Genomic DNA, 57,404 nt, shown 5'->3' on the forward strand with positions numbered 1-57,404 from the left:
CGACGCGACGAAGGAGTGCCCTTGAGGCCAGCGGCACGGTGTTAAACGATCTCGGGCTACGAGGAGACGGTCCCGTTGATGGATGGCTGCCGCGCTATGCCAAGGCCAAGGTCGTCGTGCAAGTCAACGTGTGGCCGGCCGGCCGCCGTGAGCGGAGTGGCAGGCGGGCCGGCCTGCGGCGGCACGCTTGCGCGCCGCCTTGATCACATAGAGCCGAATTCGGCAGAGATTGCCCCAGCACGAAGCAACGACACATACCGCGGAGCCGGAGAGACCGGCTGGAGTGTCAGCCACGAGTCGAAGGTGTGTTCGGTTAGGATTGGTTTATGCAAGAAACGCCGGTGACGACCAACGATCCCTCCACGGAGGGTCTGGACCGGATGGTCGCCCAGCTGGACACCGCCGGCGACATGACAACGAATCCGGACGAAAATCTGACTGATGTCGACCGGCGAATAGCTGAGATTCAGGAGCGGTATGGGCCGGAGGACATCGTGACGTTCTTCATTCGCCAGGCGCAACCTGAACTGGTTGCAGCTGTGCAGCGGACTGAGGAGCGGCTTCGGGCGGCTGGCATCGGTCAGGCATAGTATGGCTCTGCGCGGTCCTCGAGGCCGTGGCTGATGCGCAGCCTGATCGAGGGGTGGACATTCAGCTCGTCGAGTCGTGCTGGTTCAACCCAGAGGACTTCCTTGGACTCGCCGCTGACGCGAAGCTGGCCGCCGATGGAATGGGCTCGGAAGCAGATGGAGAATTCCTGGCGGACCTCGCCGTCGATGAAGGCAATGACGTGGTTGGGGTCGCTGTAGATGCCGATCAGGCCGGCGACCTCGACGTTGATGCCGGTTTCTTCTTTGACTTCGCGTGTGACGGTTTGGGAGATGGTCTCGCCGATCTCTTGGGCTCCGCCGGGGATGGCGTAGAGGTCGTTGTCGGTGCGGCGGATCATGAGGAGGCGGCCGGTGTCGTCCTGGATGACTGCGGTCACGGCGACCACGATGCTGTTGGCTGGTGGGGCGTCGGGGTCTTGGTAGTAGTCGATACGGGTCATGGGGTCCTGCCTACCACTTGGGTGGCTTGGCTGCGCTCCACACGCTGTCGAAACTCTCGGAGTAGGTTTCGAACAGGTCGCCGCCGGTGAGTCGGCGGAGGTGGAGTAGGGGTGCGTGGCCGGCGGCGAAGCCGTAGACGTGGGTGTTGACGAGCATGTCGTCGTCGAATCGGTAGATGGAGTTGTACAGGGTCGTTGCGTGGCAACGGATCTCGATACCGTCGACACCGGATAGCGGTTGGAAGAACGCCAGGGCGTTTCGGACCTTGGCTGGGATCGTGGTCTTGCCGATGTTTTCTTCGATGCTGCGACGGGCGACCGCCTGGCTTGCCGGGTCGCCGAGGAGGAGCCGGATCTTGGCGCCTTCGTCGGCTTGGTGGCGTAGGCGTTTGAGCAGCGTCGGGTCGTCGGTGAGGAACATGCCGGCATAGATGAGCACCTCGATGTGCTCGGCGGCCTGGCCGCATAGCCGGGTCCAGAGGTCGGCCGGTACCAGGTGGCGGTGCGGGTAGACCTTGACGATCTCCGATCCGCCGATCTCGGCCTTGCGTTCTGGCTCGACGGCGGCGGGCCAGAGGTAGCTCTCGGTCTCGCGGACCATGGCGGCGATGGCGTGGCGGTGGCGGGGGTAGGGGATGCGGCCCTTCGCGATCCAGCGTTCGACGGTCTTCGGGTCGACCCCGGTCGCCTTGGCGACGTGATGGACGTCGAGGCCGTTGCGCAATAGGGCGTCGCGTAGGCGCTCGTTCCGCACGGCGGGCTCCAGTCGAGACGAGTTGGGACGTCTTGACGGTACCAAGACGTCCGTAGGTGTCCTGCAATGCGGTGCTTGCGTCCTCCTGAACAGCCGAAAGTAGCGATTGTCCGGAACACCCCGGACGTGACGGCAAGAGGACAAGATGCCAGTTATCCCGACGCGGTTCGCGGTGGAATTTCGGCGAGGTGTTCCCGTGCGGCGCATTCGTTCTGGGTGTGGAGGGCCGCAACGGCATTTGCCGGCTCGGCCTCACCTCCCGCCAGGTGGAGACGGGGGTGAGCGGCTGTGAGCGAGCGGCCGTGGTTGGAGGCGCGGGCGACGCGCACGTTGTGGGCCGCGCATGAGGCGCTGGTCGCGCTACGGCCGGGAGCAGACGCGGGGACTTCGACGTGGCTGAACTTCCACCTGCGGAGTTCAGCGGTGTACCGGCAGGTGGCCGAGGTTGACGACGGCCATCACGGTGAGGCGCTGTACTGGGCCCAGCGGGAGAAGGCGAAAGCGGACGAGTTGGCAGTGAGGCCGGCTGGGGCGCGGACACGTGGACGGCGTGGAAAAGGCGAGCTGGCCAGCATGCCGACCAGCTTGGCGCAGGCACACGAGGCGGTGTCCACGGTTCAGCCCAGCGGGAACGCGCCGTTGTCGGTGTGGCTGGCGTACCACCGCCACGCGGCCGAGGTCTACGCCGAGACGGCCGAAGTCGACTGGGCACACCATCATGAGGCGCGGCACTGGATGAGTCTGGAACGCGCCATGGTTTCCGAATTGGAACGGCAGATCGCGAACAACGGCGACAAACAGAATCCTGAGTTCAGAACCTCGGCGAATTGATGAGGAAGGATCGCGCACCAACACCGGAAAGTCTCGCGCTCGGCAGTACCTGAGTGTCTACTGTGGAGTGCGTGCGATGAAGGCGTCCTTCGTCACACTCAGCGTGACAAAGGCCCCCTTCGTCGCACGACGGCGGAGCTCCTGGAGTTCCTGGCGTCACCACAGTCCCATCAGCAACAAAACCCACTCAGGTGATCTTGAAACAGCCGTGCACGCGAGGGCGCCCGGCGGAATGGAGTGCAGAGGTGACGTCCACTTGGGACCATCGACGGACCGGTGAGCTGCGGTGGGAGTGGAGCGGGTGACGGGAATCGAACCCGCATGGCCAGCTTGGAAGGCTGGGGCTCTGCCATTGAGCTACACCCGCGTGCGCCGGCTGGGTGAGCCGGTGCGGGAACAGGGTAGCGCGTCACCCCGGGACGACGGGGTGTACCCGCGGATGTGGGTCGGGCTGACAGGATTTGAACCTGCGACCCTCCGCTCCCAAAGCGGATGCGCTACCAAGCTGCGCCACAGCCCGTGACCACCGAGGTGGCCTGGCACAGCGTAGCGCGGCGGCCGACGTGGACCACACCGCGTTGTGTGATCAACAGTGGGTGAGCGGATGGTCGCGGTGTGCTGTGGGGCGGGCTAGGCTTTCTCCGGAGGGTGGTGGGGAAGGAGCTGGGGGTGGTGGCGGAGCCCGGCGAGTTGCGGGTGCTGGGTCCGGTGGAGGCGCTCGGACCGGCGGGGCCGGCGGTGTTGCACGGGGCGCGGCAGCGGGCGGTGCTGGGGGTGCTGGCACTCAACGCCGGCACCACGCTGCCGATTCCGCGGCTGGTGGACGTGCTGTGGGGGGAGGAGCCGCCGCGGACGGCGGTGCGGACGCTGCACAGCCATGTGGCGCGGATCCGGCAGGCGCTGACGGCGTGCGGGTTCACGCCGGTGCTGGTGACCCGGGGGCCCGGGTACGTCATGGACGCCCCGCCGGAGTCGGTGGACGCGCTCCGGTTCGAGCGGGCGGTGCGGGCGGGCCGCGGGTACCTGGCGGCGGGTGCGGCGGACCGGGCGGCGGCGGAGCTACGGCAGGCGGCCGCGCTGTGGCGTGGCGAGCCGTTCGCCGACGCGGAGCTGGCCGGGTGGGGGCAGCGGGAGGTCGACCGATTACAGGAGATGCGGCTGTCGGCGACCGAGGACCTCTGGGACGCCGAACTGCGGCTGGGTAACCACGAGGAGGCGGCCCGCCGGCTGCCGCGGCTGCTGGGCCTGCATCCCGCGCGGGAGCGGCTGACCGCGCTGTACATGACCGCGCTGTACCGGTGCGGGCGGCAGACCGACGCGCTGGAGGCGTTCCAGGACCTGCGCCACCGGCTGGCCGACGAGTTGGGCGTGGACCCCGGGCCGGAGCTGCTCACCCTGCACGCCTCGATACTGCGCCGGGATCCCGCGCTGGACCTGACCCCACAGCAGCCGGCGCCGGCGCAGATTCCGGCGCGGGTGGGGCATTTCACCGGGCGCGACGGCGAGCTGGCCGAGCTGGACCGGATGCTGGACGAGCCGGGCGACGAGCAGCCGGTCGTGGTGATCTCCGGGGCCGCCGGCATGGGCAAGACCGCGCTCGCCGTGCAGTGGGCGCACCGCCGTGCCGACCGGTTCCCGGACGGCCAGCTGTTCCTCGACCTGCGCGGGCACGAGCGGCGCGGGGCGGTGTCCGCGGCCGACGCGCTCGCGCACCTGCTGCGCGCCCTGGACGTGCCGGACGAGCGGATTCCGGGCGAGCTGGCCGAACGCGCCGCGCTGTACCGCTCGCTGCTGCGCGGCCGGCGCTGCCTCATCATGATCGACAACGCCGGGCGGGTGCCGGACGTCCTGCCCCTCGTGCCCGGCACCGGCCCGGCGCTGCTGATGATCACCAGCCGGCACGCCATGGCCGCGCTGGGCACCCGGCACGCGGTGCACCCGGTCGCCCTCGACGCGTTCCCGCACGCGGCCTCGATGGACCTGCTGACGCGGGTGCTCGGGCCGGGCCGGGTCCGGCATGAGCCCGGCCCCGCCGCCCGGCTCGCCCGGCTCTGCGGCGGCATGCCGCTGGCGCTGCGCATCGCGGCCGCCCGGCTGGCCGGGGACCCCCGCCGGCCGATCGCGGAGCTCGCCGCGGAGCTGGCCGGCGCCGGCCGGTTGGACACCCTGGCCGTCGAGGGCGACTCCCGCACCGTGCGTGCCGTGCTGGCCAGCGCCTACCTGCCGCTGCCGGCGGCGCAGGCCCGGATGTTCCGCCGGATCGGGCTCAGCCCGGGCACGACGGTCAGCACGGCGCTCGCGTCGGCCATGTGCGACCTCACGGAGCACGAGGGCGCGGCCGCCGTGCACGAGCTCGCCGCGCACCACCTGGTGACCGACGCCGGGCCGGACCGGTTCCGGTTCCACGACCTGATCCGCGAGTTCGCCCGGCGGTGCGCGCACACCGAGGAGCCCGAAGCCGGCCGGGTCGAGGCCACCGAGCGGCTGCTCGACTGGTACCTGCTGATCGCCGCGGAGGCCAACGCGGTCATCGAGCCGAACCGCGACCTGGTGCGGCCGGCGTACCGGCACCGAAGACCCGAGGCGCCGTTCGCCGCCGACCCGCACGCGGCGCAGGCCTTTCTCGGCGCCGAGCGGGACAACCTGCTGCCGGTGGTGCGCTTCGCCCGGGAGAACGGACTGCTCACCGAGGCCTGGCAGCTCACCTACCTGCTGACCAGCTTCTACGACGCCACCGGTCACTGGCACGAGCGGGTGGAGCTGTGCCGGATCGGTGCCGCGGCCGCGGCCGAGCTCGGCGAGCGGCTGGCGGAGGCGGAGATGCTGCGGGCGCTGGGGGTCGCGTACTTCATGGTGCGCCGCCTGCCCGACGCGCTGGCCACGAACACGCTGGCGCTGCGGGCCGCGCAGGCTGCCGGCGATCTCACCGGTGAGGGTCACGTCTACAACAACATCGGCAACACCTACATCGAGTTGCGGCGCTTCGACGAGGCGATCGCGGCCCACCGGCTGGCCGTCGAGCGCAGCGCCGCGTCCGGCAACCGGCTCGGGCACGCGCTGTCCCAACGCAATCTGGGCTTCACCTACGTCCGGATGGGCCGGCCGGCGGACAGCCTGGAGCCGCTGGGCAACGCGCTGGCGATCTTCCGCGAGCTGGGCAACGGCCGGCTGGAGGCGGCCACCCTGGACACGCTGGGCGAGGCCTACCTCGGCCGCGGCGACCACGACACGGCGCTGCACCATCTGGGTGAGGCGGTCGCGGTGAGCCGGTCCATCGGTGACCGGTGGGCCGAGTGGGAATGCCTGCTCGACACCGGCAAGGTGTACCTCGACCGGGCGGATTTCGTTGCCGCGCTCGACCATTTCACGAGGGCGCTGGAGATCACCCGGGACGTCGGCGACCGGCACGGCGAGGCGGCCGCGCTCGAGCACGTCGGCCGCGCGCAACTCGGGGCGGGCGACCTGGCCGCCGCCCGGGAGAGCCTCGAGTTGGGCCTGGCGCTGCGGACCCGGGTGCCGGACGCCTACGAGCAGGCCCACCTGCTCCGCGATCTCGGTGACCTGGAGGCGCGGTGTGGCCGGCCGCAGGCCGCGGCCGGCCACTGGAAGCAGGCGGTCGAACTCTACCGCCAGGCGAACGCGACGGCCGAGGCCGACGGCATCACCGTGCGCTCGTCATGATCGTCACCTCGGCCCGGGCCCGGCCCAGCGCGGCGCCGGCCGGCGCGTACAGCTCCAGAATGAACCGCTCCTGGGGCAGCGGCGGCTTCGGCACCAGCGGGATCAGCGCGGTGGCCCGCGTCGCGCCCGGCTGGAAGACCAGCTGCGCCTCCTGCACGGGGACGTAGTCCGCCGGCGGGTGGTCGAGCGGCACCGTCCGGTACTTCACCCCGACCGGCGCCGGCGACAGGGTGGACAGACCGACCGGAACCGAGCAGCTGCTGCCCGCCTGAACCTCCGCCAGCGGCGGTGCCAGTTGCGGAGCCCAGCACTTCGGGTTGCCGTCGACGATCGACACGACCGGAAACGCGGAGTCCGCGCCCGCCGACACCGGCGCCAGGCCGGCCACGCACGCGGCGACCACCGCCAACGCTTTCGCTGATCTTGCTCGCATCGCAGTCCCCACTGTCCTGCTTGAGCGGGGCGCCCTCGCCGGCCCCGCGGTGCACAGTGCTTATCGCTCCCCGCTTGTGATTTGGTTGTGGGCGCCCGCGCAACCGGGCGGACCAGGTCACCCGGCGCGCGGCGGGTCGGGCAAGCTCGCATAGACTGGGCCACCGTCCCGATGTGAGCTGCCGTCGGGCGCTCATCCATGCACTTGCCGCCCGAGGAGACCACGTTGAAGAGCACCGTCGAGCACCTGAGCCCGACGCGGGTCCGGATCAACGTCGAGGTGCCGTTCGACGAGCTCAAGCCGAACTTCGACCGCGCCTACCGCAAGTTGGCCCAGCAGATCCGCATTCCCGGCTTCCGCCCGGGCAAGGCGCCGGCCAGGGTGATCGAGTCGCGCATCGGCCGGGCGCCGATCCTGGACGAGGTGGTCAAGGAGGCCATCCCGACCAAGTACATGGAGGCCGTCACCGCGGGCGAGGTGCGGGCCATCGGAAGCCCGGAGATCGAGGTGACCAAGATCGAGGACGGCGACCTGGTGGCGTTCACCGCCGAGGTCGACATCCGGCCCGACATCACGGTCCCGGCGTTCGGCGAGCTGTCCGTGACGGTCGACGACGTGGAGCTGACCGACGCCGAGGTGGACGAGCAACTCGACGACCTCCGGGTCCGGTTCGGCACGCTGACCGGTGCCGACCGCCCGGCCGAGCAGGGCGACTTCGTCTCCCTCGACCTGTCCGCCACGGTGGACGGCGAGGCGGTCACCGAGGCCACCACCACCGGCCTGTCCTACGAGGTGGGCTCCGGCGGGCTGGTCGACGGCATCGACGAGGCGATCATCGGGCTGAACGCGGAGGAGAGCCGGACGTTCACCACGAGCCTGGTGGCCGGTGCGTACGCCGGGCGCGACGCCGACGTCACCGTCACCGTGCAGTCGGTCAAGGTCCGCGAGCTGCCCGAGCCCGACGACGAGTTCGCCGCCATGGCCAGCCAGTTCGACACGATCGGCGACCTGATGGCCGACCTGCGCGAGCGGCTCACCCGGATCAAGAGGATGCAGCAGGGTGTGCAGGCGCGGGACAAGGTGCTGGACGCGCTGCTGGAGGTCACCGAGGTGCCGCTGCCGGAGGCGGTGGTCACGGCCGAGGTGGACTCGCGCAAGCACGACGCCGTGCACGCGTTCGACCACGACGACGCGCGGTTCGCCGAGTTCCTCGAGTCCGAGGGCAAGACGATGGAGGAGTTCGACGCCGATGTCCGGGCCGACGCCGAGAAGTCGGTGAAGACCCAGCTCATCCTGGACTCGATCGCCGAGGCGGAGAATCTGAACGTCACCGACGCGGAGCTGACCGAGCGGATCATCTACCAGGCCCAGCGGTTCGGCATCAGCCCGGACGAGTACATCAAGCGGGCCCAGGAGTCCGGCCAACTCGGCGCGATCTTCGCCGACGTCCGGCGGGGCAAGGCGCTGGCCTCGGTGGTGCGCCTGGCCACGGTGACCGACGCCTCCGGAAACGCCGTCGACCTCGACGAGCTGTTCGGCCGCCCCGACGAGAACACGGCCGAGGCGGCGGCGGAGGACACGGCTCCCGCTGAAGACGCGGTCAACAAGTAGTGACGCTGTGAGCGAACGCGGGTCGTGTCGGGCCATTCCGGCCACTCGCCTTGGTTAATGTCGATTGCGTGAGATCAGCTCAGGATCCTGGGAGAAGGCAGGCAGACGTGGTTGTTCACCCCACCCCCTTCATGCGGACGGCGACCGCGGGGCTCACCCTGAACGACTCGGTGTACGAGCGGCTGCTCCGGGAGCGCATCGTCTTCCTCGGCTCCGAGGTCGACGACGAGATCGCCAACCGGATCACCGCTCAGCTGTTGCTGCTGGCCGCCGAGGATCCCGAGAAGGACATCACGTTCTACATCAACTCGCCGGGCGGCTCGGTGACCGCGGGCATGGCCGTCTACGACACCATGCAGCTGGTCGAGCCCGACGTGCAGACCTGGGCGATGGGCCTGGCCGCGTCGATGGGCCAGTTCCTGCTCTCCTCCGGCACCCCGGGCAAGCGCTACGCCCTGCCGCACGCGCGGATCATGATGCACCAGCCCTCCGCGGGCATCGGCGGCACCGCGTCGGACATCGCCATCCGGGCCGAGGTCTACGCCAAGTGGAAGCTCGAGATGGCTCAGATCACCGCAGAGCAGACCGGACAGCCGCTGGACAAGGTCACCGCGGACGGCGACCGGGACGCGTGGTTCACGGCCGAGGAGGCCCGCGTGTACGGCTTCATCGACCACGTGGTCACCCGCGCGAACCAGAACCCCAACGCCTGACGGCGCACGAAACTTAGGAGCCCGCAGTGAGCGACCTTCACCTCCCGCAGTCCCGGTACGTGTTGCCGTCCTTCGTGGAGCGGACCAGCTACGGGGTCAAGGAGTCCAACCCGTACAACAAGCTGTTCGAGGAGCGGATCATCTTCGTCGGCGTGCAGATCGACGACGCCTCCGCCAACGACGTGATGGCCCAGCTGCTCTACCTCGAGTCCGTCGACCCGGACCGGGACATCATCATGTACATCAACTCGCCGGGCGGCTCGTTCACCTCGCTCATGGCGATCTACGACACGATGCAGTTCGCCCGGCCGGACGTGCAGACCTACTGCCTCGGCCAGGCCGCCTCGGCCGCCGCGGTGCTGCTCTCCGCCGGCACCCCGGGCAAGCGGTTCGCGCTGCCCAACTCGCGGATCCTGATCCACCAGCCGTCCATGGAGGGCGCCTACGGGCAGGTCTCCGACCTGGAGATCCAGGCCAACGAGATCCAGCGGGTCCGCCGGCTGATGGAGTCCACGCTGGCCCGGCACACCAACAAGTCGCCGGAGGAGGTCCGCGCCGACATCGAGCGGGACAAGATCCTCACCGCGGACGAGGCCAAGGACTACGGCATCGTCGACGAGGTGCTGGCCTACCGGAAGTTGTCGGCCGTGAAGTCGTGACGGCCGCGTTCGATGGGGAGAAGTGTGCTCGCGGAGAGCGCGAGCGTGATCGAACGCCGGTGTCCTCTGGGGGCCAAGCCCCCAGACCCCCGGCCGGCGGGGCTTCGCCCCCGGACCCCCGGTGCGGGTTGGGAACCTGGCATGGTTCTCGGGCTGACTACCTGATCGGCCTAATCCGGCCAGTCGCAGTCCAGGTTCTCCCGCTGAGTGGGGTTTGGCAGGTACCGTCAAGGGCAAACGGGTGCGACCGGGCCTGGAGTGTCGTGCGGGATACTTCCAGGCGGGCCCCACACCCGCCCATACAGCCAGGCGTATCCCCAAGTACGCCGGAGGGGACAGAGGTCAGCGGTCATGGCACGTATCGGTGACGGCGGCGACCTGCTGAAGTGCTCTTTCTGCGGAAAGAGCCAGAAGCAGGTGAAAAAACTCATCGCCGGCCCCGGCGTATACATCTGCGACGAGTGCATCGACCTCTGCAACGAGATCATCGAGGAGGAGCTGGCCGAGGCCGGCGACGTCAAGCTCGACGAGCTGCCCAAGCCGCTGGAGATCCACGATTTCCTCAACCAGTACGTGATCGGCCAGGACGACGCCAAACGCACGCTCGCGGTCGCGGTGTACAACCACTACAAGCGCATTCAGGCCGGTGACCGCACCCGCCCGGAGGGCCGCGAGTCGCATGAGACGGTGGAGCTGTCCAAGTCCAACATCCTCATGCTCGGACCCACCGGCTGCGGCAAGACCTACCTCGCCCAGACCCTGGCCAAGCTGCTCAACGTGCCGTTCGCCATCGCCGACGCCACCGCGCTGACCGAGGCCGGCTACGTCGGCGAGGACGTCGAGAACATCCTGCTCAAGCTCATCCAGGCGGCGGACTACGACGTCAAGCGCGCCGAGACCGGCATCATCTACATCGACGAGGTCGACAAGATCGCGCGCAAGAGCGAGAACCCGTCGATCACCCGGGACGTCTCCGGCGAGGGCGTGCAGCAGGCGCTGCTGAAGATCCTCGAGGGCACCACGGCCAGCGTGCCGCCGCAAGGTGGCCGCAAGCACCCGCACCAGGAGTTCATCCAGATCGACACGACGAACGTGCTGTTCATCGTGGCCGGCGCGTTCGCCGGGCTGGAGAAGATCATCCAGGACCGGATCGGCAAGCGCGGCCTCGGGTTCGGCGCGGAGATCCGGTCCAAGGCCGAGATCGACACCCAGGACTTCTTCGCCGACACCATGCCCGAGGATCTGATCAAGTTCGGGCTGATCCCGGAGTTCATCGGCCGCCTGCCGGTGGTCGCCAGCGTCACCAACCTGGACAAGGACTCGCTGGTCCGCATCCTCACCGATCCGCGCAACGCCCTGGTCAAGCAGTACCAGAAACTCTTTGAGATGGACGGCGTCGAGCTCGAGTTCACCGCCACCGCGCTGGAGGCCGTCGCCGACCAGGCCATCCTCCGCGGCACCGGGGCCCGCGGCCTGCGCGCCATCATGGAGGAGGTCCTCCAGTCGGTGATGTACGACATCCCCAGCCGCTCCGACGTGGCCAAGGTCGTCATCACCGAGCAGACCGTGCGCGAGAACGTGAACCCGACGATCGTCGCCCGCCAGGCCTCCCGCCGCGAGCGCCGCGAGAAGTCCGCGTAGGGGCTCGCGGCTGGGTGAGGTGTGCTCGCGGAGAACGCTCGCCATGGCCACTCGCCGTGCCCTCTGGGGGCCAAGCCCCCAGACCCCCGGCCGGCGGGGCTCCGCCCCCCGGACCCCCCGAGCGTGGTAGGTACTTCGTATGAGCTCGGAGTCTGCCGATTTCTTTTCTCGTGCGGAGTTTCCGTATGTGCTGCTTGTGCACGGACACACGGGGTCGGGGCCTGGTCACTGGCAGTCATGGTTGGCCGGTGAGGTTGCCCGGATCGGTGGAGTGGTGGACGTTCCGCAGTTCACCGAGCCGGACCGGCCGGACCTCGGGGTGTGGCTGGGGGAGCTGCGGCACCACCTGGAGGCCGCTCCGGACGGCGGCGAGCGGGTGGTGCTGGCGCATTCGTGCGGGGCGTTGCTGTGGCTGCACCACGCGGCGCGGCTGGCGGACGCGGCGCTGCGGTTCGACCGGGTGCTGCTGGTGGCGCCGCCCGGGCCGCGGTGGCACGAGCCGGACGTGCACGGGTTCAACCCGGTGCCGCGGGGGTCCGGCGGGCGGCGGCCCGGACCCAGCTCGTGGTCGGCGACAACGACGAGGCCTGCTCGGTGGACGAGGCGGTGGACATGGCCGCCCGGTTGAAGATCGACCTCGACGTCATCCCGGGCGGCGCGCACCTGAACACCGCCGCCGGCTACGGCCCCTGGCCGGCGGTGCTGGACTGGATCGGCGACCGGACCACCCGGCTGGTTCCGGTGTAGACGTTCATGCTGTCCCCGCGCAGGAAGCCGACCAGCGTGACGCCCTGCTCCTCGGCGAGGTCGACGGCCAGTGAGGACGGTGCGGAAACCGCCGCCAGCAACGGGATCCCGGCCATCGCGGCCTTCTGCACCAGCTCGAACGAGGCCCGCCCGGAGACCATCAGCACGGTGCCGGCCAGCGGGACCAGCCCGGCCAGCAGCGCCCACCCGACCGCCTTGTCCACCGCGTTGTGCCGGCCCACGTCCTCCCGCACCACCAGCGCCGAACCGTCCGAGGTGAACAGTCCGGCCGCGTGCAGGCCGCCGGTGGACGAGAACACCCGCTGCCGGTCCCGCAGCGTGTCCGGGAACGTGGCCAGCAGCTCCGGCGCGACCTCCATCGGGTCGTCGGCGGGGGAGAAGCGGGTGCGCAGCCGCACCGCGTCCAGCGCCGCCTTGCCGCACACCCCGCACGAGGACGTGGTGTAGAAGTTCCGCTCCACCCCGGTCTCGGGCGCCGGAACACCCTCCGCCAGCTCGAGGTCGAGCACGTTGTAGGTGTTGCGGCCGTCCCCGTCCACGCTGTCGCAGTACCGGGCGGTGCGCACGTCGTCCGGCTTGCCGATGACGCCCTCGGTGAGCAGGAACCCGTGCGCCAGCTCGACGTCGTGGCCGGGCGTGCGCATGGTGACCGCGAGCGCGCGCCCACCCACGCGGATCTCCAGCGGCTCCTCGGCGGCCAGAGTGTCCGGCCGCTGATGCCGTGTGCCGTCCGTGGACACCCGCAGCACCGGCCGCCGGACCGTCACCCGTCCCATGACCCCAGCCTACGGTGCGGCGGCGGCCCGACGTTGATCGGCGTTCTGTGTGGGGCCAACATGAACGTGTACACCGGAGCACGGCAGGCAGGCCTGTTCGGCGGGTTGTGTATACCGTATGCGCAGGTAGGGTGGGGTGAGTGAGCATGACTCCCGATGAGCCGTCGGTGGCCGAACGGGTGCGGGCCGTGGTCGATGTGCACCGCGGTGACCGGGGCGCGCTGCTGCCGATTCTGCACGGCGTGCAGGCCGAGTTCGGCTACATCGCGCCGGGCATGGTGCCGGTGATCGCCGAGGAGCTGAACCTGTCCAAGGCCGAGGTGCACGGGGTGATCAGCTTCTACGCCGACTTCCGGTCCGCGCCGGCCGGGCGGACCGTGGTAAGGCTGTGCCGGGCCGAGGCGTGCCAGTCGGTCGGCGCGGAGCGGCTGGTCGCGCACGCCAAGCAGGTGTTCGGGGTGAAACTCGGGCAGACCACGCCGGACGGCTCGGTGACCCTGGAGCAGGTGTTCTGCCTGGGCAACTGCGCGCTGGGGCCGGCAGCGCAGATCAACGGGAAGCTGCACGGCAGGCTGGACGAAACCCGGCTGGACGCGCTTGTCGTGGACGCGGAGACTGGACGCGCATGACACCCCTTGTGTCAACATCAAGGCCAGATCAGGCCGCGGGCCCGCCAACCGCACCTCAGGGGAACGTGACGCAAGCCAGCCACAAGCACGTGGCCAACCAGCACCTTTCCGCTCCCACCGTGACCACAGCAGTGAATTCCGGGGAGGCGGACCAGTCATGACCACCACGATCTATGTGCCGCAGGATTCGGCCGCCCGCAGCGTCGGCGCCGACGAGGTGGCCGCCGCGATCAGCGCAATGGGATCCGACATTCGCTTGGTGCGCAACGGTTCCCGCGGCATGCTCTGGCTGGAGCCGCTGGTCGAGGTGGACACGCCAGGCGGCCGCATCGGTTACGGCCCGCTCACGCCCGCCGACGTGCCGAGCCTGCTGGCCGACCTCGGCGGCGAGCACGACAAGTGCCTCGGTCCGGTGGAGGAACTGCCGTGGATGGCCGCGCAGCGGCGGCTGTGCTTCGCCCGCGTCGGGGTCACCGACCCGCTCTCCGCCGACGACTACCTGGCCCACGGCGGGCTCGCCGGCCTGCGCAAGGCCATCGAGCTCGGCCGGGAGGCGACCGTCGCGCAGATCGCCGAGTCCGGGCTGCGCGGCCGCGGCGGGGCCGGATTCCCGGCCGGCATCAAGTGGAAGACCGTGCTGGACACCCCGGGCGAGCTGAAGTTCGTGTGCTGCAACGCCGACGAGGGCGACAGCGGCACGTTCGCCGACCGGATGCTGCTGGAGGGCGACCCCTTCTGCCTGATCGAGGGCATGACGATCGCGGCGTATGCGACCGGCGCCACCGAGGGCTACGCCTACCTGCGCTCGGAGTACCCGGACGCGGCCCGCACGCTGCGCCAGGCCATCGAGATCGGCTACGCGCGCGGCTGGCTCGGCCATCAGATACTGGGCTCAGGGTTCGCCTTCGACCTGTTCCTGCGGATCGGCGCCGGCGCGTACATCTGCGGTGAGGAGACCTCCATGCTCGACAGCCTGGAGGGCAAGCGCGGCATGGTCCGCGCCAAGCCGCCGATCCCCGCGATCACCGGCCTGTTCGGCAAGCCGACCCTGGTGCACAACGTGCTCACGCTGGCCTCGGTGCCGGCGATCCTGGCCGACGGCGCCGACACCTACGCCGCGCTGGGCACCGGAAAGTCCCGCGGCACCCAGGTTTTCCAGCTCGCCGGCAACATCGCGCGCGGCGGGGTGTTCGAGACCGCGTTCGGCCTGACGCTGGCCGAGCTGATCAACGACTACGGTGGCGGCACGCGGTCGGGCCGGCCGATTCGGGCGGTGCAGGTCGGCGGGCCGCTCGGCGCCTACCTGCCGGCGTCCGGTTTGGACATTCCGCTGGGCTACGAGGCGTTCACCGAGGCCAAGGCCATGCTGGGGCACGGCGGGATCGTGGTCTTCGACGACACCGTGGACATGGCCGCGATGGCCCGCTTCGCGATGGAGTTCTGCGCCGAGGAGTCCTGCGGCAAGTGCACCCCGTGCCGGGTCGGTTCGGTGCGCGGGGTGGAGACCATCGACAAGATCGTCGCCGGGCAGGACCCGGACGCGAACCTGGCTCTGCTGAGCGATCTCTGTGAACTGATGACCGACGGATCGCTGTGCGCCATGGGTGGTCTGACCCCCAACCCGGTGCTGAGCGCGCTGCGGCACTTCCCGGACGACTTCACCCGGAGCTGAAAGGCACGCCAGGGAGCAACTGCCATGACATTGTTGAAAGAACCCGACTTCGGCACCCCCGCCGTCGCCAGCGAGGCGACCGTGCCGATCGAGGTTGACGGGCATCCGGTGACCGTCCCGGCGGGCACGTCGGTCATGCGCGCCTCGGCACTGGCCGGCATCGACATTCCCAAGCTGTGCGCCACCGACAGCCTGGAGGCGTTCGGCTCCTGCCGGCTCTGCCTGGTGGAGATCGACGGCAAGCCGGGCACCCCGGCCTCGTGCACCACGCCGGTGACCGACGGGATGCGCGTGCGTACCCAGACCCCGAGGCTGGAGAAGCTGCGCCAGGGGATCATGGAGCTGTACATCTCCGACCACCCGCTGGACTGCCTGACCTGCTCGGCCAACGGAGACTGCGAGCTGCAGGACATGTCCGGCGTGGTCGGGTTGCGCCAGGTGCGGTACGGCTACGAGGGAAGCAACCACCTCGACGCGCCGACCGACAGCAGCAACCCGTACTTCGACTTCGACGCGTCCAAGTGCATCGTGTGCTCGCGGTGCGTGCGGGCGTGCGACGAGATCCAGGGCACGTTCGCGCTGACCATCGACGGCCGGGGCTTCGAGTCCAAGGTGTCTGCCGGCGGAACGTCCTTCATGGACTCCGAGTGTGTCTCCTGTGGAGCGTGCGTGCAGGCCTGCCCGACCGCGACGCTGCAGGAGAAGACCGTTGTGGAGTTGGGCATGCCGACCCGCAGTGTGGTCACCACGTGCGCGTACTGCGGGGTGGGCTGCTCGTTCAAGGCCGAGCTGCGTGGCGCCGAGCTGGTGCGGATGGTGCCGTACAAGGACGGCGGCGCCAACGAGGGCCACTCCTGCGTCAAGGGCCGGTTCGCGTTCGGCTATGCCACCCACCCGGACCGGGTGCTGCGCCCGATGATCCGTGAGTCGATCACCCACGAGTGGCGCGAGGTCGACTGGGATACCGCGATCTCCTACACCGCAAGGAAGCTCCGGGAGATCCAGGCGCGGCACGGGGTCGGCGCGATCGGCGGGATCACCTCCTCGCGCACCACCAACGAAGAGGTGTACGTGGTGCAGAAGATGGTCCGCGCCGCGTTCGGCAACAACAACGTCGACACCTGTGCCCGGGTCTGCCACTCGCCGACCGGCTACGGTCTCAAGCAGACGTTCGGTACCTCGGCCGGCACGCAGGACTTCAAGTCCGTGGCGCAGGCCGACGTGATCGTGGTGATCGGCGCGAACCCGACCGACGGGCATCCGGTGTTCGCCTCGCGGATGAAGCGCCGGCTGCGCGAGGGCGCCAAGCTGATCGTCGTCGACCCGCGCCGCATCGACCTGGTGCGCTCGCCGCACGTCCAGGCCGAGCACCACCTGCAGCTCGCCCCGGGCACGAACGTGGCCGTGGTCAACGCGATGGCACACGTCGCGGTCACCGAGAACCTGGTCGATCAGTCCTTTGTAGACCAACGATGCGAGGGCTTCGGCGAGTGGGCCGAGTTCATCGCGGCGCCGGAGAACAGCCCCGAGGCGATGGAGCCGGTCACCGGCGTGCCCGCGGCGGAGCTGCGTGCCGCGGCGCGGTTGTACGCCACCGCGCGCAACGCCGCGATCTACTACGGGCTCGGGGTCACCGAGCACAGCCAGGGTTCGACGATGGTGATGGGCATGGCCAACCTGGCCATGGCCACCGGCAACATCGGCCGCGACGGGGTGGGCGTGAATCCGTTGCGCGGCCAGAACAACGTGCAGGGCTCGTGCGACATGGGGTCGTTCCCGCACGAGTTGGCCGGGTACCGGCACGTGTCCGACGACGCGGTGCGGTCGGTGTTCGAAAGCGTGTGGGGGCGCTCGATCCTGCCCGAGCCGGGGCTGCGCATTCCCAACATGTTCAACGCGGCCATCGACGGCTCGTTCCGCGCGCTGTTCATCCAGGGCGAGGACTTCGCCCAGTCCGACCCGAACACCCGGCACGTCACCACGGCGCTGACGGCGATGGACCTGGTGGTGCTCCAGGACCTGTTCCTCAACGAGACGGCGAAGTTCGCCCACGTGTTCCTGCCGGGCACGTCGTTTCTGGAGAAGGACGGCACGTTCACCAACGCCGAACGACGGATCAACCGGGTCCGCCCGGTCATGGCGCCGGCGACCGGCAAGCACGAGTGGCAGGTCGCCTGCGAGATAGCCCAGGCCATGGGCTACCCCATGCACTACGACCACCCGCGCGAGATCATGGCCGAGATCGCCGCGGTCACCCCGACGTTCGCCGGCGTCTCGTTCGAGAAGCTGGACCGGCTCGGCAGCGTCCAGTGGCCGTGCAACGACAAGGCCCCCGAGGGCACCCCGGTCATGCACGTGGACGCGTTCGTTCGGGGCAGGGGCAGGTTCGTGCCGACCGCATACGTGCCGACCAGCGAGCGCAGCAACCGGCGCTTCCCGCTGATCCTGACCACCGGGCGGATCCTGACGCAGTACAACGTGGGCGCGCAGACCCGGCGCACGGCCAACGTGGCCTGGCACGCGGAGGACGTGCTGGAGATCCACCCGCACGACGCCGAGGTGCGCGGCATCAACGACGGCGACGAGGTGTCGCTGTCCAGCCGGGTCGGTGAGACCGTGCTGCGTGCCGTGATCTCGGACCGGATGCCCGTCGGCGTCGTCTACACCACGTTCCACCACCCCGTCACCGGCGCCAACGTGGTCACCACCGAGAACTCCGACTGGGCCACCAACTGCCCGGAGTACAAGGTGACCGCGGTGCAGGTCGGCCTGCGCACGCCGGCCAGCCCGGCGTCGGGGCTCAGGCAGGCGGCGATTCCGGTTACCGTGTCAGACTGAGATGACCGTGCCACCGCAGATCCGGCTCGCCAACGAGATCGCGATCCAGTTCCACCACCGCTCGCCCGACGAGGCGGCCGACGCGATCGCCAACCACATCCGCATGTTCTGGGACCCGCGGATGCGCTCCGAACTGATCGCCCGCGCGGAAACAGACACCGCCGGCCTCGATCCGCTCGTCCTGGACGCGGTGCGCCTGCTGAAGAAACTAGCTTGACCTCAACCTGCCGGGGTGGTGCTGCCCACACCGGCAAGCTGGGCCACGACGGCACAAGACTCGTTTCGAAAGAAGTCTTGCTAAAGAAGTGCTTCGCAAGGTATGTTGACAACATGTCGCAGGAGATGCCCGGAGAGATCACCGATCCCAAGGCGCTGCGCGCCCTCGCGCACCCGCTGCGCTGGAAGCTGCTCGACGTGATCAGGCGGGAGGGCTCCGCGACCGCCACTCGGTGCGCCGAGGAGGTCGGTGAGAGCGTGGCGAACTGCTCCTACCATCTGAACACTTTGGCCAAGTACGGCTTCGTCGAGCGGGCCGAGGGTGGTCAGGGTCGCGAGAAGCCGTGGCGGCACCGTCCGCGCCCGATGAGTTGGACCGATGGCCTCCTCGACGAGGACGGCGCCCGGGCCGCGCAGGCGGCGACCACCGCGTTCATGGACTTCCAGTTCGCCGAGATCCGGGCGCGCGCACTGTCCCTGCACCTGGAGCCGCCCGACTGGCGCGACGCCCTCGGCATGAACACCACCAACGAGTACCTCACCGCGGCCGAGGTCGTCGAAATGCACGAGGAGATCAACCGGATCATGGCCCGGTTCCGGGACCGCACAAGCAATCCCGAGACCCGCCCGGAAGGCGCCCGCCTGGTGACCCTGCTCTGGTCCACCTCGGTCGCGCCGCGTATCAAACCCGAGTAGCCCGGCTCTTGTCTTGTAGGGCCACCATGTCCGGCGGTTCGTCACCCGAACAACGAAGTCCCTACTGGGAGGCTGTCATGGATCTGTACGGAAACCTCATCGTGGCAAGCAGTCGCCGCGAGGAGTACGCCCGGGAGGCGGCCGAGGAGCGGTTGGCGCGCTCGGTTCGGCGGCGACATCACCAGGCCGAGCCGCGTCCGGCACCCGCACCGCGCGAGGTCGCTCGACCGGCGATCGCCTGAGTTCCCCCGGGTAGCGTGGGGCGCATGACCCGACGCTACGACGTGGTGGTGGTCGGCGGCGGCCACAACGCGCTGGTCGCCGCCGCCTACCTGGCCCGGGCCGGCCGGTCGGTGCTCATCCTCGAGCGGTCCGACCGGCTGGGCGGCGCGGCCGTCAGCGCGCCGGTGTTTCCCGGCGTCCCGGCCCGGCTGTCCCGGTACTCCTACCTGGTCAGCCTGCTGCCTGACCGGATCATCGCCGACCTCGGCCTGCAGATCCGCCTCGCGTCCCGGGCGGTGTCGTCCTACACGCCGGCGATCCGGTCCGGCCGGTCCGTGGGGCTCCTGGTCGAGCGACAGCCGGGTGCGGCCACCGCGGCGTCGTTTCGCGAGCTCACCGGTTCGGACACCGAGTTCCGGCGCTGGCTGGACTGGTACGGCGGCCTGGCCGCGATGGCCCAGATCGTCGCGCCGACCCTGCTGGAACCGTTGCCAGGTAAGGAAGAGCTGCGCGCCAAGGTGGTCGCGGCCACCGGCGAGCGGCTCTGGGAGCAGGTTTTCGAGCGCCCGATCGGCGAGGCCATCGTGGACATCTTCGCCGACGACCTGGTGCGCGGCGTCGTCGCCACCGACGCCGTGATCGGCACGCATACCTCGCTGCACGCCCCGGACCTGCCGGCCAACCGGTGCTTCCTCTACCACCTGATCGGCAACGGCACGGGGGAGTGGCGGGTGCCGGTGGGCGGTATGGGCGCGGTCACCGCGGAGCTGGAGCGGGTCGCGCGCGAGGCGGGTGCCCAGGTCCTGACCGGCGCCGAGGTGAACCGGGTCGACGTGGACGGGCGGTCCGGCGAGGTCGCCTATGTTTCCCGCGACACCGAGGAAACCGTTGCGGCACACCATGTTCTGGCTGGCATCGCCCCCGCCGTGCTGGACCGGCTGCGCGGCCGGGCCGGCTCCCCGCCGGCCGGCTCCCAACTGAAGATCAACGTGCTGCTCACCCGGCTCCCGCGGCTGCGCACCGGTGTCGACCCGCGGCAGGCCTTCGCCGGCACGTTTCACCTCGACGAGTCCTACACCGAGCTGGAGAACGCCTACCGGTCCAGCCTTTCCGGTACGGTGCCGGCGTTCCCGCCCGGCGAGATGTACTGCCACACATTGACCGATCAGTCCATCGTGGACTCTTCGCTCGTGGCCAAGGGTTGGCACACCTTGACGTTGTTCGGCATCCACCTGCCGGCCGAACTGTTCACTGTGGACAATGCGGCGGTCGCCGAGGATCTGGTGCGGCGCTACCTGGCCGGCCTCGACCGCCACCTGGCCGAGCCCATCGAGGACTGCATCGCCACCGACGCCGAGGGCCGGCCGTGCGTCGAGGCCCGGACACCGCTCGACCTCGAGGCCGAACTCGCCATGCCCGGCGGCCACATCTTCCACGGCGACCTGGCCTGGCCGTTCGCCGAAGACGACCGCGGCGGGTGGGGCGTGGAGACCGATGCGGCCAACCTGCTGGTGTGCGGCGCCGGCGCCCGCCGCGGCGGCGGGGTCAGCGGGATCGGCGGCCACAACGCCGCGATGGCCGTGCTCGCCGGTGGTTAGTACTTCGGTGATGAACCGGCTGGGTATCACCAGCCACGATTGGCGGAGTGCCGGGCTGGTGCCGGGTAGGACGGGATCAGGTCATGGTCGCAGTTGGGTCGGGTTCTTTCGGAGGGGTTGTGGTTTTTGATCGGGTGGTCGGGGTTGGTGTGGCAGGTGGGGCGGTGGTCGGTGTCCTGAAGGACGCCTTCGGGACGTTCCATGACAGGAAGGGTCCCTTCAGGACATCAGGCTCCGAGCCGTGGCCAGCCGGCCAACGACCGGTAACTCCCTCCAGCAGAGCCACACCCATCGCCGTTCGGCAGCCAAACACTGATCACGGACAGCGATCACGCAGGTCACCGCGCCGGTGCACGGCCGGCAACACCAGCCCGCCAGGGCCCGGTGTCGTGCGGACGTGATCAGGCCAGCGGCGCCTCTGCCTAGGCTGGCAGGGCATCAGCACCCCTGGCGACAAGGAGACCGGCATGACCGCCGCCACCACCCGGCCGAGCTTCCACCTGGCGATCCCGGTCGACGACATCGCGCGTGCCCGCGAGTTCTACGGCGGCGTTCTCGCCCTGCCGCAGGGCCGGTCCGCCGACACCTGGGTGGACTGGAACTTCCACGGTCACCAGCTGGTCACCCACCTGGCGCCGGCCCAGGCCGACGCCGCTCGCAACGAGGTCGACGGCCACGACGTCCCCGTCCCACACTTCGGCCTGCTGCTGCCCGCCGAGGATTTCCACGCCCTCGCCGAACGCCTGCGCGCCGCCGGCATCCGCTTCGTGATCGAGCCCTACCTCCGGTTCGCCGGCGAACCCGGCGAGCAGTGGACCATGTTCCTCCGCGACCCGGCCGGCAACGCCCTGGAGTTCAAGAGCTTCCGGGACGAGTCCCAGGTCTTCGCGGCATGAGCGTGCGAACGACTGAACCGGAGATCACCACATGAGCCGGACCGTGCTGGTTACCGGCGCGTCCGGGGGGATCGGGCGCGCCGTGGCGGGTGCGTTCGCCGCGGCCGGGGACCGGGTGGCGGTGCACTACTCGGCGAACCATGCCGGTGCCGAGGCGACCCTGGCCGGTCTCGCCGGCGACGGCCACCTGCTCGTGCAGGGCGATCTTGCCGATCCCGGGCACGCCGAACGCGTTGTCGACATCGTGGTGCGGACCGCCGGCGGGCTGGACGTGCTCGTCAACAACGCGGCGGTGGGCTCATCGGCGGCAGAAGCCCACCCGCTGCCCTCGGTGTCCTATGCGGAGTGGCAGCGGGCCTGGCAGGCGGCGGTGCGGGTGAACCTGCTGGGCGCGGCCAATCTCAGCTACCTCGCGGCCCGGCACATGATCGAGGGCGGCCGCGTCGGGCGGATCGTCAACATCGGCTCCCGCGGCGCCTACCGGGGGGAGCCGGACAACCCCGCGTACGGCGCCACCAAGGCCGCCCTGCACGCCCTTGGCCAGTCGCTGGCGATTTCCCTTGCGCCGCACAACATCGCGGTCAGCTCGGTGGCACCCGGGTTCGTGGCCACGGACCGGCAGGCGCAGACACTGGGCGGCGAGCGCGGCGACGGCATTCGTGGGCAGAGCCCGTTCGGCCGGGTGGCCGAGCCCGCCGAGGTGGCCGCGGCCGTGCTGTACCTGGCCTCGGCGGAGGCCACCTGGGCCTCCGGCGCCGTTCTCGACCTGAACGGCGCGTCCTACCTTCGCTAGACGGCGGCCAGCTCCGCGCGCACCTCGGCCAGCGTCGGGTTGGTCAGCGCCGCGCCGTTCGGGAAGTGCACCGTCGGCACCGTCTGGTTGCCGCCGTTGACGCTCATCACGAACTCGGCGGCGGCCGGCGTCTGCTCGATGTCGACGACCACGAACGTGATTCCGTCCCGCTCGAGCTGTGCCTTCAACCGGGCGCAGTACCCGCACCAGCTGGTCGAGTACATGGTCAGCGTGTCGGGTGCCTTAGACGATGCAGTCACGTCGGCATTCAACACACTCCCCAGGCGATCTATGCCCGGTCCGCCGCGGGCCGGGCAGGTCGCCCGATAGTTCGCCCGCGCGAGCCTTGGCCCGCCGGGCGGATGGCGGCGAGGATCCCGGGGTGGACGAGCCCGCCGAGACGCTGCGCGGCATCCGGGCGCGGTGGGACGAGGCGACCAGGGACGGCGGTCCGGCGTGCGGCTTGGACGTCGTCGAGCGTTCGTATGTCGACATGCAGACAGCGTGGTTCGCCGAGCTGGGCGTGTACCTGCAGATCGCGGGGCGGACCGGTGGCCAGTAGCGACTACCGCCAGGTCACCACCGTCGTCCAGCGGCTCGGCGAGCTGCTCGCCCTGCTCAACCCGATCCGGTTGATCATGGTCGTCGCCGAGGTGGTCAACGAGGTGACCACGCCTCCGCCCGGCGACCCCGACGCGCTGGACAAGCTCGTGACGGCCTATCGCGACGCCGCCGGGGCGGTCCGCGCCACCGGCGTCGACGCCGGCTCCGCCCCGCGGGCGCTGACCGAGGCCGCGGACGCGCTCACCGAGCTGGCCCGGGCCGTCCGGGAGCAGCGCACCCGGCACGCCGAGCTGCACCGGCGGCTCACCGAAGCGTTGCACGACGCCACCCACATCGGGGCCGTGCCGATGCCCGACCCGACCGCGCTGGACGACCTCGCCGCCGCGGTGGCCGGGATGATCACCGGCTGCCTCGCGGTGTACACCGCCACCCTCGCCGCCGCCGACCGCGCCGCCAGCCGGTTCGCCGACGTGGCCGGCCGGGCCCGGGCCTCGGCCGCGGTGGCCGGCGGCCTGACCCCGCGGGCGGCGGTCGCCCTCGCCGGGCAGACGGTCACCGTCCCCGGCATCGGCGACGACTACGACGACGGCATCCTCAGCCTCGCTCAGCTCCGCCGCGCCGGCCGGTGGACCGGGCTCCCGGAGGCGGACCGGAGGACCGTCGCCGGCCTGCTGGACCGGGCCGGGTCCGAGCCCGAGCGGGCCTGGCTGCACAAGGCCGTGGCCGCCGGTCACGGCCCGGCGGAGCTGTCCGGCTTCGCCGACCGGATCCGCGGCCGGGACGCCACCTGGCTGGACGCCCACCTGTCGCTGATCGACCGGGGCGGCACCGGTGAGCAGGACCGGCTCGGCTTCGACGTCCGGCAGTACGAGGACACCACCTGCGGCACCACCTCGCTGATCGTCACCCGGGCCGAGGCCGACCCGCTCTACGCGCTGTCCCTGACCGACGGCGACTTCCTGATCAACTTCGCCGCCGAGCGGGCCCGCGTGCACGACCGCACCAACGTGATCTGGCCCGAGGCGTTCGGCACCTCGCCCGCGGGCATGGCCGGCTACCTCAACGAGCACGCCGCCACCACGGGCACCCGCTACCACTGGCGCCTGGCCGACGACACCGACCCGCGCACCATCTCCGCGACCCTGCGCGAGGTCCTGACCGCCGCCGACCGCGGCCACCCGGTGCCGATCATGGTCGGCGGCCCGGTGCCCCGCCACTACGTGCTCGTCGTCGGCCACTCCGCCGGTGACGTGCTGCTCTACGAGCCGACCGGCGGCCGCACCGTGCGGGTGTCCGAACGGGACTTCCTGGACGGCAACCTCCGGCACACCGCCGGGTTCGACCATGTGCAGGCGGTGGTGCTCCCGGAGCCGCCCGCCGGCGGGGGCTGAGGAGCCAGCGTGTTTGCGAAAGTGCGCTGAGGTCGGCAAATCTTTGGCGAGGGCGGCCGCCTCACGGCGACCAGGGCAGGGCGAGGAACGAGCCCCTGCCCGCAGGCGTCGTCAGCCAACCCACCTACGACACCTGACCACCCACACCGGCCCGCAACCACCCCGCCAACCCGACCCGAGGCCGGCGCCGAAGGCGCTCGGCGGCCTTGCCCGAGCTAGAAAACACAGGCTACTGGCGCGGGCAGCCGCTGGCGGTCGGGAGCGGGCTGCCGGGGTCGAAGTACCGGGCCCGGTCCTGGGCGGCCGGTTCGGTCACGGCGTGCTCGGTGAACGCGGGCGCCAGGTAGCCGCGGCGGTAGGCGTCGCAGGAGATCGAGTAGGCGTAGCCGCCGGCCTTGTCGTACCACCAGCCCTGGCTCGTCCGCGTCCACCGGTTTCCGGTGCGCAGCACGTAGTCGACCTCGGCCCGGACCACGACCAGGATGTCCATCAGGTCGTCGACCTTCTCCGGGGTGTCGGTGCTGAACGCGTAGACGAACACGTAGTTCGTGTGTACCACCAGCTCGCCGGCTCCGCCGGCACGCACCGACATCCCCCCGTTGACCTTGGGCTCGGCGGGGAACAGGCGGGTGCCGGGCGCCACCATGCTCACCAGTGACTGGGCCTCGGCCTCCCGGCCGGTGCCGAACAGCGGCAGGAGCCGCTGCCGGGCGTCCGGGGCCAGCGCGCCCAGGAAGGCGGCCGGGTCGTGGTCCACCACCATCCGCCGGTCCAGGCGGCTGGCCACCAGGAGGTCGCGGACCTGCCGGGCGGCGGCGGCCACCTGCTCGGCGTTGTACGGGCCTACCTCCTGGGCCGGCGGCGGTTCGATTCCGGCGGCGCCGTCCGCCCACCCGGCGGCCGGGCTGTTCGCGAACGGGTGGCTCAGGTCGAGCGCGAGCGCGGCCGGCGGGGCCGGCTCCCGCGTGCCGGACGCCGTCGCACCGGGGGAGCCGGCGCCGGGCAGCAGGCCGTCGAACACCCCGATCCGGGCCAGCAGCACCAGCACCAGGGCGACCGCGACCGCCACGATGCCGCCGATCAGCCACCGCCCATGCCGGTGCCGCCGCGCGCGGCGCAGCAGTTGTCGGACGTCGGCGCTCGCGGCGCGTTCGACGCGGTTGTCCCACTCGGCGTCGGGTAACTCCGAGTGGGAGCCGGACTGACTGTGGTCCACCGGTTCCCGGTCTCCTAGTGCGGCCCCAGCCCCACCTGTCGAGGTGCGTTTCTGGCCTGGTGTCCAGCACATCGACGGAGCAATCCGCGGTGTTAACAAGGGGTGGTCCGGCCGGCCCAGACGGCTACGTCAGCTGCTCCCGGGTATGGGTCCGCTGGTCGGGGCAGTGCTGCGGAATCCGGGTGAACCCCGCCGCGGGCGATTCGTAGACTTCTCAGCGTGACCGACATCCCATCGCAGCTGACCACCGAGCTACCGCCGGCCTGGCAACCGGCCGCGGTCGAGGCGGAGCTGTACCAGCGGTGGGTAGACAGCGGCTACTTCCGGGCCGACCCGCGCAGCCCCGAGCCGCCGTTCTGCATCGTGATCCCGCCGCCGAACGTGACCGGCAGCCTGCACATGGGTCACGCGCTGGAGCACTCGATCATGGACGCGCTCACCCGGCGCCGGCGCATGCAGGGCTTCGAGACACTGTGGCTGCCCGGCATGGACCACGCCGGCATCGCCACGCAGAACGTGGTCGAGCGGGAACTGGCCGGGGAAGGGCTTTCCCGGCACGACCTGGGCCGCGAGGCGTTCGTCGAGCGGGTGTGGCGGTGGAAGGCCGAGTCCGGCGGCATGATCCTCAACCAGATGCGCCGGCTGGGCGACGGCGTGGATTGGAGCCGGGAGCGGTTCACCATGGACGCCGGGCTGTCCCGGGCCGTGCAGACGATCTTCAAGCGGCTGTTCGAGGATGGCCTGATCTACCGCGCCGAGCGGATCATCAACTGGTGCCCGCGCTGCCACACGGCGCTGTCCGACATCGAGGTCGAGCACTCCGAGGACGAGGGCGAGCTGATCTCCATCCGGTACGGCGACGGCGAGGTCTCGATCGTGGTGGCCACCACCCGCGCGGAGACGATGCTCGGCGACACCGCGGTGGCGGTGCACCCCGACGACGAGCGCTACAGGCACCTGGTCGGCACCGAGGTGGTGCTGCCGCTGACCGGCCGGCGCATCCCGGTCGTGGCCGACGATCACGTCGACCCGGCGTTCGGCACCGGCGCGGTGAAGGTGACGCCCGCGCACGATCCCAACGACTTCGAGATCGGCCGCCGGCACGGGCTGCCCGCGCTGACGATCATGGACGAGCGCGGCGTGATCACCGCGCACGGCCCGTTCGAGGGGCTGGACCGGTTCGAGGCGCGGCCCGCGGTGGTCGCGGCGCTGCGCGAGCAGGGCCGGATCGTCGCGGAGAAGCGGCCGTACCTGCACTCGGTCGGGCACTGCTCGCGCTGCGACACCGTGGTCGAGCCCCGGCTGTCGCTGCAGTGGTTCGTCAAGGTGGCTCCGCTGGCGAAGGCCGCCGGGGACGCCGTGCGCGACGGTCGCACCACGATCCACCCGGCGGACCTGGCGAAGCGCTACTTCGACTGGGTGGACAACATGCACGACTGGTGCATCTCGCGCCAGTTGTGGTGGGGCCACCGCATTCCGGTCTGGTACGGGCCCAACGACAAGGTGATGTGTGTCGGTCCGGACGAGGAACCGCCGGAAGGCGAGGACTGGCACCAGGATCCGGACGTGCTGGACACCTGGTTCTCCTCGGCGCTGTGGCCGTTCTCCACGCTGGGCTGGCCCGAGCGGACCGCGGACCTCGACCGGTTCTACCCGAACAGCGTGCTGGTCACCGGCTACGACATCCTGTTCTTCTGGGTCGTCCGGATGATGATGTTCGGCCTGTACGCGATGGACGACGTGCAGCCGTTCGACCATGTGTATCTACATGGGCTGATCCGGGACGCCAGCGGCAAGAAGATGTCCAAGTCCCGCAACAACGTCATCGACCCGCTGGACTGGCTGGACCGCTACGGGGCCGACGCCACCCGGTTCACCCTGGCGCGCGGCGCGACCCCGGGCGGCGACATGGCGCTGTCCGAGGAATGGGCGGCCGGGTCGCGCAATTTCTGCAACAAGCTGTGGAACGCCAGCCGGTTCGCGTTGATGAACGGCGCGACGGTGGCCCGGCCGCTGCCCGAGCGGGACGCGCTCACCGACGCCGACCGCTGGATCCTGGACCGCACCGACGCCCTGGTGTCCGAAGTGGACACTCAGTTCGAGGACTACCAGTTCGCCCGGCTCTGCGACGCGCTCTACCACTTCACCTGGGACGAGTTCTGCGACTGGTACCTGGAGCTGGCCAAGGTGCAGATCGCGGCGGGCGGCGAGCGTGCCGAGGCCACCCGCGCGGTGCTCGGGCACGTGCTGGACACGTTGCTGCGGCTGCTGCACCCGCTCGTTCCCTTCGTCACCGAGGTGCTCTGGCTTTCCTTGACCGGTAAGGAATCCCTGGTGGTCGCGGACTGGCCGGCGGTGCGTGGCGCGGCGCCGGACGCCGAGGCCGCCCGGCGGATCGAGGGTGTGCAGCGGCTGGTCACCGAGATCCGGCGGTTCCGGTCCGACCAGGGGCTCAAGCCCGGGCAGCGGGTCGCCGCCCGGCTGTCCGGAATGGACGGTGCGGGCCTGGCCGGGCACGAGCCGGCGGTGAGCACACTGGTCCGGCTGGAGCCGCCCGGCGAGTCGTTCGCCTCGAGCGCGTCGGTCGAGGTGTCGCTGCCCGGCGGCACGGTCACCGTGGAGCTCGACCTGTCCGGCACGGTGGACGTGGCGGCCGAGCGCAGGCGGCTGGCCAAGGACCTTGCCGCGGCGGAGAAGGAGCTGGCGCAGACCGAGGCCAAGCTCGGCAACCCGCAGTTCGCCGACCGCGCGCCGGCCGGCGTGGTGGCCAAGATCAAGGCGCGGCGCGAGCTCGCCGTCGCGGAGATCCAGCGGATCACGGCGCGGCTCGAAGCGCTGGCCGGGTCCGGATCCTAGTGTCCACAATGGACGGTCTGGAGCAGCTCCGGCAGGTCGAGTCCGAGCTGAACACCCGGTGGCCGGAGACGAAGATCGAGCCGTCGCTAAGCCGGATCGCCGCGCTGGTCGACCTGCTCGGGGATCCGCACCGGTCCTACCCGGTGCTGCACGTCGCGGGCACCAACGGCAAGACCTCCACCGCGCGGATGATCGACGCGCTGCTCACCCGGATCGGCCTGCGCACCGGCCGGTACACCAGCCCGCACCTGCAGCTGGTGACCGAGCGGATCGCGCTGGACGGCGCCCCGGTCAGCGCCGAGCGCTACGTCGAGGTGTTCCGCGACATCGAGCCGTACGTGTCCATGGTGGACGGTGCGGGCGAGATCCCGATGAGCAAGTTCGAGGTGCTCACCGGCATGGCGTTCGCCGCGTTCGCCGACGCGCCGGTGGACGCCGCGGTGCTCGAGGTCGGGCTCGGCGGCACCTGGGACGCGACGAACGTGGCGGACGCCCGGATCGCCGTGGTCGGCCCGGTGGGCACCGACCACGTCGAGTACCTGGGCGCGGACATCGAGGGCATCGCCCGGGAGAAGGCAGGGATCGTCAAGCCCGGGTCGATCGCACTGGTCGCCGAGCAGATCCCGGAGGCGGCCAAGGTGATCTTCGAGCGGTGCGCCGAGGTGGACGCCACCGTGGCCCGCGCCGGGCTGGAGTTCGGGGTGCTGCGGCGGGACATCGCGGTCGGCGGCCAGCTGGTGAAGCTGCAGGGCCTCGGCGGCGCCTACGACGAGATCTTCCTGCCACTGCACGGCGCGCACCAGGCGGCCAACGCGGCCCTGGCGCTGGCCGCGGTCGAGGCGTTCTTCGGCGCCGGTGCGGACCGCCAGCTCGACGTGGAAGCGGTGCGCGAGGGGTTCGCGTCGGTCGTGGTGCCCGGCCGGCTGGAGCGGATGCGCACGGCGCCGAGCGTGTTCGTCGACGCCGCGCACAACCCCCACGGCGCCAAGGCGCTCGCCGCCGCGCTGGACACCGAGTTCGACTTCCGCCGCCTGGTCGGGGTGGTCGGCGTGATGGCCGACAAGGACGCGGCCGGCATCCTCGCCGAGCTCGAGCCGGTGGTCGCCGAGGTGGTGCTGACCCGAAACTCCTCGCCCCGGGCCATGGACGCGGACGCCCTGGGCGGGGTGGCCCGGGAGATCTTCGGCGAGGACCGGATCGTCATCGAGCCACGCCTGGACGACGCCATCGAGACCGCGGTGCACCTGGCCGAGTCCGACGACCCCGCCGCCCCGATGTCCGGCACCGGCGTGATCGTCACCGGCTCGGTGATCACCGCCGGCGAGGCGCGCACGCTGTTCGGCAGGGAACCCACATGAGCGCACCGGATCCGCTGAAGTCGTTCCGCGGTGTGGTCGCCGCCGCCCTCGCGCTCGAAGGCATCGTGGTGCTGCTCGCGCTTCCTTTGGTGGCCAAGTTGGGGGACGGGCTAGCTACCTGGCAGGGCGTACTGGTAGGCGCCCTCGCTCTGGCTCTGTTTCTGGCCATCGGCGCGGCCGGACGCCCCTGGGGAATCTGGCTCGCGCTCGGTCTGCAGGTGGTGATGGTCGCCTGCTGGTTCGCGGTGACCGCGCTCGGTGTGCTGGGCCTGATCTTCGGCCTGGTCTGGAGCCTGCTGCTGTGGTTCCGCCAGGACGTGGCCAAACGCCTCGCCGCAGGCCGTTTACCCGGTCAGTCCACTTCGGACTAGGTCTGGCCGAGCGCCGCCCCGACGATGCTCAACGCCTCCGCCGCGTCCAGGCCGAGCGCGCGCACGGTGACCGCGTACTCCCGGGCCGCCTTCATGGCCACGGCCCGGCTGCGCTCACCGGCGGCGCTGACGAACGTGCCGGCCCGGCCCCGGGTCTCCACCAGGCCGGCCTCCTCCAGCTCCCGGTAGGACCGCGCCACGGTGTTGACCGCCAGCCCGAGGTCGGCGGCCAGCCGGCGCACCGTGGGCAGCCGCGTGCCCGCCGCCAGCGTGCGGTCGCTGATCTGCCCGGCCAGTTGCGCACGCACCTGCTCGTAGGGCGGAACGGCGGACGCGGTGTCGATGGTGATCATTGGACGACCCCGGCCGGACTGCGGGTGAGGTGGCCGGCGACCTCCGCGGCCACCCAGCAAGCCGCGCCGAGCACCGCGTAGCCGAGCAGGGACCAGATCAGCCAGGAGCCGACCGTGCTGTCGCCCAGCGCGGCGACCAGCGCGACCAAGATCGGGAGGGGCACGACGGCGGCGCGGGCGTCCTGGGTCCGCAACACGTCGTCGACGAGCAGGGAGTCAGAGTCCTCGGCCACCGACGGCCGTCGCAGCACGCCGGCCAGTACCAGCCCGAACAGGGTGGCCAGCACCGCGATCGAGCCGAGAAATGCCAGCGCCAGAGCCCGGTCGACCGGCCGGGAGGCCAGCAGCGCGGTGGCCGCGCCGAGCAGCAGACCACCGCCATGGACGACGAGGACCACGGCGAGGTAACGGGGCCCGAGCACCCGTGCCACACGGGCTGCTGCGGGATGGGCGGTCCTGGTCCTCCTGGCCCCGAGCAGCCGGCGCTCCGCCCGGTACGAGTACCACAGGCCGGCACCCCAGGCGAGGATGATGACCACGGGGGTGAGCACGGACCAGGCCAGCCCGCTGACATCGCTCTCGTCCGGGGTGGAGTCGGACCGGCTCCGCTCGGCAAGGTCACTCAAGATGGTGAAGATCGCGGTGTACGCCATGACCGTGCCGAAGGTGATCCAGTTGCCGCGCCGGCGTGCCTCAAGCCGTTCCACCAGCAGCGCCGACGGCTCGATCCGGCCGAGTTGGTTACGCCTGAGCCACTCGCGCGCCCGCTCGGTGGCGGTCTTCGTCGTCATGCCGGCCCCTTTGTAGCAAGTTCTGTATCGCCATGATGGGTCAATGGTTGCGACAATGTCAACCTCCGAACGTTCACCCGGGGTTCCCTTCCCGGCGAACCGGGCACGCTAGAACGGCCGGCATGGAGATGACCCAGGGCTTCGACCGGCGGACGCTGCTGCGCGCCGGAATGGTGGGAGTGGGCGCGACCGCCGCCGGGCTGGTGGTGCCGGCCGCGGCGCAGGCGGCTCCGCTGGTGCGGGCCGGGCGGCCGGTGCTCACCCACGGTGTGCAGAGCGGGGACGTGACCCGCGACGGCGCGCTGGTCTGGACCCGTGCGGACCGGCCGTCGCGGATGCTGGTGGAGGTGTCCCGCGACCCGTCCTTCCGGCAGGCGTCGAGGACGCTGCGTGGACCGGTGCTGACCCCGGACACCGACGGCACCGGCAAGCTCCGGCTGACCGGCCTGCCACCCGGCCGCGAGGTGTTCTACCGGGTGCGCGCCGAGGACCTCGACGGCCGGGCCGCGAGCGAGCCGCTGACCGGCTCGTTCCGGACCGCGCCGGCCGGCCCCGCGGACGTGCGGTTCACCTGGTCCGGAGACGTCGCCGGGCAGGGCTGGGGGATCAACCCGGACATCGGCGGCATGACCGGATACGCCGCGATGGCCGCGCGGCGGCCCGACTTCTTCATCCACAGCGGCGACGCGGTCTACTCCGACGGCCCGCTCCAGGCGACGGTGACGCTCCCGGACGGCCGGGTCTGGCACAACCTGGTCACCCCGGAGAAGTCCAAGGTGGCCGAGTCCCTGGCCGAGTACCGCGGGCAGTTCGCCTACAACCTGCTGGATGTCAACATGCGGACGTTCGCCGCGAGCGTGCCGGCCTACGTCCAGTGGGACGACCACGAGGTGCTCAACAACTGGTACCCCGGGGAGATCCTGGACCTGCCGCAGTACACCGAGAAGCGGGTGGATGTCCTTGCCGCGCGGGCGTTCCAGGCCTTCCACGAGTGGCAGCCGGTGGACCCGCGGCGGGCCGTGGACGGCCGGGTCCACCGCAGCTTCGGCTACGGTCCGCATGTCGACATCTTCATTCTCGACATGCGCAGCTACAAGGACCCCAACACCTCACCCAAGGACGGCGCCGGCCACATCCTCGGCGAGCGCCAGGCCCGCTGGCTGGTCGACGGCCTGAGCCGCAGCCGGGCCACCTGGAAGATCATCGCCAACGACCTGCCGCTCGGGTTGGTCGTCCCCGACGGCCCGACCGACATCGAGGGTGTGGCCAACGGCCTGCCCGGCGCACCGGGCGGGCGGGAGCACGAGCTGGCCTGGGTGCTCCGCCAACTCGCCGCCCGGCGGGTGCGCAACGTCGTCTGGCTCACCGCCGACGTGCACTACACCGCCGCGCACCACTACTCGCCCGACCGCGCCGCGATCGCCGATTTCCATCCGTTCTGGGAATTCGTCTCCGGCCCGCTGCACGCCGGCGCGTTCGGCCCGAACGCACTCGACCCCACGTTCGGCCCGCGGGCGGTGTTCACCCACGCCCCGCCGGCGCCCAACACCTCGCCGCTGGACGGCTTCCAGCACTTCGGCGAGGTCGAGATCGACGGCCGCACCCGCGAGCTCACCGTGCATCTGCGGGACGGCCGCGGCACCGCGCTGTGGAGCACGACCCTGACCCCGCGGCGGCCCTGACCGGCTGGCTAAGCTGCGCGAAGTCCCGAACCCGAAGGAGTATCGAAGATCGTGAGTGAGCGCACCCTGGTCCTCGTCAAGCCGGACGGCGTCGGCCGCGGCCTGGTCGGCGACGTGATCTCCCGGATCGAGCGCAAGGGCCTGACCCTGGTCGCCCTCGAGCTGCGCAAGGTGGACCGGGCGCTGGCCGAGCAGCACTACGCCGAGCACGCCGGCAAGCCGTTCTACGGGTCGCTGCTGGAGTTCATCACCTCCGGCCCGCTGGTGGCCGCGGTGGTCGAGGGCCCGCGGGCGGTCGAGGCGTTCCGCCAGCTCGCCGGCGCCACCGACCCGGTCAAGGCCGCCACCGGCAGCATCCGCGCCGACCACGCCGTCGAGGTCCAGTACAACCTCGTGCACGGCTCGGACTCCGTGGACGCCGCCAAGCGCGAGATCCTCCTGTGGTTCCCGGACGTGATCTGAGGTTCCCGAGGAACGGTGGGCCGTTCGGTCGCACGGCTGAGCCGCCGCCGACTTAACCCTTTCAGATCGGCCGGTGGCGGCTCTACGCTGCCGAGTCGTGGGCGCTAACGGACACCTGGTGCAGGCGCGGGGGTTGGTCAAGCGGTTCGGAGACCTCGAGGCGGTACGCGGCATCGACGTCGAGGTCCGGCGCGGCGAGGCGTTCGGGTTCCTGGGCCCGAACGGCGCGGGCAAGTCCTCGACGATGCGCATGATCGGCTGCGTGTCCCCGCGCTCCGGCGGCGAGCTCGAGGTGCTCGGCATGGACCCGGACCGGGACGGCCCGAAGATCCGGTCCCGGCTCGGCGTGGTGCCGCAGCAGGACATGCTGGACTTCGAGCTGACCGTCCGGCAGAACCTGCACGTCTACGGCCGCTACTTCGGCCTGTCCCGGGCCCAGGTCCGGGCGAAAGCGGTGGAGCTGCTCGACTTCACCCAGCTCACCGAAAGGGCCGAGGACGACGTCGAGCCGCTCTCCGGCGGCATGAAGCGCCGGCTCACCATCGCCCGGTCGCTGATCAACGATCCGGAGCTGCTGCTGCTCGACGAACCGACCACCGGCCTCGACCCGCAGGCCCGGCATCTGTTGTGGGACCGGCTGTTCCGGCTCAAGCAGTCCGGCGTCACGCTGATCCTCACCACCCACTACATGGACGAGGCCGAGCAGCTCTGCGACCGGCTGGTGATCCTGGACCGCGGCGTGATCGTCGCCGAGGGCAGCCCGGCCGAACTGATCGGCCGGTACTCCACCCGGGAGGTGCTCGAGCTCCGGTTCGACCCTGGCGAGCAGGACGGCGCGGCCACCGTGGTGGCCGACCTCGGGGACCGGACGGAGGCGCTGCCGGACCGACTATTGGTCTATACCAGCGACGGCGAGGCCGCGCTCGCCGCCGCCCACGCCAAGGGCGTGCGGCCGCTGTCCAGCCTCGTCCGGCGCAGCACGCTCGAGGACGTCTTCCTCCGGCTCACCGGCCGGTCACTGGTGGACTGAGGAGGGGGTCGTGACACAGGCGCTCGAGCGGGCGGCTCCGCCCGGTCCGGTTCGCGCGGTTCTCCTCGTGGTGGAGTCCTACCTGATCTGGTACCGGCGCAACTGGCGGTCCACAGCGGTGAGCAGCGTGGCCCAGCCGCTGTTGTTCCTGCTGGCCATGGGGTTCGGGTTCGGCTCGCAGGTGGAGCCCGGGGCCGCGACCGGCGGGCTGCGCTACGTCGTCTTCCTCGCGCCCGCGCTGCTCGTGGCCACGACCGCGAACCGGGCCACGTTCGAGTCGGCCTACCCGGTCCTCACCGGGTTCAAAACACAGTCCAAGTACCAGCCGGTCGCCGCGACACCGGTCACCCCCGCGCAGATCGCCCTCGGCCTGCTCGCCTGGATGGCGCTGCGGCTGGCCGGGGTCGGGCTGATCTACCTGGCCGTCGCGGCCGTGCTCGGCGCGCTGACCGGGCCGGCGGTGCTGCTGGCCCTGGTGGCGGCCGTGCTCACCGGGATGGTGTTCTCCGCCTTCGTGGTGGCCCTCACCGCGACGCTGAAGTCGGACTGGCCGTTCAACGCGCTGTTCCGGTTCGTGGTGCTGCCGATGGCGTTGTTCGCCGGGGTGTTCTTCCCGGTGGACGTGCTGCCCCCGTGGTTGCGCCCGGTGGTCTGGGCGACCCCGATGTGGCACGGCACCGAGCTCGCCCGGGGCTGGACGTTCGGTGGTCTGGACCTCTGGCCGGCGCTGGGGCACCTCGCCTACCTGACCGCACTCGTCGCCACCGGAACGTGGCTGTGCTGCCGGTTCTTCCGCCGGCGGCTGGCGACGTAGGCACTCGGGGGGAGCGATGACGGACACGTTGCCGGGCACGGCATCCGAGGTACGCGCGGGCCGGGCGCGGCCGGGCGGGCTGCTGCTCCGGATGCTGCCCGCGGGCGCCTACGCGGGCCGGGCGCGCACCCTGGTCGAGCGGAACCTGCTGGTGCACCGCCGGTTCTGGCTGAACTTCCTGGCCGGGCTGGGTGAGCCGCTGTTCTACCTCGTGGCCGTCGGTGTCGGGTTCGGCAAGCTGGCCGGCGACCTGATCGGCCCGGGCGGCGCGCCGATCAGCTACGCGGCCTTCGTCGCGCCCGGCCTGCTCGCGGCCTCGGCCATGAACGGCGCCATCTACGACGCCACCATCGGGGTCTTCTTCAAGATCAAGTACAACCGCACGTTCGAGGCCATGCTGGCCACCCCGGTAGGCCCGATCGACCTCGCGCTCGGCGAGGTGTCCTGGGCGCTGCTGCGCGGCGGCCTGTACGCCTCGGGCTTCGTCACCGTGATGCTCGCCATGGGCCTCGTCACCTCGTGGTGGGGCCTGCTGATCCTGCCGGCGGCGCTGTTCACCGCGTTCGGGTTCGCCGCGTTCGGCATGGCCTGCGCCACCTTCATGCGCTCCTGGCGCGACGTCGACCTGGTCCAACTCCTGCTGCTGCCGATGTTCCTGTTCTCCACGACGTTCTTCCCGATCACCGTCTACCCGCCGGCGATCCGCATCGTGGTCGAGATCCTCCCGCTGTACCAGGGGATCGAGATCATGCGCGCGCTCACCACCGGCGTCGTGGGATGGCCGATCCTCGGGCACGTCGCGTACTTCGCGGTGCTCGCCGCGTTCGGGATGGTGGTCACCGCGCGCCGGTTCGGCCGGTTGCTGCTCAAATGACCGACCCGAATTGCGAAGTCGATCTCGACCCAGGATAGTTGAGCGGTTGACAATCTTAACTCGCCTCACCTCGGGAGGTTGCAGTGGACGTCGTCGCCCTCATCGGACGCATTCTGTTCGTGGTCCTCTTCCTCGGCTCGGGTTTCGCCCATCTGACGCAGACCCAGGCCATGGCCGGGTACGCGTCGAGCAAAGGCGTGCCCGCCGCGAAGCTAGCCACCCAGGCCAGCGGCGTGATGATCATCATCGGCGCGGTGATGCTGCTCCTGGGCGTCTGGGCCGACCTGGGTGCCCTGCTGCTGGTCGTGTTCCTGTTCCCCACCGCCGTGCTCATGCATGCCTTCTGGAAGGAGACCGACGCTCAGGCCAAGCAGCTGGAGATGATCCAGTTCCAGAAGGACACGGCCCTCGGCGGCGCCGCGTTGCTGATCTTCGCCCTGGTCGTCAAGCTCGGCGACGGCCTCGGCCTGACCGTCACCGGGCCGCTTTTCTGAGTCGGGGGTCTGGGGAGCGCGCCCCCCAGATGGCACAGTTACCCTTGCACCGTGAGCGGAGCTTGCGGAGCGAACCGTCGACGCTGCCCTGTTGCCGAGGGACGAGGCAACAGGGTTGCCATCACCGAGCTTGCGAGGTGATGGCGTGAGTGTGGAGTCGGTCTTTCCGCGGCTTGAGTCGCTGCTGCCAAGGGTGACCAAGCCGGTCCAGTACGTCGGCGGCGAGCTGAACGCCACCGTCAAGGACTGGGACTCCACCACGGTGCGCTGGGCACTGATGTACCCGGACGCCTACGAGGTCGGCCTGCCCAACCAGGGCGTCATGATCCTTTACGAGGTGCTCAACGAGCAGCCCGACGTGCTGGCCGAGCGCACCTACGCGGTCTGGCCGGATCTCGAGGCGCTCATGCGCGAGCACGGCGTTTCGCAGTTCACCGTGGACGCGCACCGTCCGGTCGGCGCGTTCGACCTGCTGGGCGTCAGCTTCTCCACCGAGCTCGGCTACACCAACCTGCTCACCGCGCTCGACCTCGCCGGAATCCCGTTGCACGCCGGGGATCGCACCGGCGAGCACCCGCTGGTGATCGCCGGCGGGCACGCCGCGTTCAACCCGGAGCCGATCGCCGACTTCCTCGACGCCGCCGTGCTGGGCGACGGCGAGGAGGCGGTGCTGGAGATCACCGGCCTGGTTCGCGCCTGGAAGGCCGGGGGCCGGCCCGGCGGGCGCGACGAACTGCTGCTCCGGCTGGCCGAGACCGGCGGTGTCTACGTGCCCCGGTTCTACGACGTGTCGTACCGCGACGGCGGCGAGCTGGCCGCCGTCGTGCCGAACCGTGCGCGGGTGCCGGACCGGGTGGCCAAGCGCACCACCATGGACCTGGACGCCTGGCCGTACCCCAAGCAACCGCTCGTGCCGCTGGCCGAGACCGTGCACGAGCGGATGAGCGTGGAGATCTTCCGGGGTTGCACCCGTGGTTGCCGGTTCTGCCAGGCCGGCATGATCACCCGCCCGGTGCGGGAGCGCTCCATCGACGGCATCGGCGCCATGGTCCACACCGGACTCGAGGCGAGCGGCTTCGACGACGTCGGGCTGCTCTCCCTGTCCAGCGCCGACCACTCGGAGATCGCCGAGATCACCAAGGGGCTTGCCGACCGCTACGAGGGCACCAACACCAGCCTGTCCCTGCCCAGCACCCGGGTCGACGCGTTCAACATCGACCTGGCCAACGAGCTGTCCCGCAACGGCCGCCGGTCCGGCCTGACGTTCGCCCCCGAAGGCGGCAGCGAGCGGATCCGCCGCGTCATCAACAAGATGGTGTCCGAGGAGGATCTCATCAGGACGGTCAGCGCCGCCTACGCCAGCGGCTGGCGCCAGGTGAAGCTGTACTTCATGTGCGGCCTACCCACCGAGACCGACGACGACGTCCTGCAGATCGCCACCATGGCCCACGAAGTGATCAAAGCCGGCCGGGAAGCCAGCGGCCGCAAGGACATCCGCTGCACGATCTCCATCGGCGGCTTCATCCCCAAGCCGCACACCCCGTTCCAGTGGGCCGCCCAGGCCGATCCGTCCACAGTGGACAACCGGCTGCGCAAGCTCCGCGCCGCAGTGAACTCCGACCGCGGCCTCGGCCGCAACATCGGAATGCGTTACCACGACGGCGAACCCAGCCTCATCGAAGGCCTCCTCTCCCGCGGCGACCGGCGCGTCGCCAAGGTCATCGAACGGGTCTGGCGCCAGGGCGGCCGCTTCGACGGCTGGTCCGAGCACTTCTCCTACCAGCGCTGGGTCGAGGCGGCCGCGGCCGAGCTCGAGCCCCTCGGCGTCAGCCTCGCCTGGTACACCACCAGGGAACGCCAGGTGTCCGAAACCCTCCCCTGGGACCACCTCGACTCCGGCCTCGACAAAACCTGGCTCTGGGACGACTGGCAGGACGCCCTCGCCGCCCACGAACTCGACGACTGCCGCTGGACCCCCTGCTACGACTGCGGCGTCTGCCCCGCCATGGGCACCGACATCCAAATCGGCCCCACCGGCCGAAAACTGCTCCCACTCACTCCCGTGTAGGAACCCGAGTTAGTCTTCCCTTCCCGGGAATGAACGTGGCGTTGTTTCCCTACGCTATTGCTGCGTCACCGCGGCCAGCGCGTCCACCAGCCCGTGCCCGTGGAAGCTGTTGTACGGCGCGTAGCCCGAGCAGTAGGCGTCCTGCGCCCCCGAACCGCTGAGGTCATAGTCGTCCGGGCACGGAATCGGCTCCGCCTGCGTGGTCAGCAGCCGGGTCAGCTGCTGCGGCGACGCCTTCGGATGTTCCGAGGCGAGCAGCGCCACCACGCCCGTCGCATGTGGCGTGGCCATCGAGGTGCCGCACGAGCGCTCGTACCCGCCGGGCACCGTCGACAGCACGCACGACTCGGTTTTGCGCCGCCCGGTGGCCACCTCACCGCCGGGTGCGGTCACGTCCACCACCCCCAGGCCGTAGGCGCTGTAGCTGGCCTTGAGCTTCGACGGGCCCACCGCGGACACCGCGACCACACCGCGCAGCGCCGCCGGCAGCACCCGGCAGTTCCCGTCCAACTCGCTGCCCAGGTCGACGCTGCCGTTCGTGGCCGCGGCGACGGTCAGCACGCCGTGCCCGGTGGCGTAGTCCACCGCCCGCCGCATCGCCTCGTACACCACGTGCTCGTCGTTCCGGTTGCAGGTCACCAGCCAGGGGTCGACGAAGTAGCTGTTGTTGGTGACGGTCATGCCCTTGGCCGCGGCCCACATCAGCCCGCAGACGGCGTACTCGGGGAGGATGAACCCGTCGTCGTCGACCACCTTCACCGAGGCGATCCGCACGCCGGGTGCCACCCCGGTGACCCCGTGCCCGTCGTCGGCGGCCGCGATCGTGCCGGCCACGTGCGTGCCGTGCGGCGAGGCCGTGGGCTCCCAGGCCGCGCGGTCGGGGTCCGGCCGCCCGGTCAGGCATCCGGCGGACAGCGCCGGGTCCAGTGCCGCGCGCAGGTCGGGATGGTTCGGGTCGATCCCGGAGTCCAGCACCCCGACCACGACGTCCCGGCTGCCCTCGTCGATCCGGTGAGCGTCGTCGGCGTGGATGAGCGCCATGTCCCACTGCTCGCCGGTGCGGTCCGCCGGAGCCACCGGCCCGCTGGTGACCAGCTCCGAGGTCGACCCGGTCTCGTCCGACCAGGGCCGGGGGGTCGCCTCGGTCCGTGCCCGGACCGCCCGCCCGGCGCTGAACGCCCGGTCGCGGCCCATCCGGGCGGTGAAGCGCTGGTAGCCCGAGGTGGCCACGGCGACCGCGATCTGCGGGTAGTAGACCACCGTCCGCCCGCAGGCTCCGGTGATCTCACCGGTGGCCGCCGGCTCGCTGGTGCCCGGCTCGAACAGCACGAGGTAGCGCAGCGTCGGGCCGTCCTCCGAGCACGTCGGCACCGCCAGATCGTCCGGCACGGCTTGCGCCGGGTTGCCGGTGACCAGCAGCGCCGAGGCCAGGACCGCGGCGCCGACCGCTGCCGCCTTCGCACGGCGGGGCAGAGGCACGGGGGTGACCTCCATCGTGTTGGCGACCGGGTTCGGGGCGCCGGCCTCCAGAGCCGGACGGTAGCCAGCGAACTGCGAGCAGACAAGCGCGACGCCCGAAATGCACCCGGGGTACCGTCCTGCCAGGCCGCCACACCACCCGAAGGAGCCAGCCGCCGCCGTGACCTGGACCCCGCCCAATCCGTCCGCCGCGCCGGTGCAGAAGCTCCGGCTGCGCTACGCCAAGCGCGGCCCACTGCGATTCACCTCACACCGCGACGTGGCCCGGGCGTTCGAGCGGGCGCTGCGCCGGGCCGGCGTGCCGATGGCGTTCTCCCAGGGGTTCAGCCCGCACCCGAAGATCTCCTGGGTCGGCGCGTCGCCGACCGGGGTGGCCAGCGAGGCCGAGTACGTGGAGATCCAGGTGGTCGAGCGGGTGGACCCGATCGCCCTGGTCCCCGGCCTCGACGCGGCCCTGCCGACCGGTCTCGACGTGCTCGAGGCCGTGCCGGCCGGGGCGGGCTCGCTGACCGAGCGGATCGAGGCCAGCCGGTGGCGCATCGAGCTGCCCGGGGTTCCGGCGGAGACGCTGCGCGCCGCGGCCGGCCGGCTGCTCGACGCCGAAACCGTCGAGGTGGAGCGGCTGACCAAGCAGGGTATGCGCCTGATCGACGTGCGACCCGCCGTGGTGACCGCGGACGTGTCAGCCGGCGCCGAGGCGTGTGGGATACTTGAGGTGGTCGTGCGGCAGTTGACCCCTGCCGTGCGTCCCGACGACGTGATGAGCGCGCTTCGCGTCGTCGCCGCTCTGGTTCCGCCGGTGCCCGCGAAGGCGACCCGGATGGCCCAAGGGCGGCTCGACGACGGCGGAGGCCTGTCCGACCCGTTGGCCCAGGATCGGGCCGCGGCATCCGGACGGGCGCTGCGGGAGCCGCCTCGGAGCGACGTGGACTGACCTGCCGCGGCATGGTCGCCGGAAGTGCGTGTTCCGGTGGTTCGCGGCGAGAGGCGAGGATTCCCGCCGCGCAGCGGCGGAATGAGGCAACTGTCTCCACCGTCCGCGGTGGAGCGAGACAACTACAGGCCCCTGCGTGGCCGCGACCGGCCGGTGCCGGCGCCGAATGGCGCCAGCCCGGTTGTCCGCGCCCGGGGGCGAAGGAGCTAAATGTCGGATATGTCGACGCCTGCCGGGCCCACCGGCGGGGACACTTTCACATCCACCAACCCGAATCTGGCCGACCTGCCGGACCGGATCCGGGTGCACGCGCTGGCCAAGCTGCTCGAACGCAGCAGCCGCGAGGTGCTCGACGCGCTGACCGACCTCGGTGAGGACGGCCGGAGCGCCCAGTCCAACATCAGCCGTGACGTCGCCCTGAAGGTCGCGGAGACCCTTCTCGGCACCCCGCCCGAGGCCGAACCCGAACCCGAACCCGAGCCCACGGCCCGCCCGGTCACCGCCCCGCCGGTCCCGGTGTTCGCCTCGGCCTCCCCGCTGTTCATGGCCCCGGACCCGACCATGGCCAAACCGCCGCCGGTGCGGGAGCCGGTCCGCGAGGAGGTCGTCGAGGAGCCCGCCGAGGACGAGGCGGAGAGCGCCGACGACGACGCCGATGACGAGAGCGGCAGCCGGCGCCGGCGCCGGCGCGGCCGGCGCGGTCGCGGTCGCGGCAAGGGCGGTCAGGACGAGGACGGCTTCGGCGAGGAGACCGCCGAGGAGGAGCCCGCCCGCCCGGCGACCGAGAAGGCCGAGAAGCCGGCCCGGGTCCGGACCCGGGGCAAAGCGCCGGTCGAGGAGTCTGAGCCCGCCGACGCGGACGCCGGCGACGACGGCGAGTCCGCCACCCAGCGTCGCCGGCGCAGGCGCCGCCGGCGCGGCGGGGACGACGGCTCGATGGGCGAGGACGATCCGCCGAACACTGTGGTGCACGTGCGCGAGGCGCGCGAGGAGAAGGGCGAGCCGGAGGCCCGGGACGAGGTGCGCAGCGTGCGCGGCTCCACCCGGCTGGAGGCCAAGCGCCAGCGCCGCCGGGACGGCCGGGAGGCGGGCCGACGGCGCGCGCCGATCCTGTCCGAGGCCGAGTTCCTGGCCCGGCGCGAGTCGGTGGACCGGGCCATGGTGGTCCGCGAGCGCGGTGAGCGCACCCAGATCGCCGTGCTCGAGGACGGTGTCCTGGTCGAGCACTTCGTGACCACGTCCGGCACGGGCTCGCTGGTCGGCAACGTCTACCTCGGCCGGGTGCAGAACGTGCTGCCCAGCATGGAGGCGGCGTTCGTGGACATCGGCCGCGGCCGCAACGCCGTGCTCTACGCAGGCGAGGTGGACTGGGACGCCGCCGGGCTGGAGGGCAAGGCCCGCAAGATCGAGCAGGCACTGTCCACAGGGGACAGCGTGCTGGTGCAGGTCACCAAGGACCCGGTGGGGCACAAGGGCGCCCGGCTGACCACCCAGATCAGCCTGCCCGGCCGGTTCCTGGTCTACGTCCCGGGCGGCGGCGCCACCGGCATCTCCCGGAAGCTCCCGGAGAACGAGCGCCGCCGGCTCAAGGACGTGCTCAAGCGGGTCGTGCCCGAGGACGCCGGCGTGATCATCCGGACCGCCTCCGAGGGGATCAGCGAGGAGGAGCTGGCCCGCGACGTGCGCCGGCTGCAGGCGCAGTGGCAGGTGATCAACGACAAGACCCAGGGCGCCAACGGGACCAAGAAGGCCAGCGCCCCCGCGCTGCTCTACGAGGAGCCGGACCTGCTGATCAAGGTGGTCCGCGACCTGTTCACCGAGGACTTCTCCGCACTGGTGGTCGAGGGCGAGACGGCCTGGGAGACCATCGACGCCTACGTGCGGCACGTGGCCCCCGAGCTGATCGAGCGGCTCCGCCGGCATGTCGCCAACACCGACGTCTTCGCCGAGTTCCGGGTGGACGAGCAGCTACTCAAGGCGCTGGACCGCAAGGTGTGGCTGCCCTCCGGCGGCTACCTGGTGATCGACCGCACCGAGGCGATGACCGTCATCGACGTCAACACCGGCAAGTTCACCGGCTCCGGCGGTAACCTCGAGGAGACCGTCACCCGGAACAACCTGGAGTCGGCCGAGGAGATCGTCCGCCAGCTCCGGCTGCGCGACATCGGCGGCATCATCGTGATCGACTTCATCGACATGGTCCTGGAGTCCAACCGCGACCTGGTGCTGCGCCGGCTCACCGAGTGCCTCGGCCGGGACCGCACCCGTCACCAGGTCGCCGAGGTCACCTCGCTCGGCCTGGTGCAGATGACCCGCAAGCGCGTCGGCACCGGCCTGCTCGAGGCCTACAGCACACCGTGTGAGCACTGCAAGGGCCGCGGTGTGCTGGTCAGCTCCGAACCGGTGATCAAGTCCGGCAGCGGCGGTTCCAACGGCCAGGCCGGCAACCAGCAGGGCGGCGGCCGCCGCTCCCGCGGGCACGGTGACGGCGGCAAGGACGCCTCGAAGGACGTCGTGGCGCAGGCGGCGGCCAAGGCCGCGGTCCGCGGCATCGCCAAGGCCAGCGGCGTGGAGTCGGACCGGGCCGCCGAAGAGGCCGCTGCCGCCGAGCTCGACGTTGTCCCCGCCGAGCCGCCCGGGGTCAGTGTTCCGCCCCAGGCCGACGGCAATACCGACGCCGGCCGGGTCGAGCCCGCCGGCGAGCCGAGCGGGCCCGGGACCGGTGCCGACGGCGCGGTCGAGGTCGGCGTCGGAACCCCGGCGGCGATCGAGCCGAAGGCCGAACGTGGCCCGCGCACCCGGCGCCGCCGCACGGCGTCCCGCCCGGCGGGGCCGCCCGTCTCGGCGACCTCGGACAGCTGAGGCGGTAACGATCATGGTCACAGCCGCGGTGATCCCGGCGCACGCCCGTCGCGTGCGCCGGTCGCCCGGCCCGGCCTCGGCTCCGGGCCGCGGCGCTGACCTGCGGACACGCCGTAGTGCCACCCGGTTTGACCACCATTCCGGGCGGCACGTAACCTGTAACCAGGCCCGCCGGTTCGGTGGGCCGTGTCGTGCGCGAGGCCGGCTGGTCACCTCCCCTGCCCGGCGCCGCGTGACCCCAGATTTCACCCCGTCGAGTAGCAGGAGAGTTGCGTCCCGATGTACGCGATCGTCAAGACCGGCGGCAAGCAGTACAAGGTGGCCGTGGGCGACGTGGTCGAGGTCGAGAAGCTCGAGGGCGAGCCGGGCACGGAGCTCACCTTCCCCGCGCTGCTCGTCGTTGACGGCGAAGACGTCACCACCGATGCGGACACCCTGGCCAAGGTCTCGGTGACCGGCAAGGTCGTCGAGCAGACCAAGGGCCCGAAGATCCGCATCCACAAGTTCAAGAACAAGACCGGCTACCACAAGCGGCAGGGTCACCGGCAGAAGCTGACCCGCGTCGAGGTCACCGGAATCAGCAAGTAGGGAGCCGAGAACCATGGCACACAAGAAGGGTGCGTCCAGCTCCCGCAACGGCCGCGACTCCAACCCGCAGTACCTGGGCGTCAAGCGCTACGGCGGCCAGGTCGTCAAGGCGGGGGAGATCCTCATCCGGCAGCGTGGCACCAAGTTCCACCCGGGCGTCAACGTCGGCCGCGGCAATGACGACACGCTGTTCGCGCTGGCCGCCGGCGCGGTCGAGTTCGGCTCGAAGCGCGGCCGCAAGACCGTCAACATCGTTCCGGTCGAGGTATAAATGGCGCTTGATTTGGCGAAGTCTGCTCGCGGAGGGCGCTCGCCGGATCAAATCGCATAATGTTGGGGGGCCGAGCCCCCCAGACCCCCACGGTGCTAGCTCCTTCTGACCCAGCGTGGTCCGGTTGGCCTCCGACCAGCAGAGCATCGGTCGAGAGGAATTCGAGTGTCTCGGTTCGTTGATCGAGTAGTCATCCATGTTGCCGCGGGCAACGGTGGCAATGGTTGTGTCTCGGTGCACCGGGAGAAGTTCAAGCCGCTCGGCGGGCCGGACGGGGGCAACGGGGGCAACGGCGGCAACGTGGTGCTGACGGTCGACGGCGGCGTGCACACGCTGCTGGACTTCCACTTCCGGCCGAACGCCAAGGCATCCGGCGGCCGGCAGGGGCAGGGCAGCCACCGCGACGGCGCCGCCGGTGAGGATCTCGAGCTGCGGGTGCCGAACGGAACCGTGGTGCTGACCGAGTCCGGTGAGGTGCTCGCCGATCTGGTCGGCGACGGCACCCGATTCGTCGCCGCCCGCGGCGGGCGCGGCGGGCTCGGCAACGCGGCGCTGGCCTCCAAGGCCCGCAAGGCGCCCGGCTTCGCGTTGCTCGGCGAACCGGGCGAGGCCCGCGACCTGGTGCTGGAGCTGCGCTCGGTGGCCGACGTCGGCCTGGTCGGGTTCCCGTCCGCCGGCAAGTCCTCGCTCATCTCGGTGCTCTCCGCGGCCCGGCCCAAGATCGCTGAGTACCCGTTCACTACGCTGGTGCCCAATCTCGGCGTGGTCACCGCGGGCGATTCGGTGTTCACCATGGCCGACGTGCCGGGCCTGATCCCCGGTGCCAGCCAGGGCAAGGGCCTCGGCCTGGACTTCCTGCGGCACATCGAGCGCTGCGCGGTGCTGGTGCACGTGGTGGACTGCGCCACCTACGAACCCGGCCGCGATCCGGTGTCCGATGTGGATGCTCTGGAGTCGGAGTTGGCCCGCTACACCCCGGCGCTGGGTGACGAGTTGGCCGCCCGGCCCCGGGTCGTGGTGCTGAACAAGATCGACGTACCGGACGCGCGCGAGCTGGCCGACCTGGTGCGCCCAGAGTTCGAGAGCCGTGGCCTGCCAGTGTACGCGGTGTCCACGGTGACCCGCGAGGGCCTGCCCGCGCTGTCCTACGCGCTGGCCGCCGTCGTCGAGGAGGACCGCCGCGGCCGGCCGTCCGCGGAGCCGGCCCGGATCGTGCTCCGACCGTCCGCCGTGGACGACGCCGGGTTCACCGTCGAGGAGGATCCCGAGCTGCCGGGCGGTTTCGTCGTGCGCGGCGACCGGCCCGAGCGCTGGGTGCGGCAGACCGACTTCGGCAACGACGAGGCGGTCGGCTATCTCGCCGACCGGCTGGCCCGGCTCGGCGTCGAGGAAGCGCTCGCTCGTGGCGGTGCCCGGCCCGGCTCCCCGGTGACCATCGGCGCGGTCACGTTCGACTGGGAACCGTCCACGCCCGCCGGCATCGCCATCCTGATGCACCAGCGCGGCAGCGACCCGCGCCTGGAGCTCAGCCACCGCATCACCGCCGCCGAACGCAAAGCGGCCAGACGCGACCGCCGCGCCCCCGGCTCCGCCGACAACGAAGCCGGCGAAGAATGAGCAGCCGTGCGAACGAATCGGTGATGGCATGAGCGGAGCTTGCGGAGCGAACGATCGGGCACCGGCGTGAGCGTGGACGCCGGGATCAGCGCATCCACCCGCGAGCTGGTGGCGGGGGCGCGCCGGATCGTGGTCAAGGTCGGCTCGTCCTCGCTGACCACGGCCGCGGGCGGGTTGGACCCGACCCGCCTGGACGCGCTGGTGGACGCGGTGGCCGCGCGCCGCACGGTGGGCAGCCAGGTGGTGCTCGTGTCGTCGGGCGCGATCGCGGCCGGCCTGGCGCCGCTGGGCATTCCCCGGCGCCCCGCCGATCTGGCCACCCAGCAGGCCGCGGCCAGCGTCGGTCAGCTCGCCCTCGGGCACGCGTATGTGGCTTCCTTTGCGCGGTACGGCCTCACGGTCGGTCAGGTCCTGCTGACCGCTGACGACGTGGTTCGGCGCGCGCACTACCGCAACGCCCAGCGCACCCTGTCCCGGCTGCTCGCCCTCGGCGTGGTGCCGGTCGTCAACGAGAACGACACGGTGGCCACCGAGGAGATCCGGTTCGGCGACAACGATCGCCTCGCCGCGCTCGTCGCCCACCTGACCGGCGCCGGCGCCCTCGTTCTTTTGTCCGATGTGGATGGTCTGTACGACGGCGACCCCCGGCTGGGCGAGGCCCGGCGCATCGACGAGGTGATCACCGACACCGACGTCCGCCATGTCCAGGCCGGTGAGCGCGGCACCTCCGGGCTCGGCACCGGCGGCATGGCCTCCAAGCTCGCTGCCGCCCGCCTCGCCTCGGCCGCGGGCATCCCCGTGCTGCTGGCCGGCGCCGCCGAGGCTCCCCGCGCGCTCGCCGCGGCCGACGTCGGCACCGCCTTCGCCGCCGGCGGCCGCCGCCTGTCCGCCCGCCGGTTCTGGCTCGGCTACGCCGCCGACGCCACCGGCTGCCTGCACCTCGACGCCGGCGCGGTGGCCGCCGTAGTCGGCCGCCGCCGGTCTTTGCTGGCCGCCGGCATCACCGCCGTCGACGGCACCTTCGACGCCGGCGACGTCGTCGAGCTCGCCGACCCCGGCAGCCACATCATCGCCCGCGGCGTCGTCTCCTTCGACTCCGCCGAACTCCCCACCCTCATCGGCCGCTCCACCCACGACCTGCCGGCCGACCAGCGCCGTGAAGTGGTGCACGCCGACGACCTCGTGCCGTTCTGAACTGTGTGCTCAGTCTTTCCGGGTGAGGTGGCGGACCAGGCGGGCGAGTTGCTCGGCGTAGCGCTCCGTGAACGTGGCGGATTCGGGGTCCTCGTCGCAGATCATGCGGGCGACGCGGGGGAGGGTCACGCCGGCGGCAGCGGCCGCGAACAGGGCCAGCATCAGGTAGGGCGGATCGAGGTCGGCGGGGATCTCGCCGGCTTCCTGGCGCCGGCGTAGGTCGGCCAGCTGAGCCTGTATGAAGCTGTAGTCGGCCTGCTCGTCGGGGGCCTCCGTGCCGGGCTCGAGGTTGGTCCAGACCATCAGGCGGGCCCAGTCGCGGTTGTACAGCGTCGCCATGGTGAAGCCGGCGACCACGGCGTCCAGCGGGCGCTCGGACTGGGACATCTCGGCGCTGGTCTGCTGCCAGCGCTTGTTGATCTCGTTGTAGAGCCCTTCCTTGCCGCCGAAGTAGTACGAGATCAGCTGCTTGTTCACGCCGGCCCGGTCGGCGATGTCGCTGACCCGGGCCGCGGCGAAGCCCTTCGCACCGAACTCCGCCGTGGCGGCCTCGAGGATCCGCGCCTTGGTGCGCTCGGGATCCCGTTGCCGCTCGCCCGGGATGGGTGAGCGGCGCGGCGTGTGCGCGGTCATGGGGCCACCGTAGCCGATCTCCGCGGAATCACCTACCTGGTTGACTCAATCATATCAATGGTTGATAGTGGTTCTCGTCAACACCGGCAAGACGGGAGAGGTCAGATGTCCGAAGACCTTCGCGTAGCGATCATCGGCGGCGGCACCGGCGGGCTCTGCCTCGCTCAGGCCCTGAACCGGGCGGGTGTCCGGGTCGCGGTGTACGAGCGCAGCCGCACGCGCACCGAGCGCCTGCAGGGCTACCGCGTGCACATCAACCCGCACGGTGCCGCGGCGATGCACGAATGCCTCCCACCCGACCTGTGGCAGTCCTTTGTGGACACGACCGGCACCTCGGGCGGCAACTTCGGGTTCGTCACCGAACAGCTCGACGAGTTGCTGTTCCTCGACGAGGAGATGTTCACCGCAGAGGACCCCGACCCGGCCGCGTCGCATCACTCGGTCAGCCGGATCACCCTGCACCAGGTGCTCGCCGCCGCCCTGGACGGCGTCCTGCACTACGGCAAGGAGTTCGAGCGCTACGAACGTGCCGCCGACGGCACGGTCACCTGCTACTTCGCCGACGGCACCACCGCGACGGCCGACGTCCTCATCGGTGCCGACGGCGCCAACTCGCGGGTGCGCCGGCAGTTCCTCCCGCACGCCGAGCGGGTGGACACCGGTATCCGCAACATCGCCGGAAAGCTCCCGCTCACCGACGAGACCAGGACGTGGCTACCGGCAACGATCCAGCGCGGCCCGAAGTCGGTCATGCCGCCGAAGGGTTGCGGCTTCTTCAGCGCACCGCACGAGTTCGGCAACCGGCCCGGCGCCTCCGCGAACGGTATCGGCGGCAACGACGAGACCCTCGAGCACGACGCGGTGCTGTTCGAGAACACCACCAGCTACGTGATGTGGGCCCATGCCGCGGGTGAGGCCGGCTACCCGGCCGGCACCGACCTGTCCGCTCTGGACGGAGCGGCACTGCGGGACCTGGTCGGCCGCCTGATCGCGGACTGGCATCCGGGACTGCGCCGGATGGTGGCCGAATCGCCGGCCGAGTCGGTGACGCTGATCCCGATCCTCACCTCGGTGCCGGTGGAGCCGTGGCCGACCACGAACATCACGCTGCTCGGTGACGCCGTCCACAGCATGACGCCGTTCCGCGGCATCGGGGCCAACACGGCACTGCGCGACGCCCGCCTGCTGGCTCGCAACCTGATCGCCGTTACCAGGGGTGAGCGCGACCTGATCGACGCGATCGCCGACTTCGAGCAGCAGATGATCGACTACGGCTTCACGGCCGTGCGTCGCTCACTGCGTGACGCCCGCTCCTTCGTCTCGGAGAACTGGTTCGCCCGGTCGATGTTCAAGATCGTGCTGCGGTTCTTCTCGGCGGTACCTCCTCTCAAGCGCAAGGTCTTCAGCGACCAGGGCACCGAGTAGCCCTGGCGACTGGGGGTGGGTAGGTCCGGGCTCCGGGGATTCGCCCCGCCCCGGACCTACCCGCGCCGGCCGCTCAGTTGGTCAGGGCCAGAGCGAAGGGCAGAACCGCTCGGGCGCCGGCCTCGCGGAGTAGCTTGGCCGCCAAGGTCATCGTCCAGCCGGAGTCCACGAGGTCGTCGACGAGCAGCACCGGTCCGTCCACCTCGGACAGTCGAGCGGGTAGGTCCGCCTCCAGGTGCAGGGACTGCCACACCTGGTGCAGCCGCTGTGCGCTGTTGTGCCTGCGCTCCTCGGCGCGGCGGACCTCCAACCGGCCGAGCAGCGGGAGTCGCCCGACCGTGGCGATCCGCTCGCCCACGCTGGTCACCAGCCGGGGCCGGCGGGTGGAGCCGATGGTCACGACACCCGCTGGACGCTGTGCCCAGTTCCAGGTCGCCAGCACGGCGACGCAGGCTTGGAACACGTCATCGGACGCCGGGCTGTCCACTGTGGACGCGAACAGCTCGCGTAACCGGTTACCCCAGCCGATGTCGGTCAGCCGGCCCACCGCGCGGCCGGGCTCGGCGACCTCGTCCGCGGTGATCTTGCCGGTCAGCGGCACACCCAAGGTAGCCATGTTGGCGGGCCACTGACGCCGCGGATCGAGGTCGACGCCCGGTCTGCCTAACCGCTCGCCGGCGGCGACCACCTCCCCTTCGGCGATCTCAGTGGTCCACGCCCGGCCCGTGCAGTTGTCGCAGCGTCCGCACGGCGCCGCGTGCGGATCGTCGAGCTGCCGCAGGATGAACTCCATCCGGCACGCGGTGGTGTCCTGGTACTCCAGCACCGCTTGCTGCTCGGCCTTCCGGGCGGCGGCGATGTGCTCGTACCGCTCGGCGTCGTAGCTCCACGGTTGACCGTTGGCCACCCAGCCGCCGCGTATCCGGCGCACCGCCCCGTCCACGTCGAGCACTTTGAGCACCATCTCGAGCCGGCTGCGGGACAGATCCACGAGCGGTTCGATCGCGGCCAGCGACATCGGCCGCCCGGCATCGGTCAGCACCGCGAGCACCTGACGCACCACCCGCTCCGGCGGAAACGCCAGCGAGGCGAAGTAGCTCCATATCGCCCGGTCCTCGGTGCCCGGCAACAGCAGCACCTCGGCCCGCTCGACCGCCCGCCCGGCCCGGCCGATCTGCTGGTAGTAGGCGATCGGCGACGGTGGGGCGCCGAGATGGATCACGAAGCCGAGATCCGGCTTGTCGAAACCCATGCCCAGCGCGGACGTGGCCACCAGTGCCTTGACCCGGTTGGCCAGCAGGTCCTGCTCCGCCCGCTCCCGCTCGGCCGGGTCGGTCTTCCCGGTGTACGAGCGAACCTCGACGCCGTGGTCGCGCAGGAACGAGGCGACGTCCTGGGCGCCACTGACGGTGAGCGTGTAGATGATGCCCGAGCCAGGCAGTTCGTTGATCCGCTCCGCCAGCCAGGCGAGCCGGGCCGGCACCGTCGGCAGCCTGACCACGGCCAGCCGCAGGCTCTCCCGGTCCAGCGCACCGCGCAGCACCAGCGCGTCCCGCGCGTCGTGTCCGCCGATGCCGAGCTGGTCGGCCACGTCGCGCACCACCCGGTCGTTGGCGGTGGCCGTGGTGGCCAGCACCGGGACGCCGTTCGGCAGCTCCGCGAGCAGCGTGCGCAGCCGGCGGTAGTCCGGCCGGAAGTCGTGGCCCCAGTCGGAGATGCAGTGCGCCTCGTCGACCACCAGCAGCCCGGCCGACGCGGTCAGCTCGGGCAGCACCGAGTCGCGGAAATCGGGATTGTTGAGCCGTTCCGGACTGACCAGCAGCACGTCGACCTTGCCCTCCAGCACGGCATGCTTGACGTCCTGCCACTCCTCGACGTTGGCCGAGTTGATCGACACGGCGTGCACCCCGGCCCGGCCGGCCGCCTCGATCTGGTTGCGCATCAAGGCAAGCAGCGGCGAGACGATGACCGTCGGCCCCTCACCGAGCTCCCGTAAGAGGGCCGTGGCCACGAAGTACACGGCCGACTTGCCCCATCCGGTCCGCTGGACCACGAGGGCCCGGCGCCGGTCGGCCACCAGCGCCCGGATGGCCGTCCACTGGTCCTCGCGCAGGATGGCGCCGTCGCCGGCCAGGGCGCGGAGCCGTTGCTCGGCTGAGTCACGGAGTGCTTGCTCGTCCACGGGCTCCACCCTGACCGACGGGACCGACAACCCGCCAGCGACAGGCCGGACGAATGGTCCATTCGTCCGAAGTCGTGGGCCCGAGCCTCTCGCCAAAATTCCTTTCCGGTCTCGCGTCATGGCCGCGCGCCCACCCTGTCTCAGGTGTGCGGAGCTCCGCAGGGGAGTGGTCCGCGGCCGGCGGGAACCCCAGCCCTGCCGGCGGTTCCCTCAGTGACGTGTGGGCGGTGTCTCGTCCCGGGAGGCACCGCCCACACCTGTGCCCGCCGTACGCTGGTCAGGCTATGGCTGAGCGGTCGCAGAGCAAGCGCATCGGGATCATGGGCGGGACGTTCGACCCGATCCATCACGGCCACCTGGTCGCGGCCAGCGAGGTGCAGGCCAGGTTCGACCTGGACGAAGTGATCTTCGTGCCGACCGGCCAGCCGTGGCAGAAGACCCACCAGGACGTGAGCCCCGCCGAGGACCGCTACCTGATGACCGTGATCGCCACCGCGTCCAACCCCCGCTTCTCGGTGAGCCGGGTGGACATCGACCGCGGCGGCGTCACCTACACCATCGACACGCTGCGTGAGCTGCACCTGCTGCACCGCGCCGCCCAGCTGTTCTTCATCACCGGCGCCGACGCGCTCGAGCAGATCCTCACCTGGCGCGCGGTGGACGAGTTGTTCGACCTGGCCCACTTCGTCGGCGTGACCCGGCCCGGCTACGACCTCAACGACCACCACCTGCCCACCGGCTCGGTGAGCCTGATCGAGGTCCCCGCCATGGCCATCTCCTCCACCGCCTGCCGCGCCCGGGTCGCCGCCGGCGAGCCGGTCTGGTACCTCGTCCCCGACGGCGTCGTCCAGTACATCTCGAAGACCCACCTCTACTCCGGTCGGTAAATCCACGGGCTGTCACCGGTACTCTCGAAGGGCTCGATGGGCGCGAACATGAGGGAGTGACGTGGCGGCTACGCACGACGCACGCAGGCTGGCATTGGTGGCCGCCAACGCGGCGGCGGACAAGAAGGCCAGCGATGTGATCGTGCTGGACGTCTCCGAACAGCTCGTGATCACCGACTGCTTCGTGATCGCGTCGGCACCCAATGAGCGGCAGGTCGGCGCCATCGTGGACAGCGTCGAGGAGAAGATGCGCGACGCCGGCACCAAGCCGGTGCGCCGGGAGGGCGCCCGCGAGGGCCGCTGGGTGCTGCTCGACTTCGTGGACGTCGTGGTGCACGTCCAGCACTCCGAGGAGCGGGCGTTCTACGCGCTGGAGCGGCTGTGGAAGGACTGCCCGCGCATCGCGTTCGACCCGCTCGCCGGTGCGGAGGGCGGCGGCGCGTCGTGAGCGAGCTTGCGAGCGAGCCATTAGGCACTGCTCTGTCACCGAGCTTGCGAGGAGACGGAGCAGCCATCACCGAGCTTGCGAGGTGGATGGCGTGACATTGCGCCGGCTCGTGCTGTGGCGGCACGGCGAGACCGACTACAACGCGACCGGGCGCATGCAGGGTCAGCTTGATTCGATGCTCACCCAGGTCGGCCGCAACCAGGCCCGGTTCGCGGTTCCGGTGCTCGCCCGGTTCGCGCCGGACGTCGTGGTCTCCTCGGACCTGCGCCGGGCCACGGACACGGCCACCGTGTTCACCACGGCCACCGGCGTCCCGCTGCGCATCGACAAGCGGTTACGGGAGACCAACCTGGGCATTTGGCAGGGTCTGACCTCCGCCGACGTCGACGAGCAGTGGCCGGGCAGCCGCCGGCTCTGGCAGACCGACCCGACCTGGTCGCCGCCGGGCGGGGAGTCCCGGGTCGAGGTCGCGGCCCGGGCCTACGAGGTCGTGGCCGACCTCGACCAGGCGGCGGCCGAGATGGAGACCACGCTGGTCTGCGCGCACGGCGGTTTGATCACCGCGCTCACCGGTCACCTGCTGGAGCTGCCGGTGACCGCGTGGGCCAAGCTCGGCGGCATCGGCAACTGCCATTGGACCGTGCTCGAGCGCCGGACGACCAGTGGGCTCGCCTGGCGCCTCATCGAGTACAACGCCGGGATCACCGGCTAAATTAGCTGGCCATGGCACCAACGGTGTTGTTGTTCGGGGACTCGCTGAGCTTCCACGGGCCGGACGGGCCGCGCTCGGCGGACGACCCGCGGCTGTGGCCGAACGTGGCCGCCCACGCGCTGGGTGGCCGGGCCGAGCTCGTCGCCGGGTTCGGCTGGACCGCCCGGGACGCGTACTGGGCGCTGACCGGCGATCCCCGGGTGTGGTCGCTGCTGCCGCGGGCGGACGTGCTGGTGCTGGCGGTGGGCAGCATGGACACCATGCCCTCGCCGCTGCCCACCTACCTGCGGGAGGGCATCCGGTACCTGCGGCCGGACCCGGTCCGGCGCTGGGCCCGGCGCGGCTACCTCAGCGCGCAGCCGTGGCTGGCCAGGGTCACCCGGGGTAGGCCGGCGGCGCTGCCGGCCACGCTGACCGTGCGGTACCTGGACAAGATCCTGGTGGCGATCCGGGCCTTGCGGCCCGAGCTGCCGGCGGTCGGCGTGCTGCCGCCGGTGCACCGGGCGCGCTCCTACGGCTTCGTGCACACCGCGCGGGACGGCGCCACGGCCGCCGTGCGGGACTGGGGTGCGCGTGCCGGGGTGCCGTTGCTCGACCTTGCCGCGCTCACCGGGGAGCACGTGCTCGGCGGTTACGGCAACCCGGACGGCATGCACTGGGGCTGGGAGGCTCACCGGATCGTGGGAGATGCGCTCGCCGACACCATGCGTACGCTGCTGAAATCCGGAAGCCACCCGTAGGCTCACCGTTCGTGTCCGTCGCCGTCGTCACCGACTCCACCGCCCACCTGCCGGAGGGATTCGCCGAGCGGCACGCGGTGCGGGTGGTGCCGCTGCGGGTGCTGATCGACGGGCGGGCCGTGCTGGACGGGGTCGACATCGGGCCGGCCGAGCTGGCCGCCGCGTTCGCCGGGCGGCACGAGGTGACCACGTCGCGGGCCAACCCCGACGAGTTTCTGGCCGTGTACCGCGAGTTGCTGGCCGCGGGCGCGAGCGGGGTGGTCTCGGTGCATCTGTCCCGGGAGCTGTCCGGGACGTGGGAGTCGGCCCGGCTGGCGGCCGAGGAGGTCGGGCCGGATCGGGTGCGGGTGGTGGACTCGCGGACGACGGTCATGGGGCTGGGGTTCGCCGCGCTGCGGGCGGCGGCCGCGGCGGCGGGCGGCTCAGCGGTGGACGAGGTGGAGCGGGTCGCGGTCCGGGCGGCGGCCGGGACCCGGACGTTCTTCGCGCTGGAGACGCTGGAATACCTGCGCCGCGGCGGCCGGATCGGGGCCGGGGCGGCGCTGCTGGGCACCGCCCTCGCGGTGAAACCCGTGCTGCACGTGGAGAACGGGCGGATCGTGCCGCTGGAGAAGGTGCGCACCACCGGGCGGGCGGTGGCCCGGCTGGTGGAGCTCGCGGTGGTGGCGGCGGGGGACGATCCGGTGCGGCTCGGCGTTCATCACCTGGCTGCGCCCGGGCGGGCGGCCGAGTTGGCCACGCGGTTGGACGAGCGGGTGCCCGGGTCGGCCGGGTGCCTGGTCTCCGAGGTGGGAGCCGTGATCGGGGCGCATACCGGGCCGGGCATGCTCGGCGTGGTGATCTGTCCGGAGGCAAACGGTCGATGATGCCAGCGGGGTCCGACAGTTCCGGGTGCCGGCGGGCCGGTTCGCGGGTGGTTGTCCACATGCGAGCCCGCTGTCCACAGCGGACCGGTCGGCGGCCGGGTGCCGGGGGTGCGCGGGCCTAGCGTCGGCGGCGTGCACTTCACGACCGCGCGACGGGATCGCGACACACAGGTGGGGGATCGGCTGGCCCTGCTGGCCCTGCGGGCGGGCGCCGACCAGGCCGACCGGGTGGACGAGCTGCCCGCCGACCAGGAGTGGATCGATGCCTCGCTGCCGGACCCGGCGCGGCCGGAGCCTTCCGCCGGTCCGTGGTGGCGCGGCGGGAGCGCGGGGCGGCTGGTGGAGCGCTGGCTGCCCGGCGGTGTGCTGCCGGGTCGCCGCCGGTTGCCGATCGTGCTGCTTGTCGTGCTCGTCGTCGGGGTGGCTGTTGCCGGCGGCGTCGTCCTGTCTTCCGGCGCCGCGCCCGAGCCGCCGCCGGACCTGCCGGCTGCCCGGGCCTCGCCCGGCCCGGAGCCGAGCACACCCGGCGGGTCGATCGTGGTCAGCGTGGTCGGTCGCGTCGTGCGTCCGGGCCTGGTCACGCTCGCGGAGGGGGCGCGCGTCGCCGACGCGCTGCGTGCGGCGGGTGGCCCGGAGCCGGGCGTCGACGTGAGTGGGCTCAACATCGCCCGGCGGGTCGGCGATGGCGAGCAGATCGCCGTGGGCGTTCCGGTACCCCCGGCCGCCGCGCCGGGCCCGGCCGCCGGCATCCCGGGCAAGATCGATCTCAACGCGGCCTCGGCGGCGCAGCTGGACACCGTGCCGGGCGTCGGCTCGGTGACCGCCCAGCGGATCGTCGACTGGCGCACCCGCCACGGCCGGTTCACCCGCGTCGAGCAGCTCCGGGAGATCGACGGCATCGGCCCGACCCGCTTCACCCGGTTGAAAGACCTGGTGATGGTCGGATGATCGTCAGGTCTGGGCCGGCGGGTTGGGCGGACTGGCGGTTGGTTCCGGCGGCGTTCGTGGTGTGGCTGGCGACCTTGCTCGGGCTGCTGGTGGTGTGGTGGCTGGCGATCGTCGTCGGTGCCGGTGCGGGCGTCGCCGGGCTCGCGGTGCTGGTCGGGATGCGTGGCGAAGGTCGGTCGGCATGGTGGCCGCGGGCCGGGGTCGGCGTGTCGCTGGTGCTCTGCGGCGTCGCGGTGGCCGTGCCGACCGCGGTGCGGCTGCACGGGGCGGTCACGGATGCGCTTCGGCCGCTGGCCGGCCAGGGCGCGTTCGGGGCGTTCCGGGTGGCTGTCACGGAGCGGCCGAAGCCGGTGGTGTCGGCCGGGTTCGGTGGGCGGCCGGGCGGGGTGCAGGCGGTCGTGCTGCCTGCCCGGGTACGGCACGCGGTGGTGGCCGGGCGGCCGGTGGCGACCAGCGGTGCGGTGCTGCTGGTCGCTCCGGTGGACGGGTGGTCGCGGTTGCTGCCCGGGCAGGAGGTCGATCTTGAGGCGGAGCTGGCCCCGGCGCGGTCGGGCGGGATGACCGTCGCGGTGCTGCGGGTGCGCGGTCCGCCCGGCGCGGCGGATGGGGCAGTTTGCTGGCAACGCGTGGCGCAGGTGCTGCGGTCGGGGCTGCGGGCGGCCTCCGCGGTGCTGGATCCGGAGCCGGCGGGCCTGGTGCCGGCGCTGGTCGTCGGTGACACCGACGGCGTGTCCCGGCACGTGCAGGAGCAGTTCCGGGTGGCCGGGATGGCGCATCTGCTGGCGGTCAGCGGGGCCAACCTCGCGATCGTCTGCG

At 71.2% G+C, this 57,404-nt stretch carries 55 protein-coding genes and 2 tRNA genes (1 of these 57 running past the window's edge); 44 read left to right on the forward strand and 13 right to left on the reverse strand.

Going from position 1 to position 57,404, the window contains the following annotated elements; all coding sequences use genetic code 11:
- The first annotated feature begins 326 nt into the window (after positions 1-326).
- Positions 327-590: a hypothetical protein gene (locus VGR06_RS11305; protein WP_327558968.1), complete on the forward strand. Its 264-nt coding sequence runs from the start codon at positions 327-329 to the stop codon at positions 588-590.
- Here VGR06_RS11305 and VGR06_RS11310 read toward each other — a convergent pair.
- Together VGR06_RS11310 and VGR06_RS11315 are read right to left on the reverse strand one after the other, a co-directional pair.
- Positions 581-1,051, reverse strand: coding sequence for an NUDIX domain-containing protein (locus VGR06_RS11310; RefSeq protein ID WP_327558969.1), 471 nt, complete (start codon positions 1,049-1,051; stop codon positions 581-583). The two genes, VGR06_RS11305 and VGR06_RS11310, sit on opposite strands and share 10 nt — an antisense overlap.
- A 10-nt stretch (positions 1,052-1,061) precedes the next feature.
- Entirely contained in the window at positions 1,062-1,805 is a 744-nt protein-coding gene (locus VGR06_RS11315) for a DUF5919 domain-containing protein (RefSeq protein ID WP_327558970.1), read from the reverse strand.
- A gap of 288 nt (positions 1,806-2,093) precedes the next feature.
- Between VGR06_RS11315 and VGR06_RS11320 the strand changes: the two genes are divergently transcribed.
- Complete coding sequence (locus VGR06_RS11320) at positions 2,094-2,636, forward strand: AMED_5909 family protein (protein WP_327558971.1); 543 nt, start codon at positions 2,094-2,096, stop codon at positions 2,634-2,636.
- A gap of 293 nt (positions 2,637-2,929) precedes the next feature.
- Here VGR06_RS11320 and VGR06_RS11325 read toward each other — a convergent pair.
- Positions 2,930-3,003: transfer RNA gene (locus VGR06_RS11325), tRNA-Gly, on the reverse strand.
- 79 nt (positions 3,004-3,082) lie between these two features.
- A tRNA-Pro gene (locus VGR06_RS11330) sits at positions 3,083-3,156 on the reverse strand.
- A gap of 149 nt (positions 3,157-3,305) precedes the next feature.
- On the opposite strand from VGR06_RS11330, the gene VGR06_RS11335 reads away from it, so the two are divergent.
- A complete protein-coding gene (locus VGR06_RS11335) occupies positions 3,306-6,317 on the forward strand; it encodes an AfsR/SARP family transcriptional regulator (RefSeq protein WP_327558972.1) in 3,012 nt (1,003 codons plus the stop codon).
- On the opposite strand, the gene VGR06_RS11340 is transcribed toward VGR06_RS11335, so the two are convergent.
- Positions 6,298-6,750 (reverse strand): hypothetical protein, encoded by a 453-nt coding sequence (locus tag VGR06_RS11340; RefSeq protein WP_327558973.1) that lies wholly within the window; start codon positions 6,748-6,750, stop codon positions 6,298-6,300. The two genes, VGR06_RS11335 and VGR06_RS11340, sit on opposite strands and share 20 nt — an antisense overlap.
- Positions 6,751-6,975: 225 nt before the next feature.
- Here VGR06_RS11340 and tig point away from each other — a divergent pair, with 225 nt between their 5' ends.
- The 6 genes from tig (at position 6,976) to VGR06_RS11370 (ending at position 12,121) form a co-directional block, all read left to right on the forward strand.
- Positions 6,976-8,361 carry a trigger factor gene (gene tig, locus VGR06_RS11345; protein WP_327558974.1) on the forward strand — a complete coding sequence of 462 codons (1,386 nt, stop codon included), beginning with the start codon at positions 6,976-6,978 and terminating at the stop codon, positions 8,359-8,361.
- A 131-nt stretch (positions 8,362-8,492) separates the two neighbouring features.
- Positions 8,493-9,074 carry an ATP-dependent Clp protease proteolytic subunit gene (locus VGR06_RS11350; protein WP_327558975.1) on the forward strand — a complete coding sequence of 194 codons (582 nt, stop codon included), beginning with the start codon at positions 8,493-8,495 and terminating at the stop codon, positions 9,072-9,074.
- Between the two features lie 26 nt (positions 9,075-9,100).
- Positions 9,101-9,733 (forward strand): ATP-dependent Clp protease proteolytic subunit, encoded by a 633-nt coding sequence (locus VGR06_RS11355; RefSeq protein WP_327558976.1) that lies wholly within the window; start codon positions 9,101-9,103, stop codon positions 9,731-9,733.
- A gap of 351 nt (positions 9,734-10,084) precedes the next feature.
- Complete coding sequence (gene clpX, locus VGR06_RS11360; protein ID WP_327558977.1) at positions 10,085-11,374, forward strand: ATP-dependent Clp protease ATP-binding subunit ClpX; 1,290 nt, start codon at positions 10,085-10,087, stop codon at positions 11,372-11,374.
- A 139-nt stretch (positions 11,375-11,513) separates the two neighbouring features.
- Positions 11,514-12,002, forward strand: a complete 489-nt coding sequence (locus VGR06_RS11365; protein WP_327558978.1) for an RBBP9/YdeN family alpha/beta hydrolase — start codon at positions 11,514-11,516, stop codon at positions 12,000-12,002.
- Positions 11,969-12,121 carry an alpha/beta hydrolase gene (locus tag VGR06_RS11370; RefSeq protein ID WP_327558979.1) on the forward strand — a complete coding sequence of 51 codons (153 nt, stop codon included), beginning with the start codon at positions 11,969-11,971 and terminating at the stop codon, positions 12,119-12,121. The genes VGR06_RS11365 and VGR06_RS11370 overlap by 34 nt, the downstream gene beginning before the upstream one ends.
- Here VGR06_RS11370 and fdhD read toward each other — a convergent pair.
- Positions 12,055-12,918, reverse strand: coding sequence for a formate dehydrogenase accessory sulfurtransferase FdhD (gene fdhD / locus VGR06_RS11375; protein ID WP_327558980.1), 864 nt, complete (start codon positions 12,916-12,918; stop codon positions 12,055-12,057). The two genes, VGR06_RS11370 and fdhD, sit on opposite strands and share 67 nt — an antisense overlap.
- Positions 12,919-13,064: 146 nt before the next feature.
- On the opposite strand from fdhD, the gene VGR06_RS11380 reads away from it, so the two are divergent.
- The 9 genes from VGR06_RS11380 (at position 13,065) to VGR06_RS11420 (ending at position 22,478) form a co-directional block, all read left to right on the forward strand.
- Positions 13,065-13,547: a formate dehydrogenase subunit gamma gene (locus tag VGR06_RS11380; protein ID WP_327558981.1), complete on the forward strand. Its 483-nt coding sequence runs from the start codon at positions 13,065-13,067 to the stop codon at positions 13,545-13,547.
- A 157-nt stretch (positions 13,548-13,704) separates the two neighbouring features.
- Positions 13,705-15,219 (forward strand): NADH-quinone oxidoreductase subunit NuoF, encoded by a 1,515-nt coding sequence (locus VGR06_RS11385; protein WP_327558982.1) that lies wholly within the window; start codon positions 13,705-13,707, stop codon positions 15,217-15,219.
- Between the two features lie 24 nt (positions 15,220-15,243).
- The gene (gene fdhF, locus VGR06_RS11390) at positions 15,244-18,057 is read left to right on the forward strand and encodes a formate dehydrogenase subunit alpha (RefSeq protein ID WP_327558983.1); all 2,814 of its coding nucleotides are present in this window, start codon (positions 15,244-15,246) and stop codon (positions 18,055-18,057) included.
- Position 18,058: 1 nt separating this feature from the next.
- Positions 18,059-18,274, forward strand: coding sequence for a formate dehydrogenase subunit delta (locus VGR06_RS11395; protein ID WP_327558984.1), 216 nt, complete (start codon positions 18,059-18,061; stop codon positions 18,272-18,274).
- 113 nt (positions 18,275-18,387) lie between these two features.
- A complete protein-coding gene (locus tag VGR06_RS11400) occupies positions 18,388-18,969 on the forward strand; it encodes a helix-turn-helix domain-containing protein (protein WP_327558985.1) in 582 nt (193 codons plus the stop codon).
- Positions 18,970-19,046: 77 nt separating this feature from the next.
- Entirely contained in the window at positions 19,047-19,211 is a 165-nt protein-coding gene (locus VGR06_RS11405; protein ID WP_327558986.1) for a hypothetical protein, read from the forward strand.
- 24 nt (positions 19,212-19,235) lie between these two features.
- Positions 19,236-20,789, forward strand: a complete 1,554-nt coding sequence (locus tag VGR06_RS11410; RefSeq protein ID WP_327558987.1) for an NAD(P)/FAD-dependent oxidoreductase — start codon at positions 19,236-19,238, stop codon at positions 20,787-20,789.
- 467 nt (positions 20,790-21,256) lie between these two features.
- Positions 21,257-21,685, forward strand: a complete 429-nt coding sequence (locus tag VGR06_RS11415; protein WP_327558988.1) for a VOC family protein — start codon at positions 21,257-21,259, stop codon at positions 21,683-21,685.
- 31 nt (positions 21,686-21,716) lie between these two features.
- A complete protein-coding gene (locus VGR06_RS11420; protein WP_327558989.1) occupies positions 21,717-22,478 on the forward strand; it encodes an SDR family oxidoreductase in 762 nt (253 codons plus the stop codon).
- Here the strand turns inward: VGR06_RS11420 and VGR06_RS11425 are convergent.
- Positions 22,475-22,738 carry a mycoredoxin gene (locus VGR06_RS11425; RefSeq protein WP_327558990.1) on the reverse strand — a complete coding sequence of 88 codons (264 nt, stop codon included), beginning with the start codon at positions 22,736-22,738 and terminating at the stop codon, positions 22,475-22,477. The genes VGR06_RS11420 and VGR06_RS11425 overlap by 4 nt on opposite strands.
- Positions 22,739-22,860: 122 nt before the next feature.
- Here VGR06_RS11425 and VGR06_RS11430 point away from each other — a divergent pair, with 122 nt between their 5' ends.
- Both VGR06_RS11430 and VGR06_RS11435 read left to right on the forward strand, forming a co-directional pair.
- On the forward strand, positions 22,861-23,040 hold the full coding sequence (locus VGR06_RS11430) for a hypothetical protein (RefSeq protein ID WP_327558991.1): 180 nt from the start codon (positions 22,861-22,863) through the stop codon (positions 23,038-23,040).
- Entirely contained in the window at positions 23,030-24,433 is a 1,404-nt protein-coding gene (locus VGR06_RS11435; protein ID WP_327558992.1) for a hypothetical protein, read from the forward strand. Before VGR06_RS11430 ends, VGR06_RS11435 begins: the two co-directional genes overlap by 11 nt.
- Before the next feature lie 229 nt (positions 24,434-24,662).
- Here the strand turns inward: VGR06_RS11435 and VGR06_RS11440 are convergent, their stop codons facing one another.
- Complete coding sequence (locus tag VGR06_RS11440; protein ID WP_327558993.1) at positions 24,663-25,649, reverse strand: hypothetical protein; 987 nt, start codon at positions 25,647-25,649, stop codon at positions 24,663-24,665.
- 219 nt (positions 25,650-25,868) lie between these two features.
- Between VGR06_RS11440 and VGR06_RS11445 the strand changes: the two genes are divergently transcribed.
- From VGR06_RS11445 to VGR06_RS11455, 3 genes are read left to right on the forward strand one after another with little or no spacing between them, the layout of a single operon-like run.
- Positions 25,869-28,505, forward strand: a complete 2,637-nt coding sequence (locus tag VGR06_RS11445; RefSeq protein WP_327558994.1) for a valine--tRNA ligase — start codon at positions 25,869-25,871, stop codon at positions 28,503-28,505.
- A gap of 8 nt (positions 28,506-28,513) precedes the next feature.
- Positions 28,514-29,863 carry a bifunctional tetrahydrofolate synthase/dihydrofolate synthase gene (folC, locus tag VGR06_RS11450; protein ID WP_327558995.1) on the forward strand — a complete coding sequence of 450 codons (1,350 nt, stop codon included), beginning with the start codon at positions 28,514-28,516 and terminating at the stop codon, positions 29,861-29,863.
- On the forward strand, positions 29,860-30,234 hold the full coding sequence (locus VGR06_RS11455; protein ID WP_327558996.1) for a DUF4233 domain-containing protein: 375 nt from the start codon (positions 29,860-29,862) through the stop codon (positions 30,232-30,234). Before folC ends, VGR06_RS11455 begins: the two co-directional genes overlap by 4 nt.
- On the opposite strand, the gene VGR06_RS11460 is transcribed toward VGR06_RS11455, so the two are convergent.
- Together VGR06_RS11460 and VGR06_RS11465 are read right to left on the reverse strand one after the other, a co-directional pair.
- Positions 30,231-30,587: a GntR family transcriptional regulator gene (locus VGR06_RS11460; protein ID WP_327558997.1), complete on the reverse strand. Its 357-nt coding sequence runs from the start codon at positions 30,585-30,587 to the stop codon at positions 30,231-30,233. The genes VGR06_RS11455 and VGR06_RS11460 overlap by 4 nt on opposite strands.
- Entirely contained in the window at positions 30,584-31,378 is a 795-nt protein-coding gene (locus VGR06_RS11465; RefSeq protein WP_327558998.1) for a hypothetical protein, read from the reverse strand. The genes VGR06_RS11460 and VGR06_RS11465 overlap by 4 nt, the downstream gene beginning before the upstream one ends.
- A 122-nt stretch (positions 31,379-31,500) precedes the next feature.
- On the opposite strand from VGR06_RS11465, the gene VGR06_RS11470 reads away from it, so the two are divergent.
- The 7 genes from VGR06_RS11470 to VGR06_RS11500 all read left to right on the forward strand — a co-directional run bounded on the left by VGR06_RS11470 (position 31,501) and on the right by VGR06_RS11500 (position 38,802).
- A complete protein-coding gene (locus VGR06_RS11470; RefSeq protein WP_414637225.1) occupies positions 31,501-33,060 on the forward strand; it encodes an alkaline phosphatase D family protein in 1,560 nt (519 codons plus the stop codon).
- Between the two features lie 51 nt (positions 33,061-33,111).
- Positions 33,112-33,522 carry a nucleoside-diphosphate kinase gene (gene ndk / locus VGR06_RS11475; protein WP_327558999.1) on the forward strand — a complete coding sequence of 137 codons (411 nt, stop codon included), beginning with the start codon at positions 33,112-33,114 and terminating at the stop codon, positions 33,520-33,522.
- 97 nt (positions 33,523-33,619) lie between these two features.
- Entirely contained in the window at positions 33,620-34,552 is a 933-nt protein-coding gene (locus VGR06_RS11480; protein ID WP_327559000.1) for an ABC transporter ATP-binding protein, read from the forward strand.
- A gap of 10 nt (positions 34,553-34,562) precedes the next feature.
- The gene (locus tag VGR06_RS11485; RefSeq protein ID WP_327559001.1) at positions 34,563-35,366 is read left to right on the forward strand and encodes an ABC transporter permease; all 804 of its coding nucleotides are present in this window, start codon (positions 34,563-34,565) and stop codon (positions 35,364-35,366) included.
- Between the two features lie 16 nt (positions 35,367-35,382).
- Positions 35,383-36,240, forward strand: coding sequence for an ABC transporter permease (locus VGR06_RS11490; RefSeq protein ID WP_327559002.1), 858 nt, complete (start codon positions 35,383-35,385; stop codon positions 36,238-36,240).
- 83 nt (positions 36,241-36,323) lie between these two features.
- Entirely contained in the window at positions 36,324-36,734 is a 411-nt protein-coding gene (locus tag VGR06_RS11495) for a DoxX family protein (protein ID WP_327559003.1), read from the forward strand.
- Between the two features lie 145 nt (positions 36,735-36,879).
- A complete protein-coding gene (locus tag VGR06_RS11500) occupies positions 36,880-38,802 on the forward strand; it encodes a TIGR03960 family B12-binding radical SAM protein (RefSeq protein ID WP_327559004.1) in 1,923 nt (640 codons plus the stop codon).
- A 54-nt stretch (positions 38,803-38,856) separates the two neighbouring features.
- Here VGR06_RS11500 and VGR06_RS11505 read toward each other — a convergent pair whose 3' ends face one another.
- Complete coding sequence (locus VGR06_RS11505) at positions 38,857-40,281, reverse strand: S8 family peptidase (protein WP_327559005.1); 1,425 nt, start codon at positions 40,279-40,281, stop codon at positions 38,857-38,859.
- 196 nt (positions 40,282-40,477) lie between these two features.
- On the opposite strand from VGR06_RS11505, the gene VGR06_RS11510 reads away from it, so the two are divergent.
- From VGR06_RS11510 to proB, 6 genes are all read left to right on the forward strand, one after another.
- Positions 40,478-41,215, forward strand: a complete 738-nt coding sequence (locus VGR06_RS11510; protein ID WP_327559022.1) for a TIGR03936 family radical SAM-associated protein — start codon at positions 40,478-40,480, stop codon at positions 41,213-41,215.
- Between the two features lie 210 nt (positions 41,216-41,425).
- Complete coding sequence (locus tag VGR06_RS11515; protein ID WP_327559006.1) at positions 41,426-44,077, forward strand: translation initiation factor IF-2 N-terminal domain-containing protein; 2,652 nt, start codon at positions 41,426-41,428, stop codon at positions 44,075-44,077.
- Positions 44,078-44,356: 279 nt separating this feature from the next.
- Complete coding sequence (gene rplU / locus VGR06_RS11520; RefSeq protein WP_327559007.1) at positions 44,357-44,665, forward strand: 50S ribosomal protein L21; 309 nt, start codon at positions 44,357-44,359, stop codon at positions 44,663-44,665.
- Between the two features lie 13 nt (positions 44,666-44,678).
- Entirely contained in the window at positions 44,679-44,936 is a 258-nt protein-coding gene (rpmA, locus tag VGR06_RS11525; RefSeq protein ID WP_327559008.1) for a 50S ribosomal protein L27, read from the forward strand.
- A 165-nt stretch (positions 44,937-45,101) separates the two neighbouring features.
- Positions 45,102-46,553: a GTPase ObgE gene (gene obgE, locus VGR06_RS11530; protein ID WP_327559009.1), complete on the forward strand. Its 1,452-nt coding sequence runs from the start codon at positions 45,102-45,104 to the stop codon at positions 46,551-46,553.
- 84 nt (positions 46,554-46,637) lie between these two features.
- Positions 46,638-47,747, forward strand: a complete 1,110-nt coding sequence (proB, locus tag VGR06_RS11535) for a glutamate 5-kinase (RefSeq protein ID WP_414637226.1) — start codon at positions 46,638-46,640, stop codon at positions 47,745-47,747.
- 9 nt (positions 47,748-47,756) lie between these two features.
- On the opposite strand, the gene VGR06_RS11540 is transcribed toward proB, so the two are convergent.
- Positions 47,757-48,380 carry a TetR/AcrR family transcriptional regulator gene (locus VGR06_RS11540; protein ID WP_327559010.1) on the reverse strand — a complete coding sequence of 208 codons (624 nt, stop codon included), beginning with the start codon at positions 48,378-48,380 and terminating at the stop codon, positions 47,757-47,759.
- 105 nt (positions 48,381-48,485) lie between these two features.
- On the opposite strand from VGR06_RS11540, the gene VGR06_RS11545 reads away from it, so the two are divergent.
- Positions 48,486-49,805, forward strand: coding sequence for an NAD(P)/FAD-dependent oxidoreductase (locus VGR06_RS11545; RefSeq protein WP_327559011.1), 1,320 nt, complete (start codon positions 48,486-48,488; stop codon positions 49,803-49,805).
- 73 nt (positions 49,806-49,878) lie between these two features.
- Here VGR06_RS11545 and VGR06_RS11550 read toward each other — a convergent pair whose 3' ends face one another.
- Entirely contained in the window at positions 49,879-51,987 is a 2,109-nt protein-coding gene (locus VGR06_RS11550; RefSeq protein WP_327559012.1) for a RecQ family ATP-dependent DNA helicase, read from the reverse strand.
- A gap of 284 nt (positions 51,988-52,271) precedes the next feature.
- Here VGR06_RS11550 and nadD point away from each other — a divergent pair, with 284 nt between their 5' ends.
- The 7 genes from nadD to VGR06_RS11585 form a co-directional block, all read left to right on the forward strand.
- Complete coding sequence (nadD, locus tag VGR06_RS11555) at positions 52,272-52,874, forward strand: nicotinate-nucleotide adenylyltransferase (protein ID WP_327559013.1); 603 nt, start codon at positions 52,272-52,274, stop codon at positions 52,872-52,874.
- Positions 52,875-52,935: 61 nt separating this feature from the next.
- Positions 52,936-53,322: a ribosome silencing factor gene (gene rsfS / locus VGR06_RS11560; protein WP_327559014.1), complete on the forward strand. Its 387-nt coding sequence runs from the start codon at positions 52,936-52,938 to the stop codon at positions 53,320-53,322.
- Between the two features lie 91 nt (positions 53,323-53,413).
- Positions 53,414-54,034, forward strand: coding sequence for a histidine phosphatase family protein (locus VGR06_RS11565; protein WP_327559015.1), 621 nt, complete (start codon positions 53,414-53,416; stop codon positions 54,032-54,034).
- A gap of 11 nt (positions 54,035-54,045) precedes the next feature.
- Positions 54,046-54,774, forward strand: a complete 729-nt coding sequence (octT, locus tag VGR06_RS11570; RefSeq protein ID WP_327559016.1) for a diglucosylglycerate octanoyltransferase — start codon at positions 54,046-54,048, stop codon at positions 54,772-54,774.
- An 11-nt stretch (positions 54,775-54,785) separates the two neighbouring features.
- A complete protein-coding gene (locus VGR06_RS11575) occupies positions 54,786-55,640 on the forward strand; it encodes a DegV family protein (RefSeq protein WP_327559017.1) in 855 nt (284 codons plus the stop codon).
- A gap of 132 nt (positions 55,641-55,772) precedes the next feature.
- Positions 55,773-56,588, forward strand: a complete 816-nt coding sequence (locus tag VGR06_RS11580; protein WP_327559018.1) for a ComEA family DNA-binding protein — start codon at positions 55,773-55,775, stop codon at positions 56,586-56,588.
- Positions 56,585-57,404 carry the beginning of a ComEC/Rec2 family competence protein gene (locus VGR06_RS11585; RefSeq protein WP_327559019.1) on the forward strand. The gene runs 836 nt beyond the window's last position, so only the first 820 of its 1,656 coding nucleotides appear in the window; its start codon is at positions 56,585-56,587; its stop codon lies beyond the right edge, outside the window. The genes VGR06_RS11580 and VGR06_RS11585 overlap by 4 nt, the downstream gene beginning before the upstream one ends.

It is taken from the genome of Actinophytocola sp. (assembly GCF_036002505.1).
GTDB lineage: Bacteria > Actinomycetota > Actinomycetes > Mycobacteriales > Pseudonocardiaceae > DASYTH01.

Coding starts and splice junctions, on each gene's coding strand:
- rpmA (WP_327559008.1), top strand. CDS start 44,679: ATGGCACACAAGAAGGGTGCGTCCAGCTCCCGCAACGGCCGCGACTCC.
- fdhF (WP_327558983.1), top strand. CDS start 15,244: ATGACATTGTTGAAAGAACCCGACTTCGGCACCCCCGCCGTCGCCAGC.
- VGR06_RS11490 (WP_327559002.1), top strand. CDS start 35,383: ATGACGGACACGTTGCCGGGCACGGCATCCGAGGTACGCGCGGGCCGG.
- octT (WP_327559016.1), top strand. CDS start 54,046: ATGGCACCAACGGTGTTGTTGTTCGGGGACTCGCTGAGCTTCCACGGG.
- VGR06_RS11465 (WP_327558998.1), bottom strand. CDS start 31,378: ATGACGACGAAGACCGCCACCGAGCGGGCGCGCGAGTGGCTCAGGCGT.
- rplU (WP_327559007.1), top strand. CDS start 44,357: ATGTACGCGATCGTCAAGACCGGCGGCAAGCAGTACAAGGTGGCCGTG.
- clpX (WP_327558977.1), top strand. CDS start 10,085: ATGGCACGTATCGGTGACGGCGGCGACCTGCTGAAGTGCTCTTTCTGC.
- folC (WP_327558995.1), top strand. CDS start 28,514: ATGGACGGTCTGGAGCAGCTCCGGCAGGTCGAGTCCGAGCTGAACACC.
- VGR06_RS11350 (WP_327558975.1), top strand. CDS start 8,493: ATGCGGACGGCGACCGCGGGGCTCACCCTGAACGACTCGGTGTACGAG.
- fdhD (WP_327558980.1), bottom strand. CDS start 12,918: ATGGGACGGGTGACGGTCCGGCGGCCGGTGCTGCGGGTGTCCACGGAC.
- VGR06_RS11380 (WP_327558981.1), top strand. CDS start 13,065: ATGACTCCCGATGAGCCGTCGGTGGCCGAACGGGTGCGGGCCGTGGTC.
- VGR06_RS11470 (WP_414637225.1), top strand. CDS start 31,501: ATGGAGATGACCCAGGGCTTCGACCGGCGGACGCTGCTGCGCGCCGGA.
- VGR06_RS11365 (WP_327558978.1), top strand. CDS start 11,514: ATGAGCTCGGAGTCTGCCGATTTCTTTTCTCGTGCGGAGTTTCCGTAT.
- nadD (WP_327559013.1), top strand. CDS start 52,272: ATGGCTGAGCGGTCGCAGAGCAAGCGCATCGGGATCATGGGCGGGACG.
- VGR06_RS11410 (WP_327558987.1), top strand. CDS start 19,236: ATGACCCGACGCTACGACGTGGTGGTGGTCGGCGGCGGCCACAACGCG.
- VGR06_RS11455 (WP_327558996.1), top strand. CDS start 29,860: ATGAGCGCACCGGATCCGCTGAAGTCGTTCCGCGGTGTGGTCGCCGCC.
- VGR06_RS11305 (WP_327558968.1), top strand. CDS start 327: ATGCAAGAAACGCCGGTGACGACCAACGATCCCTCCACGGAGGGTCTG.
- VGR06_RS11400 (WP_327558985.1), top strand. CDS start 18,388: ATGTCGCAGGAGATGCCCGGAGAGATCACCGATCCCAAGGCGCTGCGC.
- VGR06_RS11340 (WP_327558973.1), bottom strand. CDS start 6,750: ATGCGAGCAAGATCAGCGAAAGCGTTGGCGGTGGTCGCCGCGTGCGTG.
- VGR06_RS11545 (WP_327559011.1), top strand. CDS start 48,486: ATGTCCGAAGACCTTCGCGTAGCGATCATCGGCGGCGGCACCGGCGGG.
- VGR06_RS11395 (WP_327558984.1), top strand. CDS start 18,059: ATGACCGTGCCACCGCAGATCCGGCTCGCCAACGAGATCGCGATCCAG.
- VGR06_RS11460 (WP_327558997.1), bottom strand. CDS start 30,587: ATGATCACCATCGACACCGCGTCCGCCGTTCCGCCCTACGAGCAGGTG.
- VGR06_RS11415 (WP_327558988.1), top strand. CDS start 21,257: ATGACCGCCGCCACCACCCGGCCGAGCTTCCACCTGGCGATCCCGGTC.
- VGR06_RS11310 (WP_327558969.1), bottom strand. CDS start 1,051: ATGACCCGTATCGACTACTACCAAGACCCCGACGCCCCACCAGCCAAC.
- VGR06_RS11540 (WP_327559010.1), bottom strand. CDS start 48,380: ATGACCGCGCACACGCCGCGCCGCTCACCCATCCCGGGCGAGCGGCAA.
- VGR06_RS11515 (WP_327559006.1), top strand. CDS start 41,426: ATGTCGGATATGTCGACGCCTGCCGGGCCCACCGGCGGGGACACTTTC.
- VGR06_RS11385 (WP_327558982.1), top strand. CDS start 13,705: ATGACCACCACGATCTATGTGCCGCAGGATTCGGCCGCCCGCAGCGTC.
- VGR06_RS11405 (WP_327558986.1), top strand. CDS start 19,047: ATGGATCTGTACGGAAACCTCATCGTGGCAAGCAGTCGCCGCGAGGAG.
- VGR06_RS11420 (WP_327558989.1), top strand. CDS start 21,717: ATGAGCCGGACCGTGCTGGTTACCGGCGCGTCCGGGGGGATCGGGCGC.